We start from the raw sequence: 57,671 nt of genomic DNA on the forward strand, positions 1-57,671 counted from the left end.
AAAAAGTACTTGTCAGTAGAGGTGTTACAGAATGATATTGATGAGTACATCGATTACTATAACTACAATAGGATTAGGTTGAATCTAAAAGGAATGAGCCCGGTTGAATACCGAGCTCACATCCAAATAATTAATTGTTAAGTTTGTCTAAACTTTTGGGGGCAGTCCATACTCAATCCGGGGTTTCTTTTTTAAAGTTTATTCAAGCTTTGCGCTTTAGTCTTTTTGCTTTTAGCTTTTTAAACTACCACATTGATAATCTTTCCTTTTACGAAAATGATTTTCTTGGGTGCTTTTCCATCTAAAAACTTCTGGAAATGTTCATCAGCCAATAAAATGCTCTCTACTTCTGGTTGCGCTAAAGTTAAGCTCAAATTCAGGTTCATTTTCATTTTACCGTTGATAGAAACCGGATAAGCGAACTCGTCTTCTACCAGATATTCGGGTTTAAAAGTTGGGAAAGCTGCATAAGAAAGCGTTCCGGCATCGTTACCCAATAATACCCAAAGCTCCTCACAAATGTGCGGTGCATAAGGCGAAAGGATAATCACCATATCTTCTAAAATCTGGCGGTTTTTACATTTCAGATCGGTTAACTCATTTACAGCAATCATAAAGCTCGATACAGAAGTATTGAACGAGAAACGCTCGATATCATCCTGCACTTTTTTAATGATTTTGTGCAAGGCTTTCTGCTCGGCTTTAGTTGGTACCGCATCGTTTACATGGAATACCCACTCTTCATTGTGGAACAAACGCCAGAATTTACGTAAGAACTTAAATACGCCCTCAATACCGTTGGTGTTCCAGGGTTTGCTTTGCTCTAACGGACCCAAAAACATTTCGTACATGCGCAAAGTATCGGCACCGTAACGCTCAATCAAATCATCGGGGTTAACCACGTTGAATTTCGATTTCGACATTTTTTCTACCTCAACACCACAAATGTATTTTCCACCTTCCAAAATAAATTCTGCATTGGCATATTCTTCTCTCCAGGCCTTGAATTTATTTAGATCCAATGTATCGTTTTCTACAATATTTACATCAACATGCAATGCCGATGTTTTATATTCCTTTCTTAAACCAGCAGAAACATAGGTATTGGTTGGTTTACCGTTCTCATCATTAATGCGGTAAACAAAATTACTTCTGCCTTGAATCATGCCTTGATTAATCAGCTTTTTGAAAGGTTCTTCTTCTTTGGTATAACCCAAATCCTTCAAGAATTTATTCCAGAAACGGCTGTACAACAAGTGCCCTGTAGCATGCTCAGAACCACCGATATACAAATCAACTGCCTTCCAGTAGTCAACTGCCTCTTTTGATGCAAATTCATCATTGTTATTGGCATCCATATAGCGGTACCAGTACCAGCTGCTACCTGCCCAGCCTGGCATCGTACTCATTTCGTAATGACCGCCTGCTGCAGGTATCCAATCTTCGGCCCTCGCCAAAGGTGGTTCACCGGTTTCAGTTGGCAAATATTTATCAATTTCGGGCAACAACAAAGGCAATTCTTCTTCCTGTACCAGGTAAGGCAAGCCATCTTTAAAGTAAACCGGAATAGGCTCGCCCCAATAACGCTGGCGACCAAAAATCGCATCGCGCTGACGGAAGTTTACTTTCGCTTTTCCAAAGCCTTTTTCTTCCAGCCAGTTATTTAAAAATGCGACAGCCTCTTTATATTCCATTCCATTAATGAAACCCGAGTTGATATATTTTCCTTCTTTGGTTGGATCGGCCTGAACATCTATGTCTTTTTGCGCATCTAAAATCTGAACAATTGGTAAATTAAAGTGAGTAGCAAATAACCAGTCGCGCTGATCGCCACTTGGTACACCCATTACCGCACCTGTTCCGTAACCAGCCAGCACGTAATCCGCAATCCACAATTGGATACGCTCGCCACTTACCGGATTAATTACGTAAGTACCGGTAAAAGCACCCGAAACCGTTTTGGTATCGGCCATACGGTCTAACTCCGATTTCTTTTTGGTTAAAGCAATATAAGCTTCAACAGCCTGTTTTTGTCCAGGTGTAGTTAATTCGGCTACCCATTCGTGCTCTGGTGCCAGTACCAGGTAAGAAACGCCAAAAATGGTATCTACACGGGTGGTAAAAACTTCTATATATTTTTCAGTATTCAGTTTTGAGTTTTCAGTTTCTCCAACTGCCAACTGCGAATTGTCAACTGCAAACTTAACTGATGCCCCTACACTCTTCCCAATCCAGTTGCGTTGCATTTCTTTGATCGGCTCCGGCCAATCAATGGTATCCAAACCTTGCAAAAGACGATCAGAATAAGCTGTAATGCGCATACTCCATTGCATCATTTTCTTTTGCTCAACCGGGAAACCGCCACGCTCAGAAAAACCATCTTTTACTTCATCATTTGCTAAAACGGTACCCAGGGCAGCGCACCAGTTTACGGTACTTTCCCTTAAATAAGTTAAGCGGTATTTTAATAATTCTTCTTGTTTTTCCTCTTCTGTAAAAGTTGCCCAGTCACTTGGCAGGAAAGATTTAACGTCATCATCGCAAACAGCTTTCACATCAGCAGATCCTGAAGCATTAAATTTTTCGATCAAAGTGGTAATATCTTCTGCCCTGTCGTTTTCGATGTTGTACCACGAGTTAAACAACTGCATAAAAATCCACTGTGTCCATTTGTAGTAAGATGGCTCACTGGTACGCACTTCCCTGCTCCAATCGAAAGAGAAACCAATCTGATCTAACTGACGGCGATAGGTTGCAATATTGGCTTCGGTGGTAATGGCCGGGTGCTGACCTGTTTGTATGGCATATTGCTCTGCGGGTAAACCGAACGAATCGTAACCCATTGGATGCAATACATTAAAGCCTTTAAGGCGTTTGTATCTCGAAAAAATATCAGATGCAATGTAACCCAGTGGATGGCCAACATGCAAGCCTGCACCCGATGGGTACGGAAACATATCTAACACATAATACTTTGGCTTTTCAGAATTGCTTTCGGCTTTAAACGTTTGATTGTCTGCCCAAAATTTCTGCCACTTTTGTTCTATTTCTTTGAATTGGTAATCCATTGCAGGTTTTAAAATTTTTTAATGCGCGAAATTACGCAAATAAAGGGGTTTAGTAAAACTAAATTTTAGCGCTAAAAGCAAGGCTTTTTCGATAAAAAACCTCGCAGGTTTTAAAAACCTGCGAGGTTTAAAGTGCCAAATCTTCTTAACTATGCTCTGATGATTTAGCTGGTCAATATTTTTCTGGAAAACGGGCGGTTCTGTTTTTCATCGGAGGATTCAGCCTCGCTATCCGTTTGTAGTGCCGACGTGAGGCCGGCAGCTACCACTGCTATCGCCCGCCTGAACGAACGGGCAGGGGTTTATTTACCACAGATAGCTGCTCAATGGCTGCCACCTAAACCCGACCGGAGTGGGATGCTGTTTTTTTCAACCAGCAGAAGCGGGGGCGGGACCATATTAACCTAAGTCTTACTACAACTGCTTTCCAAACTAAAAAGGTATCGATTATCTATCATAACAACAAAAGCGCCATTGATTAGAAACCAATGGCGCTTTTAAATAATAAGGAGATCTGAATATTATCTCGATAAGTAGTAAACCTTTTTTATCCTGTTGTTAATGGTTGCGGTAAACTGAAATTGACTCCCTGTCAAGCTGTTAACCATACAGAAATTATTTCCATCATTCAGCTCCATGGTAAACTGATCGGAATAAATAATCTGATAAGTACCGATAGTTCTGTTTCCTGAAAGGCTTATTTCTACCTGATCATCGTTGTTCGATTTGTAATCAACATAATCGCTGGTTTTGCCATAAGTTACATCGCCATTAATTTTGGTAGGATCTTTTAAGGTCTCATCGGCTGTATAACCGGTAGTAACAATCCTGTTCAACTGCCATCTGCCCATCATTTGGGCTTTTAATGAAGTAGTGTCTTTTTTACAAGAAATAATTGTACTGGTAACAATTAATAGCAGGCTTAGTAACGCTATTTGTCTTTTCATAGTTTAGATTTAGTCTTAAGTTCTTATGATTAACGGCGTTTCAACAAATTTCGTACCGCATTTTTACAAAAGGATGAATTAATTAAAGAATTTATGCTTTGAACTAAAACTTTAACCTAGGTGTTAATGTTCATTTAAGGGCCTTTTAAATTGGTGTTTATCAGGTATAATTTATATTTTCGCAGAAACAAAAATGAAATACATGGAAGAATTCGAAGTAAGTGATGCATCTAAGAAAACCAAAACCGTATATATCTCTACTATCATTAGTATTGCTTTGGTTTTATTAATGCTGGGGCTGCTTGGGTTGGTACTTGTACACGCCAAAAACCTGTCTAACTACGTTAAAGAGAACATTGTTTTAAATATTATTGTGGATGAAGGCGCTAAAGAAGCGGATGTACTGGCCTTTCAGAAGGAGTTAAATACTAACCCGGCTGTTAAGCAAACACAATATGTAAATAAAGAACTTGCAGCCAGAAATTTAACACAGGATTTAGGTGAAGATTTTGTTAACTTTTTAGGTTACAACCCCTTAACCTCTACTTTCGATGTGTATTTAAAAGCAGAATATGCGAACAACAAAAGCATCGATGCTTTAAAAGCCAGTATTTCGAAAAATCCGGTGGTTAAAGAAGTGGTTTATCAGAGTTCGTTAATTGATATGGTAAATAAAAATATCAGTACCATTGGTTTAATTATTTTAGCCTTTGCTATCCTGCTGTTAATCATCTCTATAGCACTGATAAACAACACCATACGGCTAGCCATTTATTCGCAACGCTTTTTAATTAAAAGTATGCAGCTGGTTGGTGCAACGAAAAATTTTATCCGACGTCCTTTCTTACTGTATGCTGCCTTGCACGGTTTAATTGCGGCCTTTATTGCCATTATTATCCTGCTGGCCACTTTAATATATGCCCGTAAGGAAGTGCCTGAAATTATAATTTTAAATAATTATACCGAATTTGGCTTCGTATTTATAGGCCTGTTAATTGTGGGCATATTTATAACCGGTATTAGTACCTGGTTTGCAGTAAGCAGATATTTACGTTTAAAATCTTATCATCTTTATAGATAATGGCAGAAAAAAAAACAAGTCCGGTTGTTAAGGACGTTAAAAGCGAATTGGTTTTTACCAGAAAAAACTATCAGTTATTGTTAATCAGCATTGCTATTGTAGTGGTTGGTTTCATTTTAATGATGGGTACCATCGGCGATATCTACGATTTCAGAAGAACCCTCCTTGCACCTGTTGTTGTACTTTTTGGTTTCGCTTTCGGGATTTACGCCATTTTAAAAAAATAATTGCTTCGGCAATTACGCGTTTTTGTTAACTTTAAAGTATGACTACAACAAATCTACAACTCGAAATTAATTCGCTTCCCCTAAACCTTAGGCAGGAAGTTGCAGATTTTGTGGCTTTCTTAAAAACAAAACACCAAAACACCCCGAAATTAAAATCACGCGAGTTTGGTTATGCAAAAGGCAAGATCAAATTATCTGACGATTTTGACGAGCCCCTCGAAATGTTTTCAGCATATAGGTAATGGCTTATTTATTAGATACCCATACTTTTTTATGGTTTGTTGCCGGAGATAATCAGTTACCGGCCTCGATTAAAAAGAAGTTGTTGGATATTAATGAATCTTGCTTTTTAAGTATTGCTTCCCTATGGGAAATTGCCATAAAAAAACAAATCGGAAAGCTTGATTTAAAAATAGGCTTTGAGGAACTTTTTCGCTTTGCAGAACGCAACCAGATTGAAATCATTTCTATTAATGAAACTCATCTTACTACGTTACTAAGCCTTGACTTCCAAAACAATGATCCCTTCGACCGGATTATCGTATCACAAGCCCTTTCAGAAAATTTAATATTAATTTCCAGGGATAAAAAATTAAAAACTATAAAATAAAATTACTGTGGGAATAACCCATTAAGCATATGAACTCTTTTCAAGCCATTGTCCTTGCCATTATTGAAGGAATAACCGAATTTTTACCTGTTTCGAGTACCGGACACATGATTGTGGCCTCATCGTTTATGGGCATTGCATCAGATCCATTTGTAAAGCTATTTACTATTGCCATACAGCTGGGTGCAATTCTCTCTGTTCCGGTATTGTACTTTAAAAGATTCTTTAAATCAATTAATTTTTACATTAAACTATTGGTTGCTTTTATCCCTGCAGCTGTTTTTGGATTATTATTGAGCAAAAAAATCGATGAACTTTTAGAAAGCCCGATGGCAGTTGGTATTTCTCTGCTGGTAGGTGGTATAATTTTGTTATTTGTTGATAAATGGTTTAACAAAGCTACCGTTGACCAGGAAGAAAATGTAAGTTATTTGACGGCTTTAAAAATTGGTTTTTTCCAATGTATTGCCATGATACCTGGCGTTTCACGCTCGGGAGCCACTATTGTTGGTGGCATGAGCCAGAAATTAAGCAGAAAAGTTGCAGCCGAATTTTCTTTCTTTTTAGCCGTTCCAACCATGTTTGCAGCTACAGCTAAAAAACTTTATGATTTTTATAAAGAAGGTCACACCATTACGCACGAACAAACCAACCTCTTAATTATTGGTAATGTTGTTGCCTTTATTGTAGCCCTTTTAGCCATTAAGAGTTTTATTGGTTATTTAAATAAAAATGGCTTTAAAGTTTTCGGTTGGTACCGGATTGCTGCCGGCTTAATTATTATCATCTTATTACTGAGTGGACACAACTTACAAATTATCTAACCGCCATAAATATCTTAACCACAGACAAAAAAGATAAATACAGGCAATAAGCATCTGTATTTATCTGTGCGCATCTGTGGTAAAAAAACAATATCGAATCCTTATCTTTGCGCAAAAAAGATTTGTGAGTACCGAAAATCCTAAATTTAAAGATTTCAATTTTGCCGAAGGCGAATTGCTGTTGATTAATAAACCATACAAATGGACTTCTTTTGATGTGGTTGGTAAAATCCGTAATTCTTTAAAACCATTAAAGCTAAAAGTTGGCCATGCAGGCACTTTAGATCCCCTGGCAACAGGTTTGCTGATTATCTGCACCGGTAAGTTAACCAAGCAGATTGACACCTTCCAGGCCGAAGAAAAAGAATATACAGGCACCATGATACTGGGCGCCACTACTCCATCTTTCGATATGGAAACGGAGGTTGACGAAACTTTTGATATCAGCCAGATCAGCAACGAAGAAATTTATGCTGCCTGCAGCCCTTTTATTGGCGATATTGAACAATACCCACCCGCACACTCTGCAGTAAAGGTAAATGGCGAACGTTTATACGTTAAAGCCAGACTGGGCGAAGAAGTAGAACTGCGTAAACGCTTTGTAAGTGTTCCTGAATTTGAAATTACCCGCATCGAGCTTCCTGAAATTGATTTTAGGGTGGTATGCAGTAAAGGAACTTACATCCGTTCGTTAATATCCGATTTTGGTAAACAACTTAACAACGGCGCCTATCTTTCTAAACTTACCCGCACCCGTAGTGGAAACTTTTTGCTTAAAGATGCGTTTGAGGTATTAGAACTTGTTAATTATATTCGTAGCAAGAAAGAAGAAGCAAAAACCCAGGCGGAGGTATGAACCACATTAAAAACAGGAACACCAGATTTGTAAAAGAAATCTTTTTAATCATTGCAGGTGTAACTTCGGCATGTTTTGGCCTCAAAAGCTTTTTAATGCCCAGCCACTTTATTGATGGTGGCGTAACCGGTATTTCGCTCTTATTAAGCACTTTAACAGGCTGGAATTTATCGTATCTCATTGCCTTGATCAACGTTCCGTTTGTAATACTGGGCTACCGCCAAATTGGAAAAGGCTTTGCCCTAAAAACCGCAATAGCCATAGGTGCACTTTCGCTGGCCTTAATTTTTCTGCCCTTCCAACCCATTACCCACGACAAACTATTGATTGCCTTTTTCGGCGGACTATTTTTAGGCGGCGGTATTGGCCTGGCCATGCGCGGCGGCTGTGTAATTGACGGCACAGAGGTATTAGCACTTTACATCAGTAAAAACAGTATTTTAACTGTAGGCAACATCATTCTCATTTTAAACATCATCATTTTTGCCTTTGCAGCCTACTTTTTAAACATCGAGACCGCGCTTTATGCCATTTTAACCTACCTATCGGCATCGAGCACCATCGATTTTATTGTAAACGGTATTGAACAATATACCGGCGTTACCATCATCTCCGAACATCAGGAGAATATCAAAAACTTTATTATTAACGAGATGAAACGTGGGGTTACCATTTATAAAGGTGAAGGTGGTTATGGAGAAAAAAATGATATAGATATTATTTTTACCGTAGTAACCAAGCTAGAAATGAGCAAATTACAAACTGCCATCAGACAAATAGATGCCGATGCTTTTGTAATACAGCAACAGATTGCAGATTTAAAAGGAGGCGTTGTTAAACGACATGCCTTGCATTAGAACTTTACCACGGATTTGCACAGTTAAACACAGACACTTGAATATTTAAATCCGTGTTAATCCTTTTAATCTGTGGTTATTTATTTTGCCAACAGGCAATGATTTTAATTTAATTACATTGAAAATATACCATAACCTATCCGAATTTTCGAAATTAGATAATGCTATTGTAACCATCGGTACTTTTGATGGTGTACATTTTGGTCACCAGAAAATTATTAACCAACTGGTACAAAAAGCAAAAGCCGATAATGGCGAGAGTGTAATCCTCACTTTTTTTCCGCACCCCAGAATGATTATTGATCCTGAAAACCAGGATTTAAAAATGATCAATACCATCAACGAAAAAGCCGATATCCTTAAGAACCTGGGCGTCGATCATTTGATTATTACTCCGTTTACGCGCGATTTTTCTAATCAGTTGCCTGAAGATTATATTAAAAATACCTTGGTTGATAATATTGGTACCAAACACATTATCATAGGTTACGATCATCGGTTTGGTAAAGATCGCCAAGGCAATTTAAATGATTTAAAAGCTGCCGGCCTGCACTATGGCTTTACTGTTGAAGAGATAATGGAACAGGATATCCACGATGTAGCGGTAAGTTCAACCAAAATACGGCAGGCACTTTTAGCCGGCGATGTAAGTTTGGCCAGCGATTACCTGGGCTATCCCTTTTCTATTTTCGGCAGGGTAATTAAAGGCGATAAAATTGGCCGTACCATCGGTTTTCCTACAGCAAATATCTTTGTTGAAGAAACGTATAAACTCATCCCCGGCGACGGTATTTACGCAGTAACGGTTGAAATAAATTCGGCGCCGAGCGTTGAGAGCTTGGCAACTGATCAACGCCAAACCTCAAACCCCATACTCCAAACTTACCAGGGAATGGCCTACATTGGGCAGCGCCCCACCATCAATGGTATGACCAGGAATATTGAGGTCAACATTTTCGATTTTAACCAGGAGATTTACGGCCAGGACATTAAAATGAACTTCTTAAAATTCTTACGTCACGATGTAAAATTTACCGGCCTAGAAGCTTTAACCATTCAGTTACAAAAAGACAAAGAAGCTACTTTAGCTTTTTTCGAAACGATAGCTTAAAAAGCATAAAATCACGTTTTTTCTTTCAAAAAAGCCTCATTTTCGCTATATTAGCAGCAATGAGGCTTTTTTACATCATTTTCTTCTTTGCCATTTCCATTCCTTTTGTGGTATTCGCATCGCAGAAAAAACAAGATGATGCCTTATCTAAAAGCCAAAAAACGACTTTCGTAACCTGTAAAAAAAGTAAGCAACTCAAAAGCGATTTTCAACCCGATACGGATAGTCTGCAAAAAGATCTGGTTAATAATCCTGTGCTTAAAATATCCTCATCGCCTTTTTTACTACTTGGGTTTTTAGTATTTCTTTTCTTTAAGCATAATATCGCCGATACCAAAGCTGCAATTAAAAGATTAAATTATAATTATTGGTGCCTTTTTAAAATGCTGTACCCAAAACATGTTTTTTGGTAAGTAATTTCATTTTCTAACCACAGTGATGTGGTCTGATTAAAAATGCCGGGGTATACCCCGAACATAAATTATTTAATATCATTACTCGTTTTTACAGATGCATTTACCAGATTTAATTGCCGATTTAGGGTTAATTCTTGCTGCCGCAGGAATAACCACACTTATATTTAAAAAAATTAAACAGCCCCTTGTTTTGGGCTACATACTGGCTGGCCTTTTGGTTGGCTCGCACCTTAACTTTTTCCCTTCTGTTACCGACACCAAGAGTATTAACATTTGGGGCGAAATTGGTGTAATTTTCCTGCTCTTCAGTTTAGGTTTAGAGTTCAGTTTTAAAAAATTAGTCAAAGTAGGCGGTTCTGCATCCATTACCGCTATTGTGAAGGTGCTGTTCATCATCCTGGTTGGTTACTTTGTAGGTAAAGCCATGGGTTGGGCCGATATGGACAGTTTGTTCCTGGGTGGGATTTTATCCATTTCCTCAACCATGATTACCATCAAGGCCTTTGAGGAGCTTGGCTTAAAACATAAAAAATTTGCAGGGTTGGTTTTTGGCGTTCTAATCGTAGAAGATTTGGTAGCCATTTTACTGTTGGTGTTATTTTCTACGCTCGCAGTAAGTCAGCAATCGGCTGGTACCGAAATGCTTTACTCTATTTTAAAACTGGCCTTCTTTTTAGTTTTATGGTTTTTAGGAGGCATTTTCTTAGTTCCTTCATTTTTAAAAGCCACCAGAAAATTAATGAACGATGAAACCATGTTGGTAGTATCGTTAGCATTGTGCCTGGTTATGGTTTTACTCGCCGACAAGGTAGGCTTCTCGCCTGCGCTGGGCGCATTTATCATGGGCTCAATTCTGGCCGAAACTACGCAGGCCGAGCGAATCGAACACCTCACCAAATCGGTGAAAGATTTATTTGCCGCGGTATTTTTTGTTTCAGTAGGGATGCTGATCGATCCGGCTATGCTGGTTAAATACTGGGTACCTATTTTAATTGCGACATTGGTGATTATTATTGGAAAAATCATTTTCACCATTCTGGGAGCACTACTTTCTGGTCAGCCGTTAAAAACTTCGGTGCAATCGGGTATGAGTTTGGCGCAGATTGGTGAGTTTTCGTTCATCATTGCCTCATTGGGTTTAACCTTAAAAGTGACCAGCGATTTTCTTTACCCCATTGCCGTAGCCGCAGCAGCCATTACCACCTTTACCACGCCCTACCTGATTAAACTTTCAGAGCCTTTTTACGAGTTTTTAAAACGTATTTTACCAAAAAAATGGCAGGATGGAATTGAGCGCTACAGTTCGAGTACAGAGGGGATTACAACCTTAAGCGATTGGAGGATTTTATTAAGATCGTACATTTTTAATACCATTATTCATTCGGTAATTATCATCGCCATTATTTTTCTGGCCTATCGTTATGTACAGCCTTTTATTGTACGCAACATTGCCAATAGCCTGACCTCAATTATTATTAGTGTAATTGTTTCCTTCATTCTGATGTCGCCTTTTTTATGGGCATTATCTATACGCAGGATTCAGAAAACAGCCTATTCACATCTTTGGCTGAATAAAAAATATACCCGCGGACCACTAATTGCCATTGAGGTTTTCAGGATTGCGCTGGGGATATTTTTCGTTGGTTTTTTAATGTACGAATTCTTCGACACCTGGATTGCAGCAGTTATTGCACTGGGGCTGATTATTTTCGGCATGGTTATTTTCTCCAGAAAACTGCAATCGTTCTACGACAGGCTGGAAAGGCGTTTTATGTTAAATTTAAATGCCCGTGAGAACCAAAAACCTGCTATTTTACCCTGGGATACCCACTTAACTGAACTGACTGTCTCGCCCGAATCGGAAGTTGTAGGCAAAACACTTACCGAATTAATGATCAGGGAAAAATACGGGGTAAATATTGCACTGATTGAACGTGGCAGAAACAACATCCCTACCCCTGGCCGGGATGAAAGGCTTTACCCTAACGATAAATTGCTTTTGATTGGGGCCGACGACCAACTGGCTGCAGTAAAAACCATTTTAGAAGTAGATACACCAGAAAATGCAGCGGAAAACAATTTCCCGAATAAGGAAATGACCTTGCAAAGAGTAGTGGTACATGCCGAATCGCCAGTATATGGCCTAAGTATCAGAAATGCCGGAATCCGCGAAAAAGCACAGGCGCTTATTGTGGGTATCGAACGTGGCGCCAAACGCATCTTGAATCCTTCGTCTGATTTTGTTTTCGATACGGGAGACGTAATTTGGATTGTAGGAAACAATAAGAAGATTAAAGAGGTTATTTAAATGTCGGAGGTCATTGGTCGGAAGTCAGGGTTCCAAAAGCTGGAACTAAAAACTTCGGACTAATGAATTAAAAACATATCTTCGTACAGAACCTAACCTATGAAAGTCGACAGAGAAAAGAGTGAATTTCTGGATGATATGATTGAGCAATGGCAAAGCGATGGCTTAATTAACGAAGAAACCGGCGATAAGCTCCGTAAAAGTTATGAGGCTAAAAACTTCGACTGGTTACGCCTGGCGCAATATGCATTTTGGGTAGCTTTGGCCTGCGGATTTATTGCCCTGGGCTCATTACTGATAGACAATTCGATTTTAAACTACTTAAAAAGGGTTTACAACACACCCAATATTGTAATTGCAATAGTATCGGGTGGCTTAGCGGGCTGGTTATATATTTTAGGTTTCAGGCGAAAAAAAAGCCTTCCCCACCTCAAATTCAGCAATGAAGCTATTGTTTTCTCTGCCATTTTACTAACGGCAAATGCCATTGCCTATTTTGGCAAAGTACTGGATAATGGCTCTGGTAATTTTTCAATTCTCATCCTGATTTCGGTTTTCATTTACGGAACCCTTGGTTATATATTTAATTCAAGGCTTATCTGGATTTTTGCCCTGATTTCTTTAGGTGCCTGGTTTGGTACCGAAACTGGCTACCTTAGCCGATGGAATTATTATTTCCTGGGTATGAACTATCCATTGCGTTTTGTTGTTTTCGGAGCAGTGCTAACTGCAGCATCGTTCATTATGAAAGCCATCCCAAAAACTCAGCATTTTTTCCTTGCAACCTATATCGCCGGAATGGTGTATCTGTTTGTATCGCTATGGGCGCTGTCGGTATTTGGAAATTTCGCCAGTCTCGATGAGTGGTACAAAGTGAGACAATTGAGTTTATTCTACTGGGCATTAATTTCGGCAGCTGTTTGTGCAGCCAGTACGTTGTTTGGTTTAAAATACCGCGATGATATTGCCCGGGAATTTGGCATTACGTTTTTGTTTATAAACCTCTACACACGCTACTTTGAGTATTTTTGGGATAGCTGGCATAAGGCCTTATTCTTTTCTGTTCTGGCGGCTTCTTTTTGGCTTATAGGAAGAAAAGCTGAAAAGATATGGAATGTGGAGTTTTTGAAATAAGGAAGATTATTGCAACATGCATTTAGGCGACAAGTTTTAAAGGTTTTTAAAATGGAAATAAACAACCAAAATCTGTTTAATAAAGTTATTGAATTGTTGGTTAAGGCGCGACAGAAGGTATCGCAAACCATTAATAATACAATGGCTACAGCTTACTTCGAAATTGGCAAAATGATCGTTGAAGAGGAGCAGCAAGGAAAAGAAAGAGCTGAGTATGGCAAACAAATTTTAAATGAGCTTTCTGAAAAATTAGTTTCTGAATTTGGCAAAGGCTTTTCGAAAAGAAATTTAGAACAAATGCGTCAGTTTTATCTAACTTACTCAATTGCGCAGACAGTGTCTGCGCAATTGAGTAAGGGTCAGAAGCTGTCTGACGAATTCAAAAATATCCATATTTTCTAAAGGTGTTTAGAAAGTCTAAAATCAATTAGAATTAATGAAAATATACCAGCAAGCCCTAACACTCAGAGAAAGAAGAAGAGGCTTCCATATCATTACCAGTGAAATTGAGTACGCCCTACCCCAGATTGCCGAAATTTCGGTGGGAGTATGTCAGGTTTTTATTCAACATACTTCAGCATCATTAACCATCAACGAAAATGCCGATCCAACCGTCAGGGCTGATTTTGAAATGTTTTTCAATAAAACGGTAAAAGAAAATGATCCGGATTATGAACATGATTATGAAGGATCGGATGATATGCCTGCACATTTAAAAGCAGCACTTTTAGGCAGTTCGGTAACCATCCCTATTCGTAATGGCCAGCTTGCACTGGGCACCTGGCAGGGCATTTATCTTTGCGAACACCGCAACTACGGCGGGCAAAGGAACCTGATTATTACCGCATGGGGCGCTTAGCTACAGCTTAAGATTTCTTTACTTCTTCTTTTATTTCAGGGTGATTATCCTGTATGGAATTATTTCCGGTTTCTACCTCAATTTCTTTTGTGGTTACGGCATAGTGAGAAGGGTAAATTTCTGATCCAAAAGCCACTGCATAGGCTTTGGTAAACTCGGCACCAAAATACAGGATTATGGAAGAATAATACGTCCATAGAAGCACAACCACCAGCGAGCCTGTTGCACCATAAGTACCGCCCACATTGCTTTGCCCAATGTATAATGAAATGGCAAACTTGCCAATCATAAATAAAACGGCGGTAACAACTGCACCGGCTGTAACATCCTTCCACTTGATAATGGCATCGGGTAAAACCTTAAATATGACACCAAATATCAATGAAATAACAGCCAATGTAACCACCTGGTTTAAGATATAAAAAACTACTATCGATACATCTTCAAACCTGGCTTGTAATCCTTTGCTAAAAGCATCCAGTAAAGAAGTAATGGCTAACGATACGAGCAATACGAAACCAAGGCTAATAATTACCGAGAACGACAAAAAACGGTTCTGCAGCATTTTTACCCAACCTCTCTTTGGTTTCGGCTTCAGTCCCCAAATGGTATTAATCGAATCCTGAATATCGCCAAAAACCGTTGTAGCTCCGAGCAATAGTGTAAATATGCCAATAATTAAAGCAATGGTGCTTTTTCCATCCAGGTAGGCATTTTTGATAAGTTGCTGTAAGGACGTTGCAGACTCACGACCTAAAAAGCTTTCCAACTGGGCATAAACCTGTCCTTCTGCAATTTCGCGACCTAAAAATATGCCGCAGAGCGAAATGATTACAACTAACAACGGTGCCATCGAAAATACAGTGTAGTAAGCCAAGGAGCCACTTAGCTTGGTAACCTTATGATCGGTAAAACCTGTAAATGATGCCTTCAACACAGACCAGATTGCCTTTAAAGTAATTTTATTCTTAGCCATAGCAGTTTAAGGATGATATGTTAATATTTAAACCGCCGTTTTTTCGAATTGTTTGAGATTATGTTGATGGCTTAAACAACAAAGCCCCGGTTTAAAACCAGGGCTTTGTACTCAATTCGCTTGATATAAACTATTTGGCTTTAATCCATTGGGCAATGTCGTTTACCAAAGTTTCTGATACACTGACCGCCGCCTGGTATTGTGCCATGGTGCCTTTTTCGCTTTGCGAACTTAAAAGGTGGTTCAAATCCGGATAAAATTTAAGCACTACGTTTTTCTTTTTTGCTAATGCTGCATTCCATAGATCGAAATCGGTTTTACCTACCTGAAAATCATTTCCACCTTGTAAAACATAAATTTTGGGTTTGCTCAGGCTTTTTGCAACTGCTACCTGGTTGTACGAATTTAAGTCGGCCCAATATTTTGCAGGAAGACCTAAAATAACTGAATCGGGCTTAATAGTAGTGCCCAATTGCGTAATCCTGCTTTTGTCAATCTCAACCATGGCATCGGCCAATTGCTTTTTAAAAGCAGCAGTGGTATCATTGGCCAGATTAAACATATAATTATTCTGATCTACAATAATATCAGTTAGCTTTCTGGCAGGTGCCGCAGCCAGAATAATTCCAGCCAAATCGGGTGTAAGTGTTGCCATTTTAGGCGCCAGCATACCACCAAGGCTATGTCCAAATACATAAACACTTTTCGGATCAGCTCCTGCAACGGTTTTAGCCATTGCTATAGCTGCACCAGCATCATCCAGCACTTCTTCTTTTACGGTATAAGGGCTTGCAAATTCATTTGGGTAAACCAAAGTCCGTTTTACATAACGAATAGAACCAATGCCTTTTGAAGCTAGGCCACCAGCCAAATCTTTAAACGGTTTGTTAGCGCCAACAGTTTCATCCATATCTCCAGGCCCCGAACCATGCACAAAAACCACCATAGGAAAGTTTTTAGCATTTTTGGGTGTGGTTACAATTGCAGCCAGCTGCTTTCCGGCAGGACCAACATATACCGATTTTTCACTGTACAAGCTGGTATCTACATAACTTGGTTTTAAATAACTCGCTACTTTTTTCGATGGTGCCAGAAATATTCCCACTATCTTTTGCTGTTTATTGAAGCCAAGAATAAAGTTCTGATCGCCATTGGCAAATTTACCTTCCACCGTAACTGAAAAAAATTCGCCCTGCGTTTTACTTTGAATGGCATCAAAAGATTCTGATTTACCAAATTTAGTCCCGATATCACCCCAAAGCTTCTTTAAACTTTCTTCCGGCAGTTTAGTTTTTAGTGTATCATCAAAAAAGGCGTGTGCCTGGGTAAACTTCTCTTCCTGTAACAGTTTAAAAAAATCGTTGGCACTGTTAAATAACTGGATTACATTTTGAGAAAATGCAGTAGTAGTAAACAGTAAGGCAATTATGAATAGGATACTTTTCTTCATCTATGTTTGTTTAGTGCTTTACACCAAAGTTAATAATATTTGGTATGCAAAAGCCTGTAAACAAACGAGCCATTTAGTTTTAACTATTTTTAACATTTGCCTGCACCTTCTTCCATAAAATATAGGGGATAAACATGATAACCAATGCTACTAAAGGTGGGATTAAAAGTGCCACACCATCGCCAACGAAAGCGCGCGAGGCAAAAGCACCGATAAAATTAATGGCAAAACCTGCAAATGCCCATTCTTTGATGGCTACAAATTTTTGTTGTAAAATGGCTAAAGCCCCCAGTAGCTTTGCAATGCCAACTATAATGAGGAGATACATGGGGTAGCCTAAATGTCTTAACACCTCTTTACCAGCTTCTTGCTGTGTTACCCCACCAAAGCCATCCATGAGCATCATCAGGGCAAAAATAATAGTGGCAATCCAGTACCACGTGCTTAACTTTTTCATTTTTTTATTGATTATCGTAATTAATTAGCCAGTTGTTTCCATAACGATCAGTCAAATCGCCAAAAATAGCCCCCCAAAATGTTTCCTGCAAAGGATGTACAGCCTTACCACCCTGAGCCAGTTTATTGTAAAACTGATGGGCTTCTTCTTCTGAGTTGCAATTGAGCATCATCGAAATGGCATTCCCTTTAATTAAACCTACTTCTTCTACCATATCAGTAGCCATAATTACCAGATCGTCTTTAGCCAAAACTGCATGTAAAATGCTTTTCTCCAGGTAACGGGGCATTTTAGTGGCTATGGGCGATTCGCCAATGGTTTGCAGGGTTAATTCGCCTCCAAGGCAAGCCTGATAAAAAATCATTGCTTCCCGGCAATTGCCGTTAAACGTAAGGTAGGAGTTGATATGTGCCACGAGATTCTATTTTAAGATGCCCACCATACAGCGCACATCGGTTTCATTTAAATATATTTCCAAACAATAACCATTGGGATCGATATTAGGCTCGTTCAGCAGCTTTTCGAAAGTCTTTCCTATCTGAGATACATCCTGCATAAAATCAGGAATCAGTTCACTGATGTAGGGGCCTTGCTGAATGGTAAAATGTTCCAGTGACGAATGATCTTCATCCATTTCCTCCACAGCTGCTTTGTATATAATTCCACGGTTTCCATCTGGCCGGCTAATACCAAAGTACCTGCGCCTGCCATCAGGAGGAAACAGTACATGCAGTTTTTGATGCGCTGCCAAAACACCATCAGGAAAAGAACTGGCAGTAATGCAAAGCACTTTAATATCTTGCTCTATATTGTAGGTTTCCATCATTTAACAATTAACAATACAAACATACGGTCAGCAACCGAGAGCTTTAAGCTGCATAAACGACAATTGCAGGGGTTGTTTACGACATTACAGCTCGTTATATTTGTATTGATAACACCAGCTCCCAACCTGTTGGAGATTCACCTAACCAATAAAAATAAGCATAGACTAATGAAACATGTATCTATCCTAATTCCCGAAACTGCCGTAATTGAAGCCATTGCCGACCCTCGCTATCTGTTTACTGCCGTTAACGAATTTTTACAGGCATCGGGCAAGCTACCATTGTTTAAAGTTGAACTTGTAGCCATGACCAAAGAAGTACGTTTAAATAACAGCCTTTTTTCGGTACATGCTGATAAACTGTTGCATGAAGTTGAAAATACCGATCTTATTTTTGTACCGGCTATTAGCGGTAACGTAAATTATGCGATGAATATAAACCGCGATTTGTTACCCTGGATTACCAAACACCATGCAAAAGGTGCCGAAGTAGCTTCGTTATGTTTGGGAGCATTTTTGCTGGCTGCTACAGGTTTGTTAAACGGCCGAAAATGTTCTACCCATTGGTTGTTTGCCAACCAGTTTAAAGAAATGTTTCCGGATGTTGAACTGGTAGATGGCAGCATTATTACCGATGCACAAGGGCTCTATTCAAGTGGTGGAGCAAACTCTTACTGGAACCTGCTTTTGTACCTTGTAGAAAAATATACCGACCGCGATACTGCTATTTTAGCTGCCAAATACTTCGCAATAGATATCGACAGGGAAAGTCAGCTGGCTTTTATGATGTTTCAGGGCCAAAAAGGCCACGAAGATGCCAAGATTAAAAAAGCACAGGAATTTATTGATGGAAACTACCAGGATAAAATTACCGTCGATCAACTGGCGGATATGCTGGCTCTTGGTCGGAGAAGTTTTGAACGAAGGTTTAAAAGTGCAACCAAAAATACGGTAATTGAATATATCCAAAGGGTTAAAATTGAAGCAGCTAAACGGAGTTTCGAATCGAGCCGCAAAAATATCACCGAAGTGATGTTCGATGTAGGCTATACCGATACGAAATCGTTCAGGGATGTTTTTAAAAAAATTACCGGCCTAACCCCTATTGAATACCGGAATAAATACCATAAAGCAGCACCGGTATTACAACAGGTTTAGTTGAAAAAGCTGAATGCAAAACCATTAATTTTAAAAAAAGTTAAAAAAAAATTAACCTGCGCACAATATATTCTATTAATAGCGTTTATGTATGTGAGAGCGTTAATTTAGATGACGGGGATGCTGCCTTAGGGTGGAATCCCCGTTTCTTTTTTGGTATGGAGAGAGGAGTACAGAGCATAGTGCAAAGCGTTTAAAACTTCCTCATATCCTTTGCTCTTTATGATTTTGCATCTGGCAAAGCACCCTATACTCCATGCCCTCTGCTATTTCCACAAAAAAAAAAGGGACACCTGTTCAAAAATGTCCCTTTCCAAAGTATATGATAGAGTTACAATTTTTATTCTCCTTTATTGCTAAAGTCAACTGGTTTCTTTTCGAAATACTGATCGAAGTTTTGAACCCTTTTAGGTTTTAAGATGACATATAAACCTAAACCGATCAATACCAAAGCTGTGCTGATTCTCGACACGTCAAAATCAAAAACAGTGATCGATTTAAGGGTAAATAAACCACCAATGATGGTTAAGGCCAGCCAGCCATTACCGTTAAAATCTTTGCGATAACCTAACCACAAACCAACACCTAACATAATCGTGTGCCATTTTAAGATCCAGTGTGGAATATCTATTCCCGAATTTCTAAGTAAGCAAACAGAACCGATTACTAAGATTAAAATGCCTAAACCAAATTGTTTATCAGCGTGATTTTTTTTGATGAAAGTTTCCATGACCTTTTGTTTTTATACTTCAAATGTAGCACGGATATGCACGCCGGAGAATAGCCTTTCCCTCAGTGATCAGGTTTTATCGGTGAGTGAAACAAAAGTGTCGGTAAAAATTTTGGGAAAATTTAAGATCCGGTGATTTTACCGGTGAATGGAGTATGATCAATTCTCAATTAGCAGTTAACAATTTTCAATCACTAGTTGGCAAATGACCAGGCACCAATAACCAATTTTCAATAAATCAATAATGAATGAACTTCGGATAAGATTGCTTCACGCTCACACCCCGCACTGCCCTTCGGTTCGCAATGACGATGAGGGATAATAATCAAGCACCAATAATCAATGACCAGTTGGTAAATGATCAAGCACCAATAACCAATTTTCAATAGATCAATAATGAATGAACTTCGGATAAGATTGCTTCACGCTCATACCCCTCCCTGCCCTTCGGTTCGCAATGACGATGAGGGATAATGATCAAGCACCAATAATCAATGACCAAAAATCAATTTAGAACTAATAAAGTATAACGCACCAGGCTATGAACTATTGACTATTGACCAATATTAATGACTATTGCCCCTGTAAAGCGCTTGGAGACAGTTAACCGATTTAAACAATTAACCGATTAACTTTTACAGTTCGCAATTGGCAGTTCACAGTACCAATAAGCTAATGACTAATGAACTACTGAACCATCCTATTCAAATACGATAATCTCCATCCCCTCGCTCATTATTACTTTTGAGGTGATGTTGATAAACAAACCATGCGCCAGCACGCCATTAATCTGGTTGAGACTGGAAGACAGTTTTGCAGGATCATCAATGAGGCCGAAATCAGCATCGATAATCAGATTTCCATTATCGGTAATAAAGGTTTTATTTTCTTTTACCCTGAGCTTGCCTTGTCCACCTAATAAGGTAATCTGATCGAAAACATATTGGTAGGCCAATGGAATGACCTCAACAGGTACAGTAAAGGCGCCCAGCTTTTTTACCTTTTTCGAAGCATCGGTAATTACAATAGCGTTTTTACTTAAAGAAGCAATAATTTTCTCTCTGAAAAGTGCACCACCTCCACCTTTAATCAAATCGAGCGATTCGGTAAATTCGTCTGCACCATCAATACTGATATCGATTTTACTTAAGCTGCCCAGATCAAGAATTTCTATCCCTAAAGATTTGGCCAGTTTTTCTGTCGCAACAGAACTGGCCGCTGCAGTAATCTTCAAACCTCCCTTTACCAAATCCCCTAATGCTCTAATGGCAAAAGTAGTGGTAGATCCCGTTCCCAAGCCCACAACATCGCCATCTTTAACATATTTTACAGCAGCAAGGGCTGCAGCCTGTTTTTCGGCATCTTGCTGGTTTTGATTGGTCTTTTCCATAAAGTAAAAATAGGAGTTAAATGTTACAGATTGTAAAAACGTTAAAATCATTTCGATTCGTGCGGACACGAATCAATGCGAAAAATGCAAAAAAAATTATAGCCAACACAATAAATCCGATTTACAGCGTTTATGTATATGAGAGCGTTAATTTAGATGATGGGGATTCTGCAATTGCGGAATCTCCATTTCTTTTTTCTGTCATCCTGAGCGTAGTCGAAGGATCTCTTTTCAGTTCCCTTACATAAAAAAATCGTCGTTGCGATAAGGCTTTTTCGGCCAACGAAGCCTGTCTGCTAGAGGCAGGTAATCTTTAAAGGAAAGAACTCCTGCATAAAAGATTGCTTCGTCGTTCCTCCTCGCAAAGACGAGCATTCCATTTGATTCTGGCGAAGTAAGGCTAACCCCATAAAAACAAAAACGGCTGATGTTTCCATCAACCGCCTTTTTACTTATTTAAGCTATTTTTATTTTAAAGAATTGATCCAGCTGGCAATTTTATATGCTTCAGCTTTGGTTACCTGAGGCATTGGAGGCATTTCTGTTGAGTAACCCGGCCAGTTTTGTGGCTGTGGATTGTGGATCAACTGAAATATTTTCTCAGGTGAATATTTACGTTTTGCAATTTCTGCAAACGGCGGACCAATTTGTCTTTTGGTTTGATTGTGGCAAGCCAGACAAGTGTTTTTTGTTAATAAACCTTCTACTTCTTTAAATGTTGGTGCTTTAGCCGTAGTTGCAGCAGTTGCAGGTGCTTTGGCTTCGGCTGTTTTTGCAGCAGCTGTTTTAGGCGCCGCTGTTTTTTTAGCCGGTGCAGATGTTGCCGGGGCAGCTTCAGAGTTTTTAGTACTCACTTCGCTCATGCTAAGCTTAGTTCCATCAGGAATCTGATTTAAGGTATAATAAGCTACCGGGTGAATCAGTGAATAGAAACCATCCTGCGAACGGATACCATCTAAAGTTAAAGTATGGATGTAATATTGACGCAGGTTCTGAACAATAATTCTTGCTTTCAATCCATCAGCAGAAACTTTAACACCTGAGATTTTTAATTTCTCGGTATTTACCGGTGGCGAACCATAAACCGGGTGGTATTTATAAATAAAACTCTCTGCATTGTAAGAAGCTAAATCTTCAGCAGATTTACGATCTACCGGCATAGTAAACTCAACTTCGAAACCATCAGGCATTGCCCTAACAGCTTTCATTTCGAAAGGTGTTTTATTGTTGTAAACCAATCTTTCTAAACCTTCATTGGCATCACCAGCTGATCCCCAGCCACGGTTGGTTTCTCCAACAAATAACGAACCATCTGTACCCCACTCTAACCTTAACACACCTGAACGGAAACCTTTACGGAACAAGAAGGCAGCGCCTTGCTCTTCACCTTTTACGGTTTCCATAAAAATTCTCGAAATGATACTCATACCCTGGTCGCCAACTAAAATCTGACCAGCAAATGGTCCGAATGTATTTTCAGGAATTTTAACCGGCTCAGCAGAAGAAATACCCAAAATACCGTAAGGTAACCAAACTGATGGTAAACGCAACTCAGGGAATACTTTCTTCATATCGAACAAAGTTTTGAAGGTTTCATTAACCCTGTTTTCTGGTTTAATGTATCTTCCCTGCTCGTTTTTAGTTCTACGCTCGTCTATTTGCGAATAAAAGAAATCAGACTGTAGCTTAACCGGAGAGTTTGGCAGGTTGGTCCACCTTAAACTTGCAGGGTGTCCCATAAAATCGCCTTTGTTTACTTTCCATAAACCACCCGATCCTACCCAGTCGCCCTGGTTTTCGGTGTAATAAAACTTACCGTCAATTTCGCCAATACCTGCAGGCGAACGGAAACCAGCTGCATAAGGACTCATTTTACCATCTTCGGTAATATTCATGGCCCAACCACGCATCGGTACGCGGCTTTCTGCACGCCACCATTCTTCATCTCCGAAGGCAACGTTAGCAGTAACCATAAAAGTGCCATCAGGCATTAACTTAGGTCCGAAGCTATATTCGTGGTAGTGACCACTTAAAGGCCATGCATATACGGTTTCGTACACATCGGCCTTGCCGTCCTGATCTTTATCAACCAGTTTGGTCAATTCGCCACGTTGCGCTACGTAAATAGCTCCATTTTTATAGGCAATACCTAAAATCTCGTGCAAGCCATAAGCAAATCTGCGCCAGTAAGGTTTGGTTGTTGTTGGGTTTTCTACGATAAATACTTCTCCTCTACGGGTAGAAAGCGCTAAATCGCCATTGGGTAAGGTAATTAATCCACCAACCTCTAAAATAGGTCCTTCGGGTACGCGTACTTTATTTATTTTGAAAAAATCTTCTTCTTTCGGTGTTTCCTGTGCAAAAACTGTAGTAAAGCTAAAACTTAATGCCAGTATTGCTAATTTCTTAAATGTATTTCTCATTACTATCACAATTAAAACAAAATGGTATAATTCAACTTACTTCCAATGGCTACAACCATTTCTTTCTTGCCATTTACATCTCTGATTACCGGTTTGGCAGTGCCATCAGCCAGCTGGATGTAATAAGATTTATCATCAACCAGGTATAAACCTTTCGATACTTCTTCGATATTTGAAGCAGTAGCTAAAAGGAAATACAAATCTTTTGAAGCATTGTCGATAGTAATTTCTCTGTTTAAACCTTGTCCGTTTTCCATCACTTTTACCGCATCGGTAACCGTGGTACCATAAATACTGTATTTAAAGGTAGGTCTTTCCTGTTTATCGAGTACATATCCTTTTGTACGGAAACCTGTACCAGCAGTATCAGCTACCCATCTATTCTGTGCATTGGCCAGTTTAGAAATGGCTAAAACAGGTTTTTGTGTAAAACGGGTTACGCTGCCTAATGCACGCGAGGTACCATTACCACGGCCATCCCACATTGGTGTTGCATCGATAAAATCACCGTGCCAGCCTTGCAATAGTGTTCCGTTGTCCAAATCATAGCTGTAAGCTGTTTTTTCTGGTCCGCCTACCGAAATGGCATGCACTGAACGTACGCCCGGCTGTACATCTACGAAACTTCTGATCATGTTGTTGCTTGCAGCTTCGATATAGATCGGATCTGCGCCACCTCTTTGGTCAGACTTAGGAATATCGGATAATGCTGTAATTACGATGTTTCTGAAAGCAACACTACCATGATCGCCTTGTAAACGCAATGGTCCGGTAGCTTTTTCGGCACCGGCAGCACCACGGGTAGCACCAAACAATTCTACATTTTCGTGAATGGTTACACCGTTAAGCACTACACTGATTACTTTAGCATTTTGGGTTTTCTTTCCCGAAGCATCAAATTGAGGTGCCTGGAAAACAATTTTAATGTGCTGCCATAAACCAGGTGCTTTACTTGCATTCTGACGTGGAGCTACGCCACCAAAACCTTTTTCGGCTTCTGGTTTGCTGTCATCCCAGCGTTGGTAAATACCACCGTTGTTAGATGAGGTTGCATTTCTCAATCCCCAGGCATCATCAATCTGGATTTCGTAATTACCTTGCAGATAAATACCAGAGTTTGCGCCTTTAGTGGTTAAATAATCAAGTTCTACTGCTACGTTACCATATTCGTTTACGGTAAATAAATCAGATCCGGCTTTTTTAGCCGAAGACTGGTTAACCAGAATTCCTTCGCCTTTGGTTGCTTTTAAAACATTTTCGCCGTTTAAATCGGCTACAACATTTTCGGCCAGCGACCAGGAATTTCCTGGGTTACGGAAAGCAGAAAGATCTTTTAGTTCAATGCGCTGGCTGTAGGCCAGCATGGTTCCACAAAGCCAGAGCATGGCTGTAAAACCCGTCTTTGAGACGTTTCGTATCATATATTTGGTTTCATTTGTGCCGGCCTCGTTTGGGCAGGCTGTGTTTTAAAATTTCCATTGAGCAGGTGTTTACTACTCAATGGAAAGGTAAAAATAATTATTTTTCTGTTGATAATGAATACGGGAAATCAGCCGGATTTGATCCTCGGGTTTTGTTTGGAGAAGCAGTCATGTTAAAGTTTAACACTGCACCTTTTTGCATTCCACTGTGGCTGATCCAGTTTTTGGAATATGGCTTACCATTGATCTGCAACGATTGTACATAACGGTTGTTATCGCTGTTTGCAGGCGCGTTAATGACTAACTGCTTTCCGTTTTCTAAGGTAACGGTTACTTTTTTAAACAAAGGAGCTCCCAAAACATACTGATCTGTAGCAGGTGTTACCGGATAGAAACCCATTGCCGAAAACACATACCAGGCTGAAGTTTGTCCGTTATCTTCATCTCCGCAATAACCATCAGGTGTTGCTTTATACATTCTGTTCATGGTTTCGCGTACCCAATATTGTGTTTTGTAAGGTGCACCACCATAGTTGTACAGGTAAATCATGTGTTGGATCGGCTGGTTTCCGTGTGCATACTGACCCATGTTAGCAATCTGCATTTCACGGATTTCGTGGATTACACCACCATAAGCACTTTCATCAAATACCGGAGGCATAGAGAAAACTGAATCCAGTTTGGTTACAAATTTCTGATGACCGCCCATAAGTTTGGCTAAACCATCAATATCCTGGAAAACCGACCAGGTGTAATGCCAGCTGTTACCTTCAGTAAAGGCACCTCCCCATTTAAACGGGCTGAACGGACTTTGGAAAGTTCCATCCTGGTTTTTACCACGCATTAAACCCGAAGCCGGATCGAAAAGGTTTTTATAGTTCATTGCCCTTTTCTTGTAAATATCAATCTCAGACGCAGGTTTACCCAATGCTCTTCCTAACTGGTAAATGGTAAAATCATCGTAAGCATATTCTAAGGTTTTAGCTGCATTTTCGTTCTTTTTAACATCGAAAGGTACATAACCCAATTCGTTGTAATATTTAACACCATCGCGGCCAACTGCTTCCATCGGGCCTTCGTTGTTGGCACCATGTTTTACCGCCTGCCATAAGGTTTCGATATCATAACCACGCATACCTTTGATGTAAGCATCAGAAACTACCGAAGCAGAGTTATTACCTACCATGATATTGGCGTAACCCGGACTGCTCCACTCAGGCAACCAACCACCTTCCTTGTAGTCGTTAATTAAGCCTTGCTGCATTTCTTTGTTGATTGACGGATAAACCAGGTTTAAGAAAGGATATAATGCCCTGAAAGTATCCCAGAAACCTGTTCCGGCAAACATATAACCTGGTAACACCTGACCGTTATACGGGCTCCAGTGTACAATCTGATTTTGTGCATCAATTTCATACAATTTGTTCGGGAAGAACAAGGTGCGGTACATAGCAGAGTAGAATGTACGGGTTTGATCGATGGTACCACCTTCAACAGCGATTTTGCTTAAAGTTTTGTTCCAGGTAGCCCGGCCTTTTGCTTTTGTAGCTTCGAAAGCATCATTAGCCAATTCTCTTTTCAGGTTTAAATCTGCCTGCTCGAAACTGATGAAAGATGAAGCCACTTTTGCAATTACCTGCTCGCCTTTTTGGGTAGCGAAACCGATAACAGCACCAGCATGATCAACTGTAAGCTCTAAATCTTTATCGTTTAATTTTTTATCATCCCAGGTTTTAGCCAGTTTAAAATCTTTGTTAAAATAAATTACAAAGTAGTTTTTGAAATTTTTAGGCAACGGGCCACGGGCATACTTAGAAGTGTAACCGATAATTTTTCTTTCGGCCGGAATGATTTTAATATAAGAACCGCGATTTTGTGCGTCGATTACCACAAAAGAGCTATCGGTTTTAGGGAAAGTAAACCTGAACTGTGCTGCTCTTTCGGTTGGCGTGATTTCAGTAGTTACATCAGCATCGGCCAAATAAACACTGTAATAGTAAGGTTTAGAAACCTCTGCTTTATGGCTGAACCAGCTTGCGCGGTCATCGTCAGTAAACTTTAATTTACCGGTAACAGGCATTAAAGAAAATGCGCCGTAATCGTTCATCCATGGCGAAGGCTGGTGGGTTTGTTTAAAACCGCGGATTTTATCGGCGTCGTAGGTATAGGCCCATCCATCACCGCTTTTTCCGGTTTGTGGCGTCCACATGTTCATTCCCCAGGGCAAACCAATTGCCGGGTAGGTATTTCCGTTTGATAATGCCGGTTTGGATGCGGTTCCCATCAGGGGATTTATCCAGTCAACCGGATCTGTAACCTTACCTACGGTTTGTGCGAAGCTGGTTGTTGCCGCAAAACCCAATAAGGCGATAAATAGTCGTTTCATTTGTTTTGTCCGTGTTTTTATATGCGTGTAATTATTATTTAAACTTGCGAATTTTTAACATAATCTGCCCAAAGTGCATCTAAATCTTTTCCTGTTAATTTTGTCCAGACTTCTTTGGTATAAGTATGGTCTCTTAGTGAAGCATCGACAGCTTTAATAGTACCAGGCTTTACATTTTTCTCCATCCAGGCAAAAAATGCAGCGGTAATGCGATAGCTGTTTTTATAGCTATGCTCGGGCTTTAAAGCTGGCAACGACCATTTGGCCCCGGCATTATCAACGCCAAATTTATAGCGGGCATAATCGGCAATTCCTTCGGTTAACCAACCCGGGCCAACACTACGACCGTAATCCTGTACAATGTGCATTACCTCGTGGGTTACCACATCAATATCTTCCGGGTGTTTAACCATCCAAAGCGAGCTGAATGTTACTTTACCATCGGCAGTTGCCGCAACACCTTTGTAAGCCGTATCGACAAAAAATTTCACCTCTTTTATGGTTGAGGGATTGTACTCTTTGGCCAGTTTTGGATAAACTTCGAAAAATGTTTTAATCAAACGCTTTTTCAGTTGTAGATCAAGTGCCGTAAAATTACTTTCGAAAGATAAGGTGTAGCCACCTTTTTTGGTAATTTCCTGAGCTTTTAGTTGTGCAGAAAAAGCTGAAATCAGCATTGCACAAATCGAAATGTTAAATATTTTTTTCATTTATCTGAGATTTATCGCTTTGGTTAGCACGTTTGGTCCTGCAAAATAAATATAATATGTAAAACGTTTTACTAAACGATCAAAAATTTTACTTTATTGATTGATTATTTTTACAATAGCGATAGAGAAGTCAAGTTTTTCTGAGCACGTGCCTATAAAATCTGACTTCTCTTCTATTACTTTTTACTGCTATAAGTAAGCGTTACTTTGTCGGCGGCTTTGCCATAATCTTCCCAAAGTTGATCGACGGTCTTTCCCGTTAGAGCTGCCCACGACTGCTCGGAATATTGATGCGCCCTTAACTGTTGATCAAGCGCTGCAATTAAACCTGGTTTTACATTTTGCTCTAACCAGGCGAAAAAACGTGCGGTAATGCGGTAACTGTTCTTATAGCTCTGCTTTTCGTTATAAGCCGGCAAACTCCATTTAGAGCCCACATTATCTACCCCAAATTTATAGCGCACATAGTCGGCAATGCCCTCGGTTAACCAAACCGGGCCAGCACTGTAGCCATAACCCTGTACAATGTGCATGGTTTCGTGCGTTACCACATCAATATCAGTTGGGTGTGCTTTCATATAACCCGCACTGAAAAGAATCCGGTTTCCACTGGCTTCGGCAACTGCCTTATATGCAGTATCAACCACAAACAGCACATCATTTGTAGATTTGTTATTAAAGGTTTTAACCAAAGTAGGGTAAATTTCGAAATAGGTTTTAATCAGGTTCTTTCTAACCTCAGGATCTAAATCCGGATCTTTACTAATGAAGGTTAAAGTATAGCCTTTGTGCTTTTCTTTGCTGTAAGAAACCCAGTTTTTAGCAAATGCTGTAAACAATTCTTTTTCTATTTTCTTTTGCGATTTATTTTTTACCCATTGGCTGTTTACTTTAATTTCGCCAGCTTTGGCTTTAATGGTTGGAGTTTCGTTGGTTACAAAATCGAGCACCACATTTCTTTTGGTACGGTATCCATCTGCCTGGGCAAAACCTGGGTAAACGTTAAAAAAAGCGGCCTTTAGTTTGGCATCTGCAATGGCATTTGTAGCGCTATCAGGATCATTAATGGTTAACTTGTATCCCCTTTCCCTATTCTGTGCAGAAGCAGAAAATGCGGAGCAGTATACCAATACGAAGATTAGAATTTTCTTGATCATTTGTTTTATTTGTGTGTTGAGGATTAAAAAGGAAAGATTCAGCATAATAAGCCTGAACCTTTCCTGATAATTTAAAATTTAGTAGTTAATGTTGGGGAAATCAGTTTTAGCTTTTGCAAGCATTGGTGCCCAATCAGCTCCTTTTTCATCTTTAGGCCCAAAGGCGGTTAATGCCAGGGGCGCCAGATCTGCTTTAGCTGCACCACTCCAAAAGTGGATAAACTCACCAAAATTCATTTTCCTTGTATATTGCTGATAATTTTTTCCCTGCACTGTAATGGCCTGTTTAGGAAAATGTAATGATAATAAAGTAAAAAAACCATTTAGCACTTTGGTTTTTCCATAGTTCTCGTAAACTGGCAAAAACCAGTTTTTAAACCATTGCGTACCCGCCCGTGGGTAATTATCGGTTGTTGTCATCATTTTGTTCAACCAACGTTGCGCATCGGCAGGCCTGTTTAAGCCCAGATACACATCATATTGATAAATTTCCATCCATTTACTATCGTGCCAAATATCAAAAGCGGGAGATTCTTTTACTCCCTTTGATGCGCCCTCTACAATGTGACCAATCTCGTGGGTCGATAAATCGATATCGTTATCTACTCCAGCAGTCCATGCGTTTAAATCGTTAGAACCACAATCGGTTACGTTCCGGTAATCGTGGCCTGCATCGAGGTAAGTACCCGGATGGCCGCCACCATATTTACCGGCATGATAAATTACAAACAAACGGCTGTCATCACCAAATTTTCCGTAGACCTTTTTTGTATAGTTCCAGGCTTCGGCCATGTAGGTTTTGGGCCATGTAACGGTGGGTTTGACATCTCCATCATAGTAAACCACTACGCTGGTATCGTAATATATTCTGTTTAGCAATTGAACATGTTCAAACCAATGTTCTTTCCAGGTTTTAGGGGGTGCATCTGCAGGATCTACAGTTTCTATAAGTGGAGGAGCCGGGCTTACGGTTTCAACGGGTGCCTTTTTAGTATTGCATGCCAAAACAGCAAAAACAATAATGGCAAATAGTAAAGAAAAGTTTTTCATAGCCTAAATTTAGGAGGTTTAAAAAAAGCACCGGGTGTAATACCCGGTGCCTGAATGGTGTTACCAACCTGTATTTTGCACAATTACAGGTACTTTTTGGATTTCGCCACTTGGTATTGGCCACAAATAGTGTTTCTTTTGGAAAACCCTGTTTTCAGTTACAACCGGAATGAAAAATCCTGGGGCATTTTGCGTAATATTTAATCCCCTAATCTGGGTATCAGTTGTTTCTGCAATTTTCCATTCCCTGGTATAGAAATAACGATCTAACTCGAAAGCCAGTTCTACCCTTCTCTCTCTACGGATGGCATCTTTCATATCTGTTGGCACAGGCAAACCACCACTTCCATAAACCGGGATACCGGCTCTTGTACGGATTCTGTTTAGGTAGATTAAAATATCCGGATCAGAAGGATTTGATTCCTGCAAAGCCTCAATATAATCCAGGTAAATTTCTGCGAGTCTGATTACGGTAAAAATTGTTCTGCCACTTGTCCAGCCGGCAACAGTTAAATGTTTTCTGGACGTATAGCCTGTTTTAGTATAATCATTATTAGCAATAGCACTTTTACCTGCATTACCGTTAAACTCAAAACTGGTAACAATATTTGATGATGGGTTTATCCATTTACGGCCACTGTAGGTAATATCAGCATAAAAGCGTGGTTCGCGGTTAACATACATATTACTAATGTTTCTGCTAACGCCCTGATCATTCGGATCTGGTGCCTGATAACTTGAAGTTCCATTTGCCGAATAAGTAGGGTCGCTTTCTATTGGCAAACCATTTGCAGTAAAGAATGCGTCGACTAACTGTTGAGATGGAGACAAGAAAGAGCCACCTTTATCTCCACCGGAGGCACCACTGTGGTTAGGGGCTAACGAATATTGATAGAACGTTACATCGCCACCTCTACCAAAAATAACCTCCGAATTCCAGCCATTCAAAAACACATCCCTTGTGGCTATAAACGCCCTGTTAAATGCAGTATTTGGTAAACCTGACGGTGTTGCGGCAACCGTATATAATGCGTAGCCAGAATAATTAGGATTGTTTAAAAATGCTTTTGCAGCTGTTGCAAGTCTTGTCCACTTTGCCACATTATAGGTCTGGCTAATCAGTTGTTTACCATCCTGATTTTTAAGATTGGCATAATCTGTATTGCCATTAAATAACGGGCGAGCAGCGGTTAATAACGCTTTTATTTTATAGGCGTCGGCTACAGCGGCATTAATATGGCCATAATCTTCATTAGCCTGTGGCGTAGCTGGCAGCCTTTGGCTAACGGCTTCCAATTCGCTTACAATATAGTCAATGCACTCATCCATCGAATTACGTGGCTTACTGATTTCGGCTAAAGGCGCGTCTGAAGCAATTGGATCATTGCCTAATAAAACAACAGGTCCGTATTGCCTTACTAAATAGTAATAATAAATGGCTCTTAGTGCTCTTGCCTCATTATAATAACGATTTACAATGTCGATACCCCCAATATTACAATCGGTACATTTCGTTACATTGGCCATAAATGAACTGGCTGCCTGTATGCCACGGTAATAATTTTGCCAGTGGTAATTTACTTGCCCGCTGGTTGCATCCCAGGCACCTGAATTCACATTTTCAGTAAAATTGGGTAACGTGTAGTCTGCTTCATCGGAAGCTGCCGTCCATGGGCCTATGTTCCCGCTTGCAGAGGCAGAACGATCCTGATTCTGATCGGGTAACGTTGAATAAACATTGGCCAAAGCCTGGTCAACAGTTGCTTTTTTCTGATACATCTGATCGAAAGTTAACCGATCATCAGGTACCTGATTTAAAAATTTCTTACAGCCATAACTACCTGCAATAAGTAATGCTCCGGCGGTATATATTAATATTTTTTTCATTCCTTTTATTTTAAAAATTAGCGGTAAGACCTAAAGAATAATTAGATGTTAGCGGATATCTGGTACCATTGTTGGTTAACAGTTCAGGATCCCAAAGCTTAAATTTGCTGATGGTAAATACATTGTAGCCAGTTGCATATATCCTTAAGCGCTTAACGCCTAAAGATTTAATGCCATTTTTAAGGGTGTAACCTAAATCCGCATTTTTCAATCTTAAGAAACTGATATCCCGTTTCCACCAGGTACTTGACTGATAGTTATTGTTGTTGGTACCTCCATAAGATAAACGCGGGTAAACTGCATCCTGACGAGGATTGGTGGTAGTCCAGCGATCGGCAGCAACGGCCAGCATATTACCCAAACCGCCCGAATTGGCAAATGATGGAATGTTTAACAAAATATCTGCATTATCCTGCCCCTGAAAGAACAAACCAAAATCGAAGTTTTTATAGGTTAAAGAAAAACCAAAACCATACGTTGTAGTTGGCACATCACCTCTGCCGATTACAGTTTGATCGAATGAATCGATCTTGCCATCACCATTCAAATCTTTGTACTTAATATCGCCTGGCATTAGCGTTCCAAATTGTGTCGGACTTGCATTAATTTCTGCCTGGCTGTCAAATAATTTCTCTGCAATGTAACCCACGCGTGTAGCAGCCAATACATTTAAGCCACGTTGTTCCATCCACGGATAAGGCTTTGGTGCCTGATCATTTTCAATCACCTTATCTTTATTGAAAGTAAAGTTGGCCCTTAAATTAAGCGACCAGTCTTTACCAAACTGCGCATCGTACTGTAAAGTACCATCAATACCTTTATTTTCTACAATACCCAGGTTACCAATTGGGGTGTTTGCTAAACCAATATAATTTGGAACAGTACCTCTTTGTATAAACTGATCCTTTCTTCTTTCTTTAAAGAAATCGACAATTAATGATAAGTTGTTGTTTAGTGTTTTTAATTCAAATCCTAAATCCTGCTTACGTGTTTCGGCCCAGGTTACATCTACTCCGTAAGCGGTTACGCCTAAACCACCTGGCGAAATGTTTCCGTTTTGCCCGAATGTATAACCACTTGCGCTACCCACTTTTGTTAAATAATAGAAACGGTCGCCTTCGCTACCCGCGTAACCAGCACCACTGCCGCCACTACCTACTATACCATCAGAATAACGGAATTTAACCATCTGAAAAGCATTTTTAAGTGGCTCAAAAAACTTCTCGCTTGACAATAACCAACCAATACCCAATGCCGGGAAGAAACCATAACGTTTATCTGGTGCAAAGTTTTCTGAACCATTGTAACCAACATTAAACTCGAAGAAATACTTATTGTCGTAAGCATAAGTAGCACGACTGGCGATACCTTGCAGGCGGTATGGAAGAGAAAGGGTTAAATTACCTGCAAATGGTGTTGTATTATCGTTTTGGTTATATAACAACAAACCAGTTACTGCATGTTTGCCAAATGTACGGTTATAGTTAATAGCGGCCTCAAAATACATTTTTTTATCACCACCATTTCCGATACCGTAGTTCAGGAAATCCTGTCCCTGCAATACCAAACCATATTTATAACCTGAAGCAGGATTTCCTGCAACGAGGTAAGGATCGTTGGGGTTTATCCTGTATATCGTTTCACGTTTCGTTCTGGCTATAGAATTGTTGTTGTTTACGTCAAAAGAGAACATTGTAGTAACCGACAAACCGGGGGTTAGCTCTTTTAAATCCTGAGTTAAACGAAGATTAGAATACAACTGATTGTTATAGCCAACTCTGTAGCCGTTTCTGGTAATATCTCCGTAAGGGTTACGCTGATCAGCCTGTGGACTTATACCTGGTAAACTACCATTTGGATAAAGAACAGGGAAAGAAGTTGGGTTGATCAGGAAAGCCTGACTAAAAATATCTTGTGCCCCTAAGTTACTTGGATAGTTACTTTGTGCCAAAATACCTTTGATACCCAAATCCATTTTAGTAGTTCCGGTGATATCCCAGTTTAAATTGGTGCTTACGTTGTAACGGCTAAAATTTTGCTTAACAGCTGAATTTACCGCTTCATCGGTTTTAAACAATCCGTCTTCGCCATAATAGCCTAACGAAACATAATATTTGGCATTGCTAACGCCGCCCGAAAGATTAGCAGTTGCCGATCTGTTTCTACCAAAATCGTTGTAGATGGCGTCAAACCAGTTCACATTTGGATAAAGAACCGGATCGGTACCTGCGGCAGTTTTTTGAATGGCATCTATTGAATATGCAGGGGTAAAAGCGCCTGCTGCACCTCCCCTTAAATAATCAGAATACTTGGCCTCATTAGCTAAGTTCATGTAATCTACCCCGTCAATCAATTGCGGTTTTTTGGTAAAACGACTTATCCCTTCATAATACTCTACATTAATTCGCGGCGACCCTGTTTTTCCCTGTTTAGTGTTAATTAAGATTACACCATTGGCACCACGAATACCGTATACCGCCGTTGCAGCAGCATCTTTTAATACGGTGAAGTTTTCAACATCGTATACGCTGATATCATTTAAATTACGGTTAGGTACCCCATCAATAATAATAAGCGGACCTCTGTCGCCTGATGTTAGCGACGATATACCGCGAATGAAAATATCAGATCCGGTTGCACCTGGCTCCCCATTTCTGGATACATTTACCACACCAGGGATACGACCAGCCAATAACTGGCTCATACTCGAAACCGGTTGTTTTAATTCGTCGGCCTTAACCGATGATTGCGCACCAACCAGACTTTCTTTTTTCTGTGTTCCAAATCCTACAATTGCCACTTCTTGCAGGTTAGCACCGGTTGTTTCTTTTAACCGGATATCCAACGTGGTTTGCGTGCCGACAGGAATTTCCTTTGTATCGTAACCTACGTATGTTACAATTAAAATAGCATCCTGATTTGGAACAGTAATGGTGAAGGCTCCATTAACATCGGCAGCAGCACTTGTAGAACTGCCTTTTACTTTTACGCCAGCTCCAGGCAGTGGCAAACCTGCCTCATCTTTAATAATACCGCGAATCACAATATCAGCCTTTGATTGATTGATTGAAACGGTAGTGTTTATATTAACAGCAGCAGCATGAGCCGTTGCATAAAAACCACTGCTTAGGGCTAGTGTAAAAACTACAGCCTTAAAAGCACAATTTTTAAGCCTGAGCCTGCCCCCAGTTAAATTTGTATTTTTTTTCATCATAAATTTTTTATTTTAACAGATATACTGTTATTGGTCTGTTTGGTTGGTTGAAAATTATAGCCCATCCATTTAGTGTGGACGAATAAATTTTGATCTGTCTTGATTTACAGAAATCGATTATTGTTGTTCCTCGGGTACCTCAATTACTCTCCACTCTGATAACTGGAATAAAGAACCACCATTATTTAAAGTAACACTAAGTCTGTAATATTTATACAATACCTTATTTTTGAAGTTGTATGTTTTGGTTAAGTTACGGCCCGAAAATGTTTCGCCCGTTCTGGTATCGAGGTCTACCCAGTTGCTACCATCAGTAGAACCACTTAGTTTCCAGTTTTTAGGATCCCTGTCAGGAGCATCGCCACCGGATGTTAAAGTATAAGATGCAACTTGCTGAGCTGAAGGGAAAGTTAATTGCATGTAAAGACTTGCCTGATAGGGATTGATCAGGAATTTTGAGTTGATGTCGTTATCAATCAACTTTAAAGATCCTTCGCCAGCCGATGCGCCACCCGAATTTTCGATGTTAACCGTGAGTGCAGCTTTTGCCGTCACATCGACTTTGGCCTTCCAGGTAAAAAGATCCACTGCAGGGTATTCTTCTTTACCACATCCAAGAAGTAAAACTGCAGCTAAGCATAGCCCGACAGCGCCCCTTGTCATTTTTAAAACAGTCATAATTAATTTAAGGTTTATTAGTTAGTAAAAGTGTTATAGTTTGCGGCAGTTTAATAAACAGTATAGCGCATTGATTAAAGGGGAAGTAAATTGTACAATAGTTTAACTGCCAATTCCAATAGCCCAGGCAAGAACTCGTTTCTGATTATTTTCTGACCTATAATGCCAGTTACTCAGATTGGTACTGTATACGAGATACTTCCAGGCATTTAGCTTAGTTAAACTCTGCCTCCTTTTTCAGTACCAGAAGCACAGCGCCTGCCAGTTAACGGCTAAAGTTGGTTTAGTCGTTTTTTTGTTTGGTATTATTGGTTGTTTAGTTTGGTTGTTTGTTTGTTTTTCGCTGAGAACGATAAATAATGATGGTGATGTAAATTTTCTTCTTATAGGCACTCCTTTGCTTTTAAATGAACAGATAATGTTTTTTATTAAACTAAAACGTTTTAGTAAACCCTTATAAAAAAAAGCTTCAATGCTATTAAAACTTCTTGCTAAGGCCGATAAAAGATTGAGTGCCAGGGAGGAACAACCCTATAAGCACAACTAAAACGTTTAACTAAACAATTATAAGCATATTCTTGCAATTCCAAAATTATTTTTGACTTTTTTTTAAATAAAAGCGCTAAAAATGTGATTCATCACCTACTTAGCATTAGAAGATACAACCTGAACACCGATATTGCGTAACCAACCTGAAATGAGGGAGAAAAAAGAGAAAAATTAACTACAGAATTGATAAAAAATCGTTAATTCTGTAGTTAAAATCAAATTAGTTGCATTTTTTAAGCAGAAGTTTAAATTAAGCTTAAATCGCAGCAACTTGCGGCACCAATAAGGGCTGCATGTTCTTTCAGTTCCGATATTTTTATTTCCGTTTCGATGCCATTTCCTTTCAGTGTGGCAATTAGTTCAGGTGCAAAGGCATTAAACGACTGTGCGATATTGCCACCAATAATTACGGTATCAATTTTATGTTGTTTAATAATCGGAATTAAAAACTGCGCCAGGTTGTTACCAAATTCCATAAAAACCATGGTTGCATGGTGATCGGTTTCTACAATCTCGACCAGCTCTTTAACCCCTGCCACCACCTTACCACTTAGTTGGTTAAAACGTTTTACGAACCAGCGCGTAGATAAGTAATCTTCTGCAATTCCGTCTAAAAACGCTGAGTTCCAGAGGTCAGCATCAAAGGCTTTATAGTTGAGGCAAAGCGATGAACCTAAACCGGTACCCAATGTTAGCCCCAATACACTTGCATTTCCTTTGGCTGCGCCTGCAAAAACCTCTCCTTGTAAAAAGCCTGCTGCATCGTTTATAAAATGAATATGATCAGTAGGAATATCCAATCTTTTAGAAAGTTCTTCTTTAACATTAATCTGATAAAGTGATTTAAACTTATCCTGTTCTTTAATTAACGAAATGCCTTCACTGTAATTAAACGGACCTGGCATGGCAATACCTACACTGCGAACGCCATTTTTAACATTTTTAAAAGCCTTATCGATAATATCGCACCATGCCGATAAAATCACTTCTTTACTCTCCTGCGAATTCACAGGGCTACGCTTGATAGAATCTTTCACCAAAGTTCTTGTTTCTAAATCCACCAATGCGGCCGTAATATGCGAGCCGCCAATATCTACACCTAATGCAACAGGCTTTTCCATTCTATATTTTATATTTCTTTATTGTTCTTCGTACTTTTTAATAATTTGCAAAAGTAGCAAATCATTATCTATTTGCTAAGTGAAAATGGCTTATCTTCAGCTAATAACCCTCTATTTAACGAAGGTTTAACATTCATTTCTAATTTTAGCAACCCTCCTTTCAACAAATCGCTGTGATTGATGAAGTTTTTGGTAAAGTTTTTACCATTAAGGGTGGCCGATTTAATGTAAACATGGTTCGCATCATTAGCTGCTGCATCGATCACGAATTTTTTACCATTTTCTAAATTAATGGTCGTTTTTTTGAATACAGGACTTCCCAAAACATATTCGCCTGTGCCTGGGGTTACGCTATAAAAGCCTAATGCACTTAACACGTACCACGATGAGGTTTGCCCCTGGTCTTCATCACCCGGATAACCATTTTCGGTAGCATCGTAAAGTTTACGCATCACCTCACGGGCATAAAACTGCGATTTCCAGGGTTGGTTGGCATAATTGTACAGATACACCATGTGCTGTATAGGCTGGTTGCCATGGGCGTACTGCCCCATATTAGCCATCACCATTTCAGTCATTTCGTGTATCATGCCACCGTAGGTACCTACTTTTACTTTATTGGGCTCACTAAAAACAGAATCGAGTTTACTGGTAAAATTCTGGTATCCGCCCATCAGGTCAATTAAACCTTTGGTATCCTGAAAAACCGACCAGTGATAATGCCAGGCGTTGCCTTCGGTAAAAGGCCCACCCCACTCTGTCGGGTCGAAATTTGGTGACCATTTTCCGCTTGCATCTTTACCGCGCATAAAACGAGTAGAAGCATCGTAAACGTTTTTGTAATTGTACATGGGTTTCTCAAACACCTCCATATAGCGCTTATCACCGATCATTTTGGCTAAATGGTAAGCACAATAATCATCGTAAGCGTATTCTAAAGTTTTAGCCGTTGCCTCTCTGTATTTTGGATAGGGCACATAACCCAGTTCGTTGTATTCTTTAACACCATCCCTACCATTTGCAGGTCCCCAAGGCCCTTTATTCATGGCTTCGTGGTAATAGGCATCCAATGCTTTTTTAGGATCGAATGTTCTGATGCCTTTTGCCCAGGCATCGGTTAATAACGAAATGGCATGGTTTCCGATCATGCTTCCGGCTTCGCTCGGGAAAGACCATGAGGGCAACCAGCCACATTGCTGATAAGCATCGAGTAAAGCCTGCACATAACGACCATGCATTTCGGGTTGCACCAATGTATTTAATGGGAATTGTGCACGAAAAGTATCCCAAAAACCGGTATCGGTGAACATATAGCCATCGTGCACTTTGCCATCGTAAGGGCTAAAATAGTATGGTTTACCCGCTTCATTCAGCTCGTAAAACTTTCTCGAAAACAAGCTTGCCCTGAAAAAGCAAGAATAAAAAGTTTCCATATCGGCTTTAGAACCGCCTTCAACTTCAATTTTACCAAGTGATTTATTCCATACCGCAGCGGCATTTGCTTTGGTATCTTCCAGCGTTTTATCGCTACCCAGTTCTCTTTTTAAATTGAGTTCGGCTTGTTTTAAACTGATATAAGACGAAGCCGTTTTAACCTGTACTTTTGCTCCGGCTTCGAACTGTACAAAGGCACCTTTGCCTAAGCCCTCGGCCATGGTAGAATCGGCTGAAACGGTATTGTTTTTGTTTTCCCAGGTGCCGTATGATTTAATGGGCTGATCGAACTGGATTACAAAATAGCTTTTCCAGCCTCTTTTAAATCCTTCGCCGTTATTTACCCAACCGGTAATTTTATTTTCTTTGGGAAAAATCTGTACGCCGCTTAACCGGTTGTAACCATCCAAAACCAGGAAACTTCTTTTACTTTTCGGATAGCTGAAACGCAGATGTGCCCCCCGCTCTGAAGGTGAAATTTCGGTCGTAATGTCGTTTTCGAACTTTACTTTATAATAGTTTGGTTTGGCTATTTCATTGTTATGGCTAAATTTCGCTTCACGTTTGTTTTCATCAACTACCAGCTCATCAACCATTGGCATTAAAGAAAATACAGCATAATCTCTGGTCCATGAGCTACACTGGTGTGCCTGCTGAAAACCCCTTATTTTATCTTTAAAATACTGGTATTTCCAACCGTCGCCATTTCTGCCGGTTTGGGGTGTCCAGGTGTGCATGCCAAAAGGCAATGCGGTTGTGGGGTAAGTGTTGCCACGGGTCAGCTCATGCTTGGAGTTGGTTCCCTGCAAAGTGTTTACATACTGTACCCAGTCTTTTTGCTGTGCCAATAACCCCTTGGCAGAAAGGCAAAACAGAACGGATGCGATTAATTTAATTTTCATTGTTTGTGTGTGTGTTTATTTTTTGCGCTTTTTTAGCTGTATAAAAAAAACCAGCATTACTTACAGCTTACACTGCAGGCTATGCTGGTTTAAAAAGTTTTATTTAATTTCCCATTTATCGGCTAACATCTTAATGAAATAGCCCCCAACTACACTCCTGGCCTGAAAGCCGGTCATTTTGCCATTGGTAGTTTCGTGCCAGTCGCTTAGCGGCACTTTACTTTGGGTTTCGGTTGCATAACGATATACCGGGCTAATAAATTTCCCGAAATCGGCATCATTATCTGCGAGGGTGGCTGTCCACATGATCCAATCCGATTTGGTATAGGTTCTGCGGCTATCTAACGGTAAGCCAAAATCTTTTTGTTTGGTTAAGTAGAAATTGATTTCCTTTTTATAAACCTCTTTTGGAAAGAGATCAAGTTTTAAGAGTTTATCCCAAACCAGGTTGTATTTCTGGCTCCAGGTATTTTTATCGTTAAAGGTTAAGGCATAATGGTCGCCATCATCTGCCATTTTCATCCAGTTCTGTGCCATTTGTAAAGCCGCAGTCCGGTATTTAGTGGCAACATCTGTTTTACCCAATTCCTGGGCCATTTGCGCATAAGCACCCAATGCTACGATTGCTTTTACCGATAAGTTTGCATTGCGGGCCAAATGACCGGCAAAATCATCGGTACAAAGCTGGTTTGCCGGATCAAATCCTTCTCTTAATAAGTAGTTTGCCCATACCGACATTACTTCCCAATGCTTTTCGGCATATTTGGCATTGCCCTCTGCTTTGGTGATGGCAGCAGTTAAAATAATCATGTTACCTGCTTCTTCTACCGGCATATCTTCACCGTAGGTTTGTCCGTTAGCCAATGGATAAGTGCCCAAATCGTGAGCAGCGAAAGGTTTTTTCCACTTGCCACTTTCCGAATAATAGAAAATTCCATTTAGCATACCTTTTAACAACTCGGGGTTATAGACTAAAAATTGTGGTGCTGAAGGATAGGTAACATCAACCGTGTTGATTGAACCATTACTAAAATTCTCTTTGGATAAGAAGAGAATATCGCCATTTGGTGCATAAACAATTTTGTGGGCAGCAATGGCCTGCCTGTAAGCCAGTTTACACATGTCTGCATATTCAACACCTCCAGCCTTTTTAGCATCGGCATATAATTTAGCATCAAATGTTGCACATTCGGCTTTTAATGCAGGGTATTGTGCAGCGGCTTCGGCAAGTTGATCTTCAAAGTGCCCTCCACCAGCTTGTCGCCATACGGGTAATAGTTTTTCGCCAAAGTATTCTATCGATTTCAAATCATCATAACCCAACATCACATATTTCTCTACCACAGCAGAAGAAACTGTGCCAAAAGGAATCACACTGTTCAGGCTTAAGTTTTTGGTATTTAATATCTGGCTTTGCGCTGGGTATTTAGCCGATAGTAAAGCTTTGAGACTTTCGTTTGGCGTGCCGATAAACTGAATAGCTTTAAATTTTGAAGGAACAGCAACGTAGAGATAACCCCAGTCAATGCGCACATCGTCGCCACGTTTTTTCAATACAGGTTGCGCTACAGTTCCTGTTTTTAACAGCGATAAATTGTTGCTGGTGCTTTTCCAGGCCGAAACGGGTTGGGCAGGATTATTTACCGCAATGTTTGATGAAGCACTAAAATAAACATCAACCTGGTGTGTTTTACCATCGGTTGCATTTACGGCATAGCTGATGTAACTAATGGGGCGGGCAGTTAATTTTATATTGCCGGCCAGTAAAGGCGAGGTAAAATCGACCTTTAAATTTACGGGGCCACAACTAAAAGTATATTGTGTACTGGTGGCCTGAATGTTTACCTGGGTTTGTTTGGCTACATCTGTTTTAATCTCTGAGGTTTCTTCTTCAACAATACCTGCATCTAAATGACGACCACCGGCTGTATTTTTAACGTAGATTGCCAATACATTTTTGCCCTTTTGCAACACTCCGTTTTCGATTGGGAGGTAAGCATAATCAGAAACCCAGCCGTTTTTCCTGTAAATAACCTTACCGTTTAAGTAAACAATTACATTATCATCGTGATTAAGCTTTAAATATTTTTTAGTAGCAGAAACACTGTTCAGATCGAAGGTGCGACGGAAATAAAGATCATTCGTGGTCCATTTTGTTTTTGCGCGTTCATCATCGCCAAAAGGTGCCTCAGCTTTTTTCCAGTCAGCATCGTTAAAAGTGTTGCTTTCCCAACCTTCCTGTGGTTTATCGAAGCTGTAGCTTGCCTGATATTTCGATTCATCAGCAGCTGGAAGTATGGTTTTGAATGTTTTACTTTCCTCACCTAAGAAACGGTACAATTTTCCATCAACTTTAATAATCCCCAGTAATGACTGTTCCTTACCGGTCCAGTGTTTGGTAGCAGAATTGGTAAGGCCATCGCCAAAAGACCAAATGCTGAAATAAGCATCGTGCGTAATTAAGGGATAAGCGGGAGCTTTATCTTGTGCTTTAACGATAAAATTAAGCAAAAGACAAAGTGTTAGTAAGGAAAGTTTTCTCATAAATTAATATTTGGTTCATTGTGGTTGATAAAACGTTTTACCAATTTATCTACCAAATATCTTATGCCAGACCTGATTAAGGAGCGAAAGATGGTGTTGGTTTAAAAATGGATTTCGGGTTGTAAAAGCCTAAACAAAGTAAAACGTTTTACTAAATCAATATTAGTGAAAAAAAGTGCAATTTCAACTTCTTTATTTCGTAACATATAGGTTACATAATGTTAATCCGAAAGCAAACTATTTTGGAGATAAATACAATACAAAATATTTAGAAAAAAAGAAGCCGCATCATAATCGATTATGATGCGGCGCTCTCCTATACCTAAACTATTTATTAATTGTAGCCAGGGTTTTGGGTTAAGTTTCCGTTCAAACTACGTTGAACCTGAGGAATTGGATAGAGTGCTTTTGTAGCAACCGTTGGAGTGTGATCCCACCATGTACCGGTAGTAAACTTTCCAAAACGGATTAAGTCATCTCTTCGCATTCCTTCGAAGATAAATTCTCTTCCTCTTTCAGCCAACAACTCATCCATTGTTAAAGATGATGTGGTATAAGCACGCGTAGCAAAATCTGCATCACTAAATGCACGTTTTTTACAATCATTAATTAACTGTACAGCTTCTGCTGTAGCTACTCCCCCATTCTTACGCATAATGGCTTCTGCTTTGGCAAAATAAATCATGGTTAAACGGTAAATGTTCCAGTCACCATTGTTATAATTCGGGTCAATAGCCGGTACACCACCCGGGCCTGCAAACTGGTTGCCCAATTTATATTTGTTAAAACGAACACCAGAATTTTCTTCGCCTTCGCTCATGTTACTCACAGTAGAACCGCTTTTGTTCTTACGGATATTATCTACAAATACCAATTGCGATCCGTTGTATTCTTCTGAAGCCAGAACCGGCTGTGTTGGTGCTACGAATTGAAACATCGGGCCTTCTAAAAGCCAGGTTCTTTTTCTTAAATCGGCATCTTCGTATGTAGTAAAAACACCTGGGATTAACACAATACCATCGTTACCATTTCTACCACCACCATAAATCTGTTGCTGTTTAAAGTGATAGAATTCTCCTGGCCATGATGGCTGGAAGTTAGCGATTGAATAATTGTATGCAATCGAAAATATTGCTTCCTTAGATAAATCGTTGGTAGTTTTAAACTGATCAGTAATGTTTGGATCTAATTGCATTGTGCCATTTTGAGCTCCCCCATCTCCTGCAATCAATTTATTCGCAGCTGCGATACAATCATCCCAACGTGGAGTTCCGGTCCAAACTTCTGCATTTAAATAAAGTTCTACCAACATGGCATACGCACCAGCCTGACTCATACGCCCAAGCATACTGCGCGAAAGTTTAGGCGCTTTATCAATGTTCGATTTAATTTCCGATTCGATAAAATTAAATACTTCCCTGCGCGATTTCGTTTCCGGTTTTACTGGCGTGCCAACCTGTGTAACTACTGGAATGTTACCAAACAAATCCATCAATTTTAAATAATGGAAAGCCCTAAGTAATTTCAATTCAGCAAGAAAGGCATCTTTTTCTGCCTGGGTAATCCCCATTTGGCCGATATCTCTTTTCTCTATATTCCCAATCGGGTCGTTACATAAGCCCATACCCCAAAACATTAAAGACCAGGCGTTGTTTATTCCTGCTTCATCGGTTGTCCAGGTGTGGTAGTGCAATCTTTTCCATTTACCACCATCTTCACCATGGCGGCCTTTTGTTGGCCATGCCAGCTGATCGCCCGAAAGCTCAGCTAAACGCCACCAGCCATCCTGACCAGATGGAGTAACCCATGCGTTAGCGTGTGTGTAAGGTCTTAAAACTGCTGATAAAACCTCAGTTTTATTGTTATAAAAATTATCTGTTAATAATTGATCGTATGCGTTTTCATCCAGCTTGGTACAAGCACTTGTTAGGCTTAGTACGCCTGCCAGCACACCATATATGATTGATTTATTTTTCATTTTTCTACTCTTTAAAATCCAATATTTAATCCAAACAAGAAAGAACGGGTACTTGGATATGCGCCACTGTTATCTACCCCCGGGCCGGTACCGTTATCGGCAATAAAATCAGGATCACTACCTGTGTAACCGGTAATGGTTGCTAAGTTTTGTCCGGTTGCATAAACGCGCATGTTTCTAATTAATTTGGTTTTTAATTTGAAGTTGTAACCAATAGTTACCTCATCCAGCTTAACATAGTTTCCTTTTTCTAAATAGTAATCAGAATACATATAAGTATCGTTGATCTGGCTATATTTATCGAAAGTGCTGGTCAACAAGTTACCAGACCATGTTTTGTTAGCATAAGAAAGTGCATTTCTGTTTAAGATATCATAATCGAATTTACCTCTTAAGAAAACACGTAAATCAAATTGTTTGTACCTGAAATCGTGCATCATTGATGCGTAGTATTTAGGGATCGCATTTCCGATCATCTGAAGGTCGGTAACGTTTTTATCCCTTGAGTTGTTAATCTGCGCATTTGGAACAGCCTGGCCGTTTCTGTTGTAGAATAACCATTTACCATCGGCAGTAAATCCTGCGAATTTTTTACCCCAGAATTCACCTAAAGCACCACCTTCGTAAGTTACAATTGCATCACCAAGGGCACCAGCTCCACCAATTCCACCAAATGTTTTATATAAAATTTTATACTCATCGTTTGAGTAAGAATCTAATTTATTACTCAAAGTACTTGCCGTCACATCAATGTTCCATCTAAAATCTTTGGTATTTACCGCAGCATAACCTAAAGCAAGCTCTATACCTTTAGAAGAAAGCGTACCTACGTTGGTGTAGATTTGATTTTGAACAAAAGGAGGTTGAGGAGAAGTATAGGTATCTAATAAATCTTTGGTGGTACGTTTAAATAAATCGATTGTACCAGTAAGTTTGCTCTTAAACAAAGTAAAATCTAAACCAATGTTAGCTTCTTTTTTAGTCTCCCATCTCAGATTTGGATTTGGGTTTCTGTTAGGTCCATAGGTTTCAAGGTATTGCCCATCCGGATATAAATAACGACCACCGCCACCAAGTGTTACCCTCGATGCATTGTTTGAGAAACCACTGTTACCAGTTTCACCGTAGCCAGCCCTTAACTTTAAGTTATTTACCCATTGGATATTTTTCATGAAGTTTTCCTGAGTGATGTTCCAAGCTCCTGACACTGCCGGGAAATTGCCCCATTTATTATTGTCACCAAAACGTGATGAACCTTCACGTCTTAAAATTGCGGTTAACAAATACTTTCCATCATAGTTATAATTGATCCTACCAAAGAAAGCGATTAAGGTGTTATCATTTTTAGCACTGCTCATTGAAGCTTTACCAACACCTAATGCGGCACCTTGTCCGAGATTATCCTCATGAAAAAGATCATTAATAAAACCACGGTTAGATGCACTTGAGCTCTCTTCCATAAAATAACGGTAGCTATAACCCAGCAAGCCTGTTAAATTATGCTTAGAAGCAATTTTGGTAGTGTACTGCAAAGTTGGCTCTACAGCCCATGCCTGCGATAGGTAATCGCCTTTATAAGCATAACCACCGCCTGGAAAGTCTGTGTTCTCTATTGAGTTTTCACTTGCTTTTAGGCGATATTGTCCATCGTAACGGTTATCGCGGGTTACTGAACCAAAAATTGAAGCTTTTAAACCTTCTACAATGTCTAAATCGGCTTTAACATCTGCAGAACTGGTTTGTTGCTTACGGTAAGAAGTTTCCTGAGCCAAACGGGCGAACTCATTGGTACTGGTCAAATCGAAACGATAGCTTCCATCCGGATTATAGTTAGATAAAGTAGGGTTTTTGGTTTGCTCACTTTCCCAACCGCCACCACCAAGCAAATTGGCTTTGTTAAAGTTGGTTACCAAATTCGCCTGAATTTTTAATCTGTTATCTAAACCGGTTTGGTTAATGTTAAACCTTAAAGTATACTCTTCGCGGCTGTTTTCTTTGGCAATACCCTGCAAATCGCGATAGTTGATACTGGCCCTGTAACTGGTTTTATCAGTACCTCCGCTAAAGTTGAAATTGTGGTTTTGAGTCAGATTATCATGGTTTATCAACTGATCAACGAAATCAGTCTCACTTCCGAAATTCTGTTGTTTAATCTCACCAGAGGCAATTTTTTCTTTGTATTCTGCCGGTGTTAAGAAATCTAACCATTGGTTGTAATATTCCTTTCTGGCATAACCAGAGTAATTGAACTGAGCCGGACCAGCTTTACCTTTTTTAGTGGTAATCAGAATTACCCCCGCATTGGCGCTCGAACCATAGATTGCAGCAGCTGAACCATCTTTTAAAACGTCGATAGATTCGATATCATCTTGCTGCAAAAGATCCGGATTTCCCCCTGGTATACCATCGATTACAAACAAAGGGCTGGTGCTTCCTGTAATTGAAACTACACCACGGAGCTGCACATTAACACCAGAGTTAGGGTTAGAACCACTACGGCTAATGTTTAAACCTGCCACCTTACCCTGGATCAGATCCAATGCATTTCTTGAGCCACTTTGTCTGAAATCTTCAGATCCAACGTGCGCAACGGCCGAAGTTACCTCTTTTTGCAGTTGTGTACCGTAACCAACAGCCACAACAGTTACTTCCTGCAAATTGGTATTTTTAGAGACAGCAAGTTTTACATTAATTACTGAAGATTCTCCAACAGTGATATCCTGTGTTTCGTAACCGATATAGGTAAAGCGAAGTACTTGTCCGGCACTCGCTTCGATTACAAATTTTCCGTTAGCATCGGTAACAGTTGTTTTGCCGGTACTTTGGTTTTTAATTCCCGCTCCCGGTACTGGCAGCCCACTATCGTCAACAACGGTTCCGGTTACATTTTTTTGCGCTTGAATACGCCCGGCGGGCACGTTTCCATTCAAGAACCTCCGTGTACCTTCCCACTCCGGATGCATCGAAAACGCAGGACTGTTTAGCAGCACAATGGCAGCAGACAGCCCCGTAATTTTGAGTAAATTAATTTTCATTAACGGTTTTGTTTTAATTATAATTGATTAGTTATTGTTTTCTGGTTGTTTATCTGCGAGAGCGATAACCAGACAGGGCTAGTGCCCGATATGTATGTTATTGTTGTAATTAAGGTTTGATTGGATAACCACAGAAAATCGCGATGACAAGACTCATACCTGTGCTTGATACAATCCCTTAATAATCAGCAGGGAATTGGTGTAATGCTCATAAAAATTTAATCCGGCAAGGCTAAAACGTTTTAGCGCATCAATATTAAGCATTATAATTATTAATAAAACGTTTTAGTAAGTAAAAAAAATATGACAATCGACAACAGACCGGCTTGCTGTTAGTCTCTGAGTACTAAACGGGCGGGGATAATTACCTCTTCTGCAGGCAGTTTAGCTTTTGAAGAAAGCTGGTTTAAGATCATCTTAATAATGGTTTCAGCTATCTCTTCCAAAGGCTGCTGAATGGCCGAAATGCGTGGGGTATGCAGTTCGAAGGCTTCGTGGTCATCGTAAGCGATAACGGCGAAATCGTCTCCTATTTTTTTGTCGATTTGTTTTAAAGCTTTTAAACCACTAATAGCCAGGTAATTGGTTGCAAACAATACTGCATCTACTGCTTTGTGCTGCAATAATTTCTGAATCTGGGCAATGGTTTCATTTTCTTCCTGGTTGAAATGGATTTTTAAAACGAGGTCTTCATTATATTCAATGCCGCTATCTTCAAGTGCTTTTTTGTAACCTTCCAAACGTTCGGTAATTTGGGCTACATTAATATCGATGGTAACTAAAGCAATGTTCTTTTTACCCTGATCGATAAAATTTTTGATGGATTGATAAGAAGCATTAAAATGATCTGCACCTACATAACTGGTACTGATGTCGGGCAGGTTCCTGTCAAAAAGAATAACAGGATTGCCATCGTTCATGAGCATTTGGATATCTTCTTCAATCCCTTTGATAGGCGAAATGATATAAGCATCGACCTTGCGCGATTTAAACATATTGATCAGCTCTTTCGCCTTATCTACACTGTTTTCGGTGCTCGAATAGATAATTTTATAACCCCTTTTGTATGCTTTATCTTCAATCAGCCTTGCTATACGCGAAAAGAAGGAGTTGGAAATATCTTCGATAATTAAACCAATGATATTAGAATTTCCGGTACGCAGGCTCCGTGCAATCTGATTGGGTTTATAACCACTCTCAGCAATAATTTTCTCTACCTTTTCTATTACCGCCTCGCTAATCGACTTCTCTTTTGCTTTTCCGTTAATGATAAAAGAAACTGTAGTGATAGATACGTTTGCTTTAACGGCGATGTCTTTGATAGAAAGCGATTTCATGTGCTGGGGAGTTCTATTAGGTTAATATTTCAAAACTAAACAAAAATTATAGTTTTTAAATTTTTGGCAACTTAAAAGACGCAATTTAACATTTTTTATGTTAATCGTTTTAGAAAGAAAGAGGAGGGAATAATTATCTTAAATTATTTGAATAATCATCAAATAATGTGAAAAACCAGCTATCATACACCTTATTTATTCCTACTAACGACAAGTTATGTGAGAAAAATCGTCATTCCCGCGAAAGCGGCAATCTTAAAGCTGATATATCGGATCAAGTTGGGAATGACGATCTGCTTAACACAAGTGAATAATTTAATTCAAATACCCCTTAATCAGCTGAGCAGTTTTTGCCGATGCGCCTGGTTTCCCCATAAGCCCCAAAAGCTCGTCATAACCGTTAAGCATTTCGCTTCTACCTGTGCCTTCAATGATCAGATCTAACTCCTGGTTTATCTTTTGTGTATTACAATCTTCCTGAATCAGTTCTGTTACGATCTTTCTATTTACAATGAGGTTAACCAGCGAAATAAATTTAATTTTAATCACCAAACGGCCAATCGCAATAGAAATGGCACCGCCTTTATATACCACCACCTGTGGTACTTTAAATAAAGCAGTTTCTAAAGTGGCTGTTCCCGAAGCTACTATGGCTGCATGTGCCTGATACAAAAGATTATAGGTATTGCTAAAAACCAGAGCAGCTTTTTTATCCCCCATAAACTGCTGATAGTATTCGGCAGTAAAAGTTGGTGCAGCAGCAATTACAAAGGTATAGTCTTTATGATTTTCGACTACACTTAGCATTACCGGCAGTAAGCGTTCTATTTCCTGTTTCCGGCTACCAGGCAATAAGGCTATAATTTTTTGATCTCCCAATTGGTGCTTTTCTCGAAAAGCCGGATCTGGTGTAAACTGTGCAATTTCATCCAGCAAGGGGTTGCCCACATAATCTACCTGCATGCCCCAGGTTTTGTAAAAATCGACCTCAAAAGGTAAAATGCAAAACATGTGATCTACAATCCTTTTGATTTTAAGTACCCGTTTCTGGTTCCAGGCCCAAACTTTTGGCGAAATGTAATAACAAACTTTTATACCATGTGCCTTGGCAAACTCGGCAATTTTGAGGTTAAAACCCGGAAAATCGATCAGGATTAATACATCAGGTTTCCAGGCCAGCAAATCTTCCTTACAGGCCTTCAGGTTTTTAAAAATGGTACGCAGGTTAAAAATAACCTCAGTAAAACCCATAAAAGCCATATCGGCATAATGTTTTACCAGTTCCCCTCCTTCTGCAGCCATTTTATCGCCACCAAAATAGCGGAATACAGCATCACCGTCTTCGGCTTTTAAGGCCTTCATCAGATTTGCGCCATGTAAATCGCCCGATGCTTCTCCGGCTACAAGGTAGTATTTCATAGGTTATATGTAAGATGTGGATGGATAATGGCAGATATAAGGTAACCCCCATTCATCTTACCTATTCCATTTTCCATCATTTAAAAAACTTTATAGGCAAAAAAAGCAAAGGCACATAAAAATGTAGCTGCCAAAATGCCCCGCCCTATATTTTCCCTGTTGTATTTAAAAAAGTACTGCATGGTATAGGCATTTATGGCAATACCACCAATGTAAAGCAAATCGGCTTTTGCCAAAGAAGCCACATGGTGAATGATATACCAGGCCATACTGCAAAGGAAAGCCGGCAACAATAAACCAATGACCAGACCAGCCCAAACCGAGTTGTTTATTTTCTTTAACTGTTCGTTCATGACAGCAAAATAGCCTTAACCTAAATTAATTCCATCAGGTGCCGAAACTTTTATTGCTGTGCCAACCTGTTTAGACGAGCCCTTTCCGGCTGTAAAGTTCCAGGAATTAAGTGTTTGGATTGCATGGTGCGCCGTTAAATCGAATTGCACGGGAACAATAGATACGTAACCGTTTTCTAAAGCCCAAACATCGGTATCTTCTCCTTTATCAAAGTTTTCGAAAACGCCGGTAAGCCAGTAATACGGGCGTTTATAAGGATCGGTTCTTTCTTCAAACTCTTCCATCCATTTGGCATTGGCCTGACGACAAACTTTAACACCCTTCAAATCATCCCCCTTAGGGAAATTAACATTTAACAAAGTGCCCTCGGGCAAGCCGTTCTCAAGTATCTGTTCGCAAATATTTTTGATAAAAGGTTTGGTATGACTAAAATCGGCATCAGCGGCAAAATCATCCAAAGAGAAACCCACAGATGGAATTTTCTCAATAGCACCTTCAACTGCAGCCGACATGGTACCCGAATACAGCACATTAACCGAATTATTTAAACCATGGTTAATTCCGGATACACATAAATCAGGTTTTTTGCCTTTAAAAATTTTATTAACGGCAATTTTAACACAATCAACAGGTGTACCGCTGCATTTATACATTTCAACGCCTTCGTAAAGCTCAACTTTATCAAAACGGATGGGTTTGCCAATGGTAATGGCATGGCCCATGCCACTTTGCGGGCTATCGGGAGCAACTACTACCACATTGCCCAGCTCCTGCATTACTTCCATTAAATTCTTTATACCTGTAGCTGTAATTCCATCATCGTTTACAACTAAAATATTCGGTTTTGTGCCCTGCTTTGTCATGCCGGTAAAAATACAGATTATAAATTCAAGGCACAATAAACTTACTTTATATGCCAAAATCATTTATTCCTGTTTATTTAGTTCTGAAATGAAAAAGTATTTCATAAGCTAGCGGAAAGCATATATATTTGAACAAATAACTTATTAAAAATGAATGCTGTATTTTATCAGATCATAAAAAACTAAAATACAAGCGCATGATCATAAACCAAAACCATTTCAATGAAATTCAAACTATTTACATTGGCTTGTTTTCTGATTACGGGTTCTATTGCAAAAGCACAGACCACCTATCAATGGAAAACAGGAACTTCGGGCGGCTTTACATATAAATATGTAACCAACGACCCAACTAAAACACGTTTTTACACACTAAAAAACGGTTTAACAGTAATTTTATCGCAAAACAACAAAGAGCCAAACATTACCTACAAAATGGCAGTAAGGGCGGGTAGCAATACCGACCCACGCACCAATACCGGTTTGGCGCACTATTTAGAGCATCTTTTGTTTAAAGGAACCGATAAGTTTGGAACATTAAACTATGCTAAAGAAAAACCGCTTTTAGATAAAATCGAATCACTTTACGAAGTTTATAATAAAACTACCGATCCGGAAAAACGTAAAGAAATTTATAAAGAGATTGATAAAACTTCTGGTGAAGCTTCGAACTACTCAATTGCAAACGAGTACGACAAGATGATGAAAGCAATCGGAAGTGGCTCTACAAACGCCCATACCTCGGTTGAAGAAACTGTTTACGAAGAAGATCTTCCATCAAACGCCATCGATAAGTTTTTAGCTGTACAGGCAGAACGTTTCCGTGCACCGGTTTTCCGTATTTTCCACACCGAATTAGAGGCGGTATACGAAGAAAAAAACATTGGTATGGATAACGACGGACGTAAAATGTACGAAAAAATGCTTTATGCCTTGTTTCCTACACACAACTACGGTCAGCAAACTACCATTGGTACCATTGAGCATTTAAAAAATCCTTCATTGGTAGAAATCAGAAAATATTACAACAAATATTATGTGCCGAATAACATGGCCTTAATCATGTCGGGTGATATTAATTATGATGAACTGATTAAAAAAATCGACAAAGATTTTGCCTACATGGTTCCAAAGCCATTTACGCTTTACAATCCAGCTCCCGAAAAACCTTTAACCCAGGTACAAACTGTTGATATTTATGGTCCAAGTGCCGAAAATTTATACGTTGCCTACAGAGGTTTTGCTCAAAACACCCACCAAAGCTTATTGTTAGATTTAATCGGTAGTATTTTATCTAACGGCAAAGCAGGTTTAATGGATATCAACATTAATAAACAACAAAAAATGTTGCGTGCAGGTGCAGGTTATAATTCGATGAAAGATTACGGTGTATTCATTTTATCGGGATCGCCAAAAGCGGGACAAAGTTTAGAAGAAGCACAGAAATTATTGTTAGAACAAGTAGAATTACTTAAAAAAGGCGAGTTTGATGAAAGCCTGATTAAAGCTACTGTGGCCAACATTAAACTGGCTGAACTACAAGGTTTCGATAATAACGACGTACGCGCGGATGCAACTATGAATGCCTTTATCCAAAACCGTGGTACTGAATGGGATAAAACTTTAGCTTCTACTGATGCTATGGCCAAAATTACCAAAAAGGAAATCGTAGATTTTGCCAACAAGTTTTTCGTTAACAACTATGTAGCTGTACTAAAACACAAAGGCGAAGACAAAAGCATTATAAAAGTAGAAAAACCTGCCATTACTGCCGTTAAAACCAATGTAAACGAGGTTTCTCCATTTACTAAAAACATTATTGCTGCTCCTGTAAAACCAATTGCACCTAAGTTTTTAGATTACACCAAAGACCTAAACTTTGGTAAAGCAGGCATTGCCGATGTAATTGCTGTGCAGAATACCGAAAACGGCATTTTCCGCATGAGTTACCGTTTTGATATGGGTTCTTACAATTACAAATTATTGCCTTATGCAGCGCAATACCTTTCATTTTTAAGTACTGATAAATACTCGGCAGAAGATATCAGTAAAGCTTTTTACAACATTGCCTGCAGCTATAACGTTAACGTGGCTACCGATGTAACTACCGTTTCAATAAGTGGCTTACAGGAAAACTTTGAGAAAGCAGTTGCTTTGGTAGAAGATGTTCTGGCTAACTGCAAACCAAACGAAAAAGCACTGGAAGACTTAAAAGGACGTTTATTAAAATCAAGAGAGAATGCAAAACTAAACAAATCATCAATTCTTGGTGGTTTAATGAGTTATGCACAATATGGTGCAGTTAACCCTTTCAATTATGGTTTAAGCAATGACGAGATTAAAAACATGAAATCAGCTGATCTGATTTACATCTTACATAATCTAACCAATTACAAACACACCATTACTTATTACGGTCCTAAAACACTTGCAGCTTTCTCTGCCGATATTGTGAAAGCACATCCTTTGGCTAAAGAATTTACAGATGCTGCCCCAATAAAGAAATTTACCTACACCAAAACCGATTCGAACAAAGTTTACTTTGCAGACTACGATATGGTTCAGGCGGAAATCCGCTGGGTACGCAATGCTGGTTTATATGATCCGGCTAATGCTGCAAAAATTGCTTTATTTAACAACTATTTCGGTGGTGGCATGGGTTCGGTAGTATTCCAAACCATCCGCGAATCTAAAGCGTTGGCTTATTCTACTTTCGCGGTATATTCTTCTCCAAACAGCAAGGATAAAGAAAATGCCATTATTGCTTACGTAGGTACACAGGCTGATAAAATGAACGAGGCAGTAGCAGGCATGAACGAGTTATTAACTACTTTACCAGAGTCTGATAAATCTTTCGCGCTTTCTAAAACCAACTCGTTGAATGGTATGGAGACCAGCCGTATTACTAAAGATGGTATCATTTACAGCTACCTTGCAGATAAAAAATTAGGTTTCGATCATGATTCAAGAATCGATGAATACGCTAACCTGAAACCACTTACTTTTGCAGATGTAAAATCGTTCCACCAGAATAACCTTTCGGGTAAACCTTACAGCTATTGTATCGTTGCTTCTGAAAAGAAAATCAACATGGCCGATTTAAATAAATTTGGTCCGGTAACAAAATTAAGCCTGGAGCAGATTTTTGGATACTAGGAAAGACTAAAGCTTAAAGACCAAAGCTAAAAGCTTAGATGCCCTAAGGTGTGTGAGGTGGTGAAAAAAGCTTAAAGCAAAAAGACTAAAGCGAAAAGCTTAGATGCCCTTAGGTGTCTGAGGTGGTGAAAAAAGCTTAAAGCGAAAAGACCAAAGCGAAAAGCTTAGATGCCCTTAGGTGTCTGAGGTGGTGAAAAGGCTCAAAGCAAAAAGACCAAAACTTAAAGCTCAAATGCTCTTAGGTGTCTGAGGTGGTGAAAAAAGCTTAAAGCGAAAAGACCAAAGCGAAAAGCTTAGATGCCCTTAGGTGTCTGAGGTGGTGAAAAGGCTCAAAGCAAAAAGACCAAAGCGAAAAGCTCAGATGCTCTTAGGTGCCTGAGGTGGTGAAAAGGCTCAAAGCAAAAAGCTTGAGCTTAAATTAATAAAAGGAAAGCGTTCCGATCTTGTATCGAAACGCTTTTTGTTTTTAGATCAATTATCCGAAAACGCTGGCAAATAGCTTATTTGAATACAATTTTGCTTCATGATCGTATATATGTGAAGTGCTCATGATTTCGTTCACACCATGTTTAGCAATGAAGTTACTCAACTCAGTTTTAATAGTCTCAGGACTCCCAATAAAAGAATAATACAGCATTTGTTCTACTGCTTCTTTTTCAAGCTGATCCCAATAGCTATCCATATTATCGACAGCAGGTTTCAACAATTCTCTTTTACCGGTAATTACCCCTAAAAACATTCTTTTAACTGAAGTAGCCAGGCGATCAGCCTCGGCATCAGTATCAGCAGCTACCACATTTACGCAGGCCATTACATAGGGTTCCTGTAAAAATTTAGAGGATTTAAAATTATTGCGGTAAATGGCAATGGCCTGCTCAAAGTAAGCGGGCGCAAAATGGCTGGCAAAGGCATAAGGTAAACCTTTTTCTGCTGCCAATCTTGCGCTATCGGTGCTCGATCCTAATACCCAAATCGGAATATCAAGTCCTTCTCCGGGAATGGCGCGCACATTGGCTTTATTGTTTTCGGCCGAGAATAAACGTTGCAGCTTATCAATATCGCCTGGGAAATTATGTACGGCATGCATATTTTCGCCCCTGATGGCCATAGCAGTGATCTGATCGGTACCAGGAGCCCTTCCCAAACCTAAATCGATCCGGTTAGGATAAAGCGAAGCCAGCGTACCAAACTGTTCGGCCACAATTAAAGGTGCGTGGTTGGGTAACATAATGCCACCAGAACCTACACGAATAGATTTGGTACCACCTGCAATAAAGCCAATTAACACAGCAGTGGCTGAACTGGCTACACCAGCCATGTTATGGTGTTCGGCAAACCAGTATCGCCGGTAACCCAAATCTTCTGATTGTTTAGCCAATGCTAAGCTGTCTTTAAAAGTATCGGCGGCGGTATGGCCATCCAAAACAGTAGCCAGATCTAGTACCGAGAAAGGTATATTTTTTAATGAATTAGCATCCATATTTATGGGAAATTATAATACCGGCAAAAGTATTCTTAAAACCTTCAACTACCTTCGGTTAGCCCTACTTATGACCTAAAGGCTACATTAACCGAAAGCAAAAAAAGAAAGCAGCCTGATTTGGACTGCTTTCTTTTTTTGCGTGACTACTATTAAAGGGAATTTATCCACTTTACCAGCTCTTCCCTACCTTTTCCCGTTTTTTGTTGCAGTTTCCCCAACAACTCATCATCTTGTCCCTCCTCATGCTTCAAATCATCATCTGTTAAATCGGCATAAGCCTGTTTAACTTTACCCTTTATTTCATTCCACTTTCCTTTTAATTCTAACTTATCCATGCGTGTATGTTTTTCTAAATGTTAATGTTATATCTAAAAAACAGGTAAAACTTATTATTGTTTTAAAAAACGTAAGGAGATGAATGTATGCAGCATCTAAAAAAAATGCCCCCGGGTTTTCCGGAGGCATGGTATATCTCTTGATTTTACATCAATTATTTTAGCGTTTTGGCCGCTTCGATAATCTCTTCCACAACTGCCGGATCCAGCAAAGTAGAAGTATCACCCAAATTAGTGGTATCGCCTTCAGCTATTTTTCTTAAAATTCTGCGCATAATTTTACCTGAGCGAGTTTTCGGTAAACCAGACACAAACAAAATCTTATCAGGCTTGGCAATGGCACCAATTACACGGGTAACAGTTTGCAGGATATCTTTTTTAGATAAATCGGCTTCTCCATGCATTTCAGGATAAATTACAAAGGCATAAATGCCCTGCCCTTTTACATCATGTGGGTAACCTACAACAGCACTTTCTACTACACCAGCATGCATGTTAATCGCATTTTCTACTTCGGCAGTTCCAATCCGGTGTCCCGAAACGTTTAACACATCATCCACGCGACCGGTAATCCGGTAATAACCATCTGCATCACGCAAACAACCATCTCCGGTGAAATATAAATTTTCGTAAGTAGAAAAATAAGTCTGCTTGCAGCGTTCGTGATCACCGTAAGTGGTGCGCAGCATACCTGGCCAAGGAAATTTAATGCAAAGGTTACCCGTTACATCATTCCCGGTTATTTCATTACCGTTTTCATCAACCAAAATAGGCTGAATACCCGGTAAAGGCAAAGTAGCAAAACTAGGTTTGGTTGGCGTTACGGTAGCAATAGGCGAAATCATAATCCCCCCGGTTTCCGTTTGCCACCAGGTATCTACAATAGGCGCTTTTCCATGACCAATTTTCTCATCAAACCAGTGCCATGCCTCTTCATTAATCGGCTCACC

The 57,671-nt window shown here is 39.6% G+C and carries 46 protein-coding genes (1 of these 46 running past the window's edge); 16 read left to right on the forward strand and 30 right to left on the reverse strand.

The annotated features are described in order from the left end of the window. Positions 1-141: IS3 family transposase (locus tag OC25_RS27380; protein WP_156131524.1), on the forward strand; the 141-nt coding region annotated here is incomplete at its 5' end. A gap of 98 nt (positions 142-239) precedes the next feature. On the opposite strand, the gene leuS is transcribed toward OC25_RS27380, so the two are convergent. Beyond that, entirely contained in the window at positions 240-3,068 is a 2,829-nt protein-coding gene (gene leuS, locus OC25_RS17850; protein ID WP_039478874.1) for a leucine--tRNA ligase, read from the reverse strand. A gap of 521 nt (positions 3,069-3,589) precedes the next feature. After that, complete coding sequence (locus tag OC25_RS17855; protein WP_039478876.1) at positions 3,590-4,015, reverse strand: hypothetical protein; 426 nt, start codon at positions 4,013-4,015, stop codon at positions 3,590-3,592. A 202-nt stretch (positions 4,016-4,217) separates the two neighbouring features. On the opposite strand from OC25_RS17855, the gene OC25_RS17860 reads away from it, so the two are divergent. From OC25_RS17860 to OC25_RS17920, 13 genes are all read left to right on the forward strand, one after another. Next, positions 4,218-5,096, forward strand: coding sequence for a cell division protein FtsX (locus tag OC25_RS17860; RefSeq protein WP_039478963.1), 879 nt, complete (start codon positions 4,218-4,220; stop codon positions 5,094-5,096). After that, positions 5,096-5,323 carry a DUF3098 domain-containing protein gene (locus OC25_RS17865; protein WP_039478878.1) on the forward strand — a complete coding sequence of 76 codons (228 nt, stop codon included), beginning with the start codon at positions 5,096-5,098 and terminating at the stop codon, positions 5,321-5,323. The genes OC25_RS17860 and OC25_RS17865 overlap by 1 nt, the downstream gene beginning before the upstream one ends. 38 nt (positions 5,324-5,361) lie before the next feature. Further along, positions 5,362-5,565 carry a type II toxin-antitoxin system VapB family antitoxin gene (gene vapB, locus OC25_RS17870; protein ID WP_039478879.1) on the forward strand — a complete coding sequence of 68 codons (204 nt, stop codon included), beginning with the start codon at positions 5,362-5,364 and terminating at the stop codon, positions 5,563-5,565. Continuing rightward, the gene (locus OC25_RS17875; protein WP_039478880.1) at positions 5,565-5,933 is read left to right on the forward strand and encodes a type II toxin-antitoxin system VapC family toxin; all 369 of its coding nucleotides are present in this window, start codon (positions 5,565-5,567) and stop codon (positions 5,931-5,933) included. The genes vapB and OC25_RS17875 overlap by 1 nt, the downstream gene beginning before the upstream one ends. A 29-nt stretch (positions 5,934-5,962) precedes the next feature. Next, the gene (locus OC25_RS17880; RefSeq protein ID WP_039478881.1) at positions 5,963-6,757 is read left to right on the forward strand and encodes an undecaprenyl-diphosphate phosphatase; all 795 of its coding nucleotides are present in this window, start codon (positions 5,963-5,965) and stop codon (positions 6,755-6,757) included. Between the two features lie 124 nt (positions 6,758-6,881). Then, positions 6,882-7,613 carry a tRNA pseudouridine(55) synthase TruB gene (truB, locus tag OC25_RS17885; protein ID WP_039478883.1) on the forward strand — a complete coding sequence of 244 codons (732 nt, stop codon included), beginning with the start codon at positions 6,882-6,884 and terminating at the stop codon, positions 7,611-7,613. Beyond that, complete coding sequence (locus OC25_RS17890) at positions 7,610-8,470, forward strand: YitT family protein (RefSeq protein WP_039478885.1); 861 nt, start codon at positions 7,610-7,612, stop codon at positions 8,468-8,470. The genes truB and OC25_RS17890 overlap by 4 nt, the downstream gene beginning before the upstream one ends. Before the next feature lie 118 nt (positions 8,471-8,588). Next, positions 8,589-9,581, forward strand: a complete 993-nt coding sequence (locus tag OC25_RS17895; protein ID WP_039478966.1) for a bifunctional riboflavin kinase/FAD synthetase — start codon at positions 8,589-8,591, stop codon at positions 9,579-9,581. 59 nt (positions 9,582-9,640) lie between these two features. Further along, complete coding sequence (locus tag OC25_RS17900) at positions 9,641-9,994, forward strand: hypothetical protein (RefSeq protein ID WP_039478887.1); 354 nt, start codon at positions 9,641-9,643, stop codon at positions 9,992-9,994. Positions 9,995-10,091: 97 nt separating this feature from the next. Next, a complete protein-coding gene (locus tag OC25_RS17905) occupies positions 10,092-12,305 on the forward strand; it encodes a cation:proton antiporter domain-containing protein (protein ID WP_039478888.1) in 2,214 nt (737 codons plus the stop codon). A gap of 99 nt (positions 12,306-12,404) precedes the next feature. Next, a complete protein-coding gene (locus OC25_RS17910; protein ID WP_039478890.1) occupies positions 12,405-13,439 on the forward strand; it encodes a DUF2157 domain-containing protein in 1,035 nt (344 codons plus the stop codon). Between the two features lie 51 nt (positions 13,440-13,490). Further along, positions 13,491-13,841, forward strand: a complete 351-nt coding sequence (locus tag OC25_RS17915) for a DUF1016 N-terminal domain-containing protein (protein WP_039478892.1) — start codon at positions 13,491-13,493, stop codon at positions 13,839-13,841. 34 nt (positions 13,842-13,875) lie between these two features. Continuing rightward, positions 13,876-14,298: a secondary thiamine-phosphate synthase enzyme YjbQ gene (locus OC25_RS17920; RefSeq protein ID WP_039478894.1), complete on the forward strand. Its 423-nt coding sequence runs from the start codon at positions 13,876-13,878 to the stop codon at positions 14,296-14,298. A gap of 7 nt (positions 14,299-14,305) precedes the next feature. On the opposite strand, the gene OC25_RS17925 is transcribed toward OC25_RS17920, so the two are convergent. From OC25_RS17925 to OC25_RS17945, 5 genes are all read right to left on the reverse strand, one after another. After that, entirely contained in the window at positions 14,306-15,274 is a 969-nt protein-coding gene (locus OC25_RS17925; RefSeq protein WP_039478895.1) for a YihY/virulence factor BrkB family protein, read from the reverse strand. Positions 15,275-15,404: 130 nt separating this feature from the next. Next, on the reverse strand, positions 15,405-16,724 hold the full coding sequence (locus OC25_RS17930) for an alpha/beta hydrolase (RefSeq protein ID WP_039478896.1): 1,320 nt from the start codon (positions 16,722-16,724) through the stop codon (positions 15,405-15,407). A 79-nt stretch (positions 16,725-16,803) separates the two neighbouring features. Next, positions 16,804-17,181 (reverse strand): DoxX family protein, encoded by a 378-nt coding sequence (locus OC25_RS17935; RefSeq protein WP_039478898.1) that lies wholly within the window; start codon positions 17,179-17,181, stop codon positions 16,804-16,806. A gap of 4 nt (positions 17,182-17,185) precedes the next feature. Next, a complete protein-coding gene (locus OC25_RS17940; protein ID WP_039478901.1) occupies positions 17,186-17,596 on the reverse strand; it encodes a VOC family protein in 411 nt (136 codons plus the stop codon). A 6-nt stretch (positions 17,597-17,602) separates the two neighbouring features. Further along, the gene (locus tag OC25_RS17945; protein WP_209435611.1) at positions 17,603-18,007 is read right to left on the reverse strand and encodes a transcriptional regulator; all 405 of its coding nucleotides are present in this window, start codon (positions 18,005-18,007) and stop codon (positions 17,603-17,605) included. 168 nt (positions 18,008-18,175) lie between these two features. On the opposite strand from OC25_RS17945, the gene OC25_RS17950 reads away from it, so the two are divergent. Further along, positions 18,176-19,165, forward strand: a complete 990-nt coding sequence (locus OC25_RS17950) for a GlxA family transcriptional regulator (RefSeq protein ID WP_039478905.1) — start codon at positions 18,176-18,178, stop codon at positions 19,163-19,165. Positions 19,166-19,505: 340 nt separating this feature from the next. Here OC25_RS17950 and OC25_RS17955 read toward each other — a convergent pair whose 3' ends face one another. The 20 genes from OC25_RS17955 to surE form a co-directional block, all read right to left on the reverse strand. Beyond that, positions 19,506-19,895, reverse strand: coding sequence for a LiaF transmembrane domain-containing protein (locus OC25_RS17955; RefSeq protein WP_039478907.1), 390 nt, complete (start codon positions 19,893-19,895; stop codon positions 19,506-19,508). A 700-nt stretch (positions 19,896-20,595) separates the two neighbouring features. Next, positions 20,596-21,285 carry a ribose-5-phosphate isomerase RpiA gene (rpiA, locus tag OC25_RS17960; protein ID WP_039478969.1) on the reverse strand — a complete coding sequence of 230 codons (690 nt, stop codon included), beginning with the start codon at positions 21,283-21,285 and terminating at the stop codon, positions 20,596-20,598. Positions 21,286-21,752: 467 nt separating this feature from the next. After that, positions 21,753-23,708 carry a c-type cytochrome gene (locus OC25_RS17970; protein ID WP_039478911.1) on the reverse strand — a complete coding sequence of 652 codons (1,956 nt, stop codon included), beginning with the start codon at positions 23,706-23,708 and terminating at the stop codon, positions 21,753-21,755. An 11-nt stretch (positions 23,709-23,719) separates the two neighbouring features. Next, a complete protein-coding gene (locus OC25_RS17975; RefSeq protein WP_039478913.1) occupies positions 23,720-25,129 on the reverse strand; it encodes a 3-keto-disaccharide hydrolase in 1,410 nt (469 codons plus the stop codon). Between the two features lie 97 nt (positions 25,130-25,226). Beyond that, positions 25,227-27,515: a GH92 family glycosyl hydrolase gene (locus tag OC25_RS17980; RefSeq protein WP_039478915.1), complete on the reverse strand. Its 2,289-nt coding sequence runs from the start codon at positions 27,513-27,515 to the stop codon at positions 25,227-25,229. 38 nt (positions 27,516-27,553) lie between these two features. Further along, positions 27,554-28,225: a basic secretory protein-like protein gene (locus tag OC25_RS17985; protein ID WP_039478917.1), complete on the reverse strand. Its 672-nt coding sequence runs from the start codon at positions 28,223-28,225 to the stop codon at positions 27,554-27,556. Between the two features lie 176 nt (positions 28,226-28,401). Continuing rightward, on the reverse strand, positions 28,402-29,382 hold the full coding sequence (locus OC25_RS17990) for a basic secretory protein-like protein (protein WP_052266295.1): 981 nt from the start codon (positions 29,380-29,382) through the stop codon (positions 28,402-28,404). Positions 29,383-29,460: 78 nt separating this feature from the next. Beyond that, positions 29,461-30,432, reverse strand: coding sequence for a hypothetical protein (locus tag OC25_RS17995; protein WP_052266296.1), 972 nt, complete (start codon positions 30,430-30,432; stop codon positions 29,461-29,463). A gap of 60 nt (positions 30,433-30,492) precedes the next feature. Beyond that, positions 30,493-32,319 carry a RagB/SusD family nutrient uptake outer membrane protein gene (locus OC25_RS18000; protein WP_039478919.1) on the reverse strand — a complete coding sequence of 609 codons (1,827 nt, stop codon included), beginning with the start codon at positions 32,317-32,319 and terminating at the stop codon, positions 30,493-30,495. Positions 32,320-32,329: 10 nt separating this feature from the next. Continuing rightward, the gene (locus OC25_RS18005; RefSeq protein ID WP_245222050.1) at positions 32,330-35,533 is read right to left on the reverse strand and encodes a SusC/RagA family TonB-linked outer membrane protein; all 3,204 of its coding nucleotides are present in this window, start codon (positions 35,531-35,533) and stop codon (positions 32,330-32,332) included. 117 nt (positions 35,534-35,650) lie between these two features. Next, on the reverse strand, positions 35,651-36,211 hold the full coding sequence (locus tag OC25_RS18010) for a discoidin domain-containing protein (protein WP_052266297.1): 561 nt from the start codon (positions 36,209-36,211) through the stop codon (positions 35,651-35,653). Positions 36,212-37,005: 794 nt separating this feature from the next. Then, positions 37,006-37,881, reverse strand: coding sequence for an ROK family protein (locus OC25_RS18015; RefSeq protein ID WP_039478922.1), 876 nt, complete (start codon positions 37,879-37,881; stop codon positions 37,006-37,008). A 68-nt stretch (positions 37,882-37,949) separates the two neighbouring features. Continuing rightward, complete coding sequence (locus tag OC25_RS18020) at positions 37,950-40,217, reverse strand: GH92 family glycosyl hydrolase (protein ID WP_039478923.1); 2,268 nt, start codon at positions 40,215-40,217, stop codon at positions 37,950-37,952. Positions 40,218-40,316: 99 nt separating this feature from the next. After that, on the reverse strand, positions 40,317-42,761 hold the full coding sequence (locus OC25_RS18025; protein ID WP_039478925.1) for a glutaminase family protein: 2,445 nt from the start codon (positions 42,759-42,761) through the stop codon (positions 40,317-40,319). Positions 42,762-43,095: 334 nt separating this feature from the next. Further along, positions 43,096-44,739: a RagB/SusD family nutrient uptake outer membrane protein gene (locus OC25_RS18030; RefSeq protein WP_039478927.1), complete on the reverse strand. Its 1,644-nt coding sequence runs from the start codon at positions 44,737-44,739 to the stop codon at positions 43,096-43,098. An 11-nt stretch (positions 44,740-44,750) separates the two neighbouring features. Next, positions 44,751-47,774 (reverse strand): SusC/RagA family TonB-linked outer membrane protein, encoded by a 3,024-nt coding sequence (locus tag OC25_RS18035; RefSeq protein ID WP_245222052.1) that lies wholly within the window; start codon positions 47,772-47,774, stop codon positions 44,751-44,753. A gap of 332 nt (positions 47,775-48,106) precedes the next feature. Further along, positions 48,107-49,111 carry a LacI family DNA-binding transcriptional regulator gene (locus OC25_RS18040; protein ID WP_039478930.1) on the reverse strand — a complete coding sequence of 335 codons (1,005 nt, stop codon included), beginning with the start codon at positions 49,109-49,111 and terminating at the stop codon, positions 48,107-48,109. 315 nt (positions 49,112-49,426) lie between these two features. After that, positions 49,427-50,530, reverse strand: coding sequence for a lipid-A-disaccharide synthase (gene lpxB, locus OC25_RS18045; protein ID WP_039478931.1), 1,104 nt, complete (start codon positions 50,528-50,530; stop codon positions 49,427-49,429). An 80-nt stretch (positions 50,531-50,610) separates the two neighbouring features. After that, positions 50,611-50,883 carry a hypothetical protein gene (locus OC25_RS18050; RefSeq protein WP_039478932.1) on the reverse strand — a complete coding sequence of 91 codons (273 nt, stop codon included), beginning with the start codon at positions 50,881-50,883 and terminating at the stop codon, positions 50,611-50,613. Between the two features lie 15 nt (positions 50,884-50,898). After that, positions 50,899-51,747, reverse strand: a complete 849-nt coding sequence (gene surE, locus OC25_RS18055; RefSeq protein ID WP_039478985.1) for a 5'/3'-nucleotidase SurE — start codon at positions 51,745-51,747, stop codon at positions 50,899-50,901. A 222-nt stretch (positions 51,748-51,969) separates the two neighbouring features. Between surE and OC25_RS18060 the strand changes: the two genes are divergently transcribed. Continuing rightward, the gene (locus OC25_RS18060) at positions 51,970-54,903 is read left to right on the forward strand and encodes a M16 family metallopeptidase (RefSeq protein WP_039478933.1); all 2,934 of its coding nucleotides are present in this window, start codon (positions 51,970-51,972) and stop codon (positions 54,901-54,903) included. 475 nt (positions 54,904-55,378) lie between these two features. On the opposite strand, the gene OC25_RS18065 is transcribed toward OC25_RS18060, so the two are convergent. The 3 genes from OC25_RS18065 to acs form a co-directional block, all read right to left on the reverse strand. Beyond that, complete coding sequence (locus tag OC25_RS18065; protein WP_039478934.1) at positions 55,379-56,383, reverse strand: LLM class flavin-dependent oxidoreductase; 1,005 nt, start codon at positions 56,381-56,383, stop codon at positions 55,379-55,381. A gap of 152 nt (positions 56,384-56,535) precedes the next feature. Then, on the reverse strand, positions 56,536-56,721 hold the full coding sequence (locus OC25_RS18070) for a CsbD family protein (protein WP_025145117.1): 186 nt from the start codon (positions 56,719-56,721) through the stop codon (positions 56,536-56,538). A gap of 155 nt (positions 56,722-56,876) precedes the next feature. Next, positions 56,877-57,671, reverse strand: partial view of an acetate--CoA ligase gene (gene acs / locus OC25_RS18075; protein ID WP_280740793.1) — the final stretch only. The gene runs 1,116 nt beyond the window's last position; 795 of the gene's 1,911 nt are visible here — the last part of the coding sequence; the start codon falls outside the window, past its right edge; the stop codon is at positions 56,877-56,879.

It is taken from the genome of Pedobacter kyungheensis (assembly GCF_000812965.1).
GTDB lineage: Bacteria > Bacteroidota > Bacteroidia > Sphingobacteriales > Sphingobacteriaceae > Pedobacter > Pedobacter kyungheensis.

Excerpts from the sequence above, each read along its gene's own strand:
- OC25_RS18010 (WP_052266297.1), bottom strand. The coding sequence starts at position 36,211 with ATGACTGTTTTAAAAATGACAAGGGGCGCTGTCGGGCTATGCTTAGCT.
- OC25_RS17880 (WP_039478881.1), top strand. The coding sequence starts at position 5,963 with ATGAACTCTTTTCAAGCCATTGTCCTTGCCATTATTGAAGGAATAACC.
- OC25_RS17995 (WP_052266296.1), bottom strand. The coding sequence starts at position 30,432 with ATGAAAAACTTTTCTTTACTATTTGCCATTATTGTTTTTGCTGTTTTG.
- OC25_RS17875 (WP_039478880.1), top strand. The coding sequence starts at position 5,565 with ATGGCTTATTTATTAGATACCCATACTTTTTTATGGTTTGTTGCCGGA.
- OC25_RS17980 (WP_039478915.1), bottom strand. The coding sequence starts at position 27,515 with ATGAAACGACTATTTATCGCCTTATTGGGTTTTGCGGCAACAACCAGC.
- OC25_RS17925 (WP_039478895.1), bottom strand. The coding sequence starts at position 15,274 with ATGGCTAAGAATAAAATTACTTTAAAGGCAATCTGGTCTGTGTTGAAG.
- OC25_RS18030 (WP_039478927.1), bottom strand. The coding sequence starts at position 44,739 with ATGAAAAATAAATCAATCATATATGGTGTGCTGGCAGGCGTACTAAGC.
- rpiA (WP_039478969.1), bottom strand. The coding sequence starts at position 21,285 with ATGGAAAAGACCAATCAAAACCAGCAAGATGCCGAAAAACAGGCTGCA.
- OC25_RS17975 (WP_039478913.1), bottom strand. The coding sequence starts at position 25,129 with ATGATACGAAACGTCTCAAAGACGGGTTTTACAGCCATGCTCTGGCTT.
- OC25_RS18070 (WP_025145117.1), bottom strand. The coding sequence starts at position 56,721 with ATGGATAAGTTAGAATTAAAAGGAAAGTGGAATGAAATAAAGGGTAAA.
- OC25_RS18035 (WP_245222052.1), bottom strand. The coding sequence starts at position 47,774 with ATGAAAATTAATTTACTCAAAATTACGGGGCTGTCTGCTGCCATTGTG.
- OC25_RS17915 (WP_039478892.1), top strand. The coding sequence starts at position 13,491 with ATGGAAATAAACAACCAAAATCTGTTTAATAAAGTTATTGAATTGTTG.
- OC25_RS18025 (WP_039478925.1), bottom strand. The coding sequence starts at position 42,761 with ATGAGAAAACTTTCCTTACTAACACTTTGTCTTTTGCTTAATTTTATC.
- OC25_RS17890 (WP_039478885.1), top strand. The coding sequence starts at position 7,610 with ATGAACCACATTAAAAACAGGAACACCAGATTTGTAAAAGAAATCTTT.
- OC25_RS17860 (WP_039478963.1), top strand. The coding sequence starts at position 4,218 with ATGGAAGAATTCGAAGTAAGTGATGCATCTAAGAAAACCAAAACCGTA.
- lpxB (WP_039478931.1), bottom strand. The coding sequence starts at position 50,530 with ATGAAATACTACCTTGTAGCCGGAGAAGCATCGGGCGATTTACATGGC.
- OC25_RS17930 (WP_039478896.1), bottom strand. The coding sequence starts at position 16,724 with ATGAAGAAAAGTATCCTATTCATAATTGCCTTACTGTTTACTACTACT.
- OC25_RS17945 (WP_209435611.1), bottom strand. The coding sequence starts at position 18,007 with ATGATGGAAACCTACAATATAGAGCAAGATATTAAAGTGCTTTGCATT.
- OC25_RS17935 (WP_039478898.1), bottom strand. The coding sequence starts at position 17,181 with ATGAAAAAGTTAAGCACGTGGTACTGGATTGCCACTATTATTTTTGCC.
- OC25_RS17970 (WP_039478911.1), bottom strand. The coding sequence starts at position 23,708 with ATGAGAAATACATTTAAGAAATTAGCAATACTGGCATTAAGTTTTAGC.
- OC25_RS18000 (WP_039478919.1), bottom strand. The coding sequence starts at position 32,319 with ATGAAAAAAATATTAATATATACCGCCGGAGCATTACTTATTGCAGGT.
- OC25_RS17955 (WP_039478907.1), bottom strand. The coding sequence starts at position 19,895 with ATGGAAACTTTCATCAAAAAAAATCACGCTGATAAACAATTTGGTTTA.
- OC25_RS18040 (WP_039478930.1), bottom strand. The coding sequence starts at position 49,111 with ATGAAATCGCTTTCTATCAAAGACATCGCCGTTAAAGCAAACGTATCT.
- OC25_RS17905 (WP_039478888.1), top strand. The coding sequence starts at position 10,092 with ATGCATTTACCAGATTTAATTGCCGATTTAGGGTTAATTCTTGCTGCC.
- OC25_RS18005 (WP_245222050.1), bottom strand. The coding sequence starts at position 35,533 with ATGATGAAAAAAAATACAAATTTAACTGGGGGCAGGCTCAGGCTTAAA.
- vapB (WP_039478879.1), top strand. The coding sequence starts at position 5,362 with ATGACTACAACAAATCTACAACTCGAAATTAATTCGCTTCCCCTAAAC.
- OC25_RS18065 (WP_039478934.1), bottom strand. The coding sequence starts at position 56,383 with ATGGATGCTAATTCATTAAAAAATATACCTTTCTCGGTACTAGATCTG.
- OC25_RS17865 (WP_039478878.1), top strand. The coding sequence starts at position 5,096 with ATGGCAGAAAAAAAAACAAGTCCGGTTGTTAAGGACGTTAAAAGCGAA.
- OC25_RS17910 (WP_039478890.1), top strand. The coding sequence starts at position 12,405 with ATGAAAGTCGACAGAGAAAAGAGTGAATTTCTGGATGATATGATTGAG.
- leuS (WP_039478874.1), bottom strand. The coding sequence starts at position 3,068 with ATGGATTACCAATTCAAAGAAATAGAACAAAAGTGGCAGAAATTTTGG.
- OC25_RS17990 (WP_052266295.1), bottom strand. The coding sequence starts at position 29,382 with ATGATCAAGAAAATTCTAATCTTCGTATTGGTATACTGCTCCGCATTT.
- OC25_RS17985 (WP_039478917.1), bottom strand. The coding sequence starts at position 28,225 with ATGAAAAAAATATTTAACATTTCGATTTGTGCAATGCTGATTTCAGCT.
- surE (WP_039478985.1), bottom strand. The coding sequence starts at position 51,747 with ATGACAAAGCAGGGCACAAAACCGAATATTTTAGTTGTAAACGATGAT.
- OC25_RS18020 (WP_039478923.1), bottom strand. The coding sequence starts at position 40,217 with ATGAAAATTAAATTAATCGCATCCGTTCTGTTTTGCCTTTCTGCCAAG.
- OC25_RS17855 (WP_039478876.1), bottom strand. The coding sequence starts at position 4,015 with ATGAAAAGACAAATAGCGTTACTAAGCCTGCTATTAATTGTTACCAGT.
- OC25_RS17950 (WP_039478905.1), top strand. The coding sequence starts at position 18,176 with ATGAAACATGTATCTATCCTAATTCCCGAAACTGCCGTAATTGAAGCC.
- OC25_RS17900 (WP_039478887.1), top strand. The coding sequence starts at position 9,641 with ATGAGGCTTTTTTACATCATTTTCTTCTTTGCCATTTCCATTCCTTTT.
- OC25_RS18050 (WP_039478932.1), bottom strand. The coding sequence starts at position 50,883 with ATGAACGAACAGTTAAAGAAAATAAACAACTCGGTTTGGGCTGGTCTG.
- OC25_RS18015 (WP_039478922.1), bottom strand. The coding sequence starts at position 37,881 with ATGGAAAAGCCTGTTGCATTAGGTGTAGATATTGGCGGCTCGCATATT.
- OC25_RS17920 (WP_039478894.1), top strand. The coding sequence starts at position 13,876 with ATGAAAATATACCAGCAAGCCCTAACACTCAGAGAAAGAAGAAGAGGC.
- OC25_RS18060 (WP_039478933.1), top strand. The coding sequence starts at position 51,970 with ATGAAATTCAAACTATTTACATTGGCTTGTTTTCTGATTACGGGTTCT.